Source organism: Actinomadura sp. NPDC048394 (assembly GCF_040651755.1).
Lineage (GTDB): Bacteria > Actinomycetota > Actinomycetes > Streptosporangiales > Streptosporangiaceae > Spirillospora > Spirillospora montaniterrae.
Genome location: NZ_JBEZJL010000012.1, coordinates 1 through 55244, shown reverse-complemented (window position 1 = coordinate 55244; position 55244 = coordinate 1). Strand labels below are relative to the sequence as shown.

The following is a 55244-nucleotide window of genomic DNA, read 5'->3' as shown; positions in this document are numbered from 1 at the left end:
GCCGGGCGCGCTCCCGGATCTTCGCCACGTCGATGCTGAAGCTGTTGTCGGCCATGCCTCTCCTCCTGGTCAGCCGGGGACGGTCCTTCTCCTACCCAGCACCCGATCTCCATGCCTGCGGGAGCCGGACGGGACACCGCGGTACGGCGGCGGTGACGGAAGAGGCGCCAGAGGCGGCATGAAACCCAGAGTGACCGTGCCACTACTTGGACACGAACAGTCACGCGTGCTATACGTAGAGCTATCTCGCCACGACCTGTGGTGGGAAAGGGACATCCGGGCTCCACCTTGAGATCCGGGCGTGACAAGGAAGAAAAGGAACCACATGAAGTCCTTCAGCTACACCGAGCTGGACCAGCTGGCCGGCGAGGTTCTGCCGGAGCGCGCCGTGCTGTCCACCCTTCTCGTCGGTGGCGGCAGCGACAACGACAACTCGAACCTCAACTTCAACCACGGCGGCGGCCACGACGGCGGCACGACCGCGGTCGTCCCGAACTGCCAGAGCAACATCAACCACTCGCAGGGCGGCCTCATCGGCGCGCTGGGCCTCAGCTCCGAGAACCCCAACTCGTCGTTCACCTGCGCCGGCAGCTCGGTGGTCTCGGGTCACTGATCCGAATCGACGTGTTACGCGGGCTCCGGCCCGCTGGGGAAGGGCTGGCGTTCTCCCGCCGGCCCTTCCCCCCTTTCCGGGATTTCTGTGACGACCTGTTAGGCGACCGATGAGCCAGACCAACCCTCACACGTTCAGCTATGCCGAACTCGACCTGCTGTCCGGCGAGGTGCTGCCGGAGCGGGCCGTGCTGTCGACCCTGCTCGCCGCAGGCGGCGGCGGTGACAACGACAACAAGAACATCAACATCAACGACGGCGGGTCCGGCGGCTCCGACACCGAGGTCGCCTACGCCTGCCAGTACACGCACTCGACCGGCACGCCCGGCCTGCTCGGCACCGGCCTGTTCGCCGAGCCCGGCTACACGACGACGACCTGCGTCCCGGTCGTCGTCCACCACCACGGCTCATGAGCGGAGCACACCGCAAGGCCGCCTCCCCGGCACGAGCGGCCACGAGCGCCCCCGCGCAGCCGGCGAGGACGCCGCGGCCGGCGAGCACCGCACGGCCGGCCGACGCGGGGCAGGCCGCGTCCGGCGCGCGGTCCGTGGCGACGGCGCAGCCCGCCGCGTCCCTCACCCTGCCGGTCCTCGCCGACGGCGTGGAGCTCGTCGGCGAGTTCAAGAACTCCGGCTACCGCGAACCGCCCCAGCTCGTCTGCCTGCCGAACCGGCAGCTCGTCCGGCTCCCGCCGCTGCTGTTCCTGGTCGCCAAGGCGCTGCACGAGCACCGCGACCTCGCCCGCACCACCGACATCGAGACGGCCCTGGACCGGGTCGCCGACGCGGTCTCCCAGGAGGCGGGCGCCCGGCTCACCGGCGAGCAGGTCGTCTACCTCGCCGACCGCAAGCTCGCCCCGCTCGGCGTCACCACCTACAGCGACGGCACGGCCCCGCCCGTGGTGAAAGCCGACCCGTTCCTCGGGCTCCGGTTCCGGATCGCGGTGTTCCCCGAGTCGGTCACCTGGTTCGTCGCGGGCCTGTTCGGCTGGCTGTTCCGGCCCGTCACGCTGGTGCTCGCGCTGGTCGCCGTCGTCTCCGCCGAGACCTGGGTGCTGACCACCCGGTCGATGAGCGCGGCGCTGCAGCACACCATCCTCGCCCCGGTCAGCATCCTGCTGATCATGGGCCTCGGGGTGGCGTCCTGCGCGTTCCACGAGATCGGGCACGCCGCCGCCTGCCGGTACGGAGGCGTCCGGCCCGGCGTGATGGGCTGCGGCATCTACCTGGTCTGGCCGGCGTTCTACACCGACATCACCGAGTCGTACCGGCTCGGACGGCTCGGCCGGCTGCGCGCCGATCTCGCCGGCGTCTACTTCAACGGCATCTTCGTGGTCGCGCTGACGCTGGCGTACATGAAGACGGGGTTCGAGCCGCTGCTCGTCGCGGTGCTGTACGTCAACCTCGAGATCCTGCAGCAGCTGCTGCCGACGCTGCGCTTCGACGGCTACTACATCATGTCCGACCTCGTCGGCGTCCCCGACCTGTTCAAGTACATCGGGCCCATCCTGCGGCGCGCGCTGCTGCTGCGCCGCGCCGACACCCGGCTGAACGACCTGAAGCGCTGGCCGCAGGTCTTCGTCACGATGTGGGTACTGATCATCGTCCCGGTGATGCTGTTCCAGCTCGCCCTGATCTCCACGCAGGTCCCCGGGCTGATCCGGATGGACTGGCGGAAGATCCAGGGGCTGGCCGCCGAGGCCGCGCACGGCGCCGGCGCGCTGCAGCTGATCGCCTCGGGGCTGCAGATCGTGCTGCTGGTGCTGCCGCTGCTGGGCCTGGCGCTGATCCTGTTCCGGCTGCTGCGCGGCGCGGTGCGGATGGCCGTCAAGTACGTGAACGGCCCGTCCGCCGAGCCGGTGCCGGAGGCCTGAGAGCACGCGCCGGGACCGGAGCACCTCGGGAACCCGGCACATCCCGGAGCACCGGGAACATCGAATACATCGCGCACATCCCGAACACCGCACGCGCCGGGCGCCCGAAAGGGCGTCCGGCGCGACGCATGTACGGAGAACAATCTTCTCCGCGATTCTCCGGCGATGCTTGGAACGTACCCGGAACGGGAATCTACTCGGAGTAAGTAGCAGAATCCCCCAATCCCGGACCGCACATCGGTACCGGGCCGGACAACGGCCCGAAGGCAGCCGGCGGGAGCGCGACCCGCCCTTCGCCGCGCTGCGCGCATTCGCCGCTACCACGGCGCTCCCCTTTTCCGGCCGGCCCACCCTGCCGGCATGCCCGGAAGGCCCGCATTGCTCCGACGCTCCACCCCCGTCGCAGGGCCGGGGTCCCTCGCCCTGCTGCTCCCCCTCGTCCTGGCCGCCGCGCTCGCCACCGCCGTCCCCGCCGTCTCCACCGCCCGTCCCGCAGCCGCCGCGACGACCGCGACCGGCGCCGTGACCGGCGCGAAGGTGATCGCGGAGACGGACGTCGCGCCGCGGACCATCGACCTCACCGTCCAGTCCCCGGCGATGGGCGCGCAGGAGAAGGTGCGCCTCCTCCTCCCGCCCGGATGGTCCAGGACCGCCGACCGGAGATGGCCGACCCTGTGGCTGCTGCACGGCGGCGTCGACGACTACACCGCCTGGACGCGCGACACCGACGTCGCCGAACTCACCGCGCATTCCCCCGTCATCGTCGTCATGCCGGAAGGCGGAAGGTGCGGCAATTACTCCGACTGGTGGAACTACGGGAACGGCGGCTCGCCCGAATGGGAGACCTTCCACATGAAGGAGCTCCGCACCATCCTGGAGAACGGCTACCGGGCGAACGGTCACCGCGTCGTCGCCGGCAATTCCATGGGCGGCCTCGGCGCGATGCTGTACGCGGCCCGGTTCCCCGGAATGTTCGCGGCGGCCGCCGCCTTCAGCGGCTACGTCGACACCCTTTACGGCTACAAGCCGGGCGACGACTCGATCGGCTGGGGGCCGTCCTTCTCCTGCCCCGGTACCGACTGGCGGCGCGTCTGGGGCGAGCCCGACGCGCAGGCCGCGATCTGGCACGCGCACAACCCGACCGACCTCGCCGGCCGCCTCGCGGGCGTCCGGCTGTACGTGGCCAGCGGCGACGGCAAGGCCGGATCGCTCGGCGGGCTCCCGTTCACCGACCCCGTCGAGGCCGCCGCGAACGACGTCTCGCACGCCTTCGCCGACCGGCTGGACGCCCTCGGCATCCCCGTCGCCACCCGCTTCTTCGACGGCCAGCACTCCTGGCCGTACTGGCAGCGGGACCTCCACGACGCCTACCCGATGCTGATGCGCGCCCTCGGCGTGTCCTGACCGGACGGTTCCCGACCGGACGCGCCGTCATCGAGCGCGACATGATCGGGCGCACGCCCCCGGGCGCGGGTCACCCCGCGTCGGAGGCGGCGCGCCCGATGCCCGCCGAGCCGCGCCACTCCAGCACCAGGACGGTGGCGTCGTCGTCGAGCCGGCCATCGTGGTGCACCAGGATGCTGTGGATGAGCCGGCGCAGGGTCTCGGGGACCGGCAGCCCGTCGGCGTTGCGGCGGATGATGAAGTCGACGAACCGGACGATCCCGAACTCCTCCTTGTTCGGGTCGCGCGCCTCCACGATGCCGTCGGTGTAGAGGAGCAGCCGGTCGCCGGGTTCGAGCTGCTCCCGGCAGACCGCCGGCTCGACGCCGAGGTCGGTGCCGAGCGGATTGCCGGGCTCGCAGTCCAGCGTCGTCACCCAGCGCCCGCCGCGGATCACCACCGGCGGCGGGTGGCCGTGCGAGATCCACGACAGCACGCCCGTCCGGGTGTCCAGCTCCGCGAGGACCGCCGTGACGAACCGGCCCGACTCGTCCTCCTCGATCAGCACCTCCTCGATGGCGCGGCCGCTCTCCACCAGGCCGGCGCCCTGCAGGCGGCTGTTGCGGTGCGCCGCGACCGCGAGGGTCGCGGTGATGCCGGCCGAGGTGTCGTGGCCCATCGCGTCGAAGACGGCGAGGTGGACGGTGTCGCCCGCGAGGCCGTAGTCGAAGGTGTCGCCGCCGAGCTTGTAGGCCGGCTCCAGCGCCGCGCCGATCACCATCGCGTCGTTGGCGAACGTCATCGGCGGCAGCAGCCGCCACTGCATCTCCGCCGACACGGTCATGTCGCGGGTGCGCACCAGCCGGGCGAGCGAGTCGCTGCACGGGCCCTTGCTGACGATCAGCAGCGCGACCAGGCCCGCGAGGTGCTCGGCGTCGGCCGCGGCCTCCTCGTCGCCGGGTTCGACGGTGGCGCGCAGGACGCCGATCCGTTCCGAGCCGTCCAGGACCGGGACCCAGAGGTGGCGGCCGCCGCCCTCCACGGGGTGCCCCGTGACCTTCTCGACGTTCTGGTAGGCGCGGCCGGCGAGGGTGCCCTCGACGCGGAGCTCCTCCGGCTCGTCGCCGGACCGCCGGCCGGCGTCGCCGCCGCGGCCGGTGAGCAGGCGCAGCACCTGCTGCTGGAGGTCCACCACGTAGATCCGCACGTCGGCGAGGCCGGCGCGCGCGGCGTGCTCGGCGACCAGGCCGGGCATCTGCTCCAGCGAGATCACGTGGCTGGCGGCCACCAGGTCGCGCAGCAGCCGCTCGCCGCGGGGCCGGCCGTCCGGCCGTCCATCGGCGTCCATCGCCCACCTCCGGGTCCAGGCCCTGCCCGGGCCCTCTCCAGGTCAGGCCCTACCCCGCATCCGCCCCGCTATGACCCCCGGGACGCCCGGGGCGGCCGCGGTCCGAGCGCGGCCAGACGTAGGGGAGATCGTCGGGAACGTCCGGGAAGAGCGGGCCGTAGTGGGCGGGGTCCTTGCGGACGAGCGCGGAGCGGTGGCTGAGGTGGAACGCGGGCTCGCCGAGCCACGGCGGCAGCTGACCGGCGCGGGCGAGCGCCGCCTGGTCGCGTGCCCGCGCGGGGCCGCCTCCGGCGGCGAGTTCGGCGGTCATCGCGGCGGCGCAGGTGTCGGCGCGCCCGAGCGCCCGCCAGCGCGCGCAGATCTCCAGGCCGTAGCGGACGACCGCCTCCTCGTAGCCCGTCCACATGAGCACCGCGGGATGGCGCTGCCAGCCGTACCCGGGGACGGTGAGGGCGCGGAACACCTGGAGCGCCTCCACCCGCTGCTTGCCGAGCCGCCGCGGGTCGAGGACGCGGGCGGTGGCGGCGAAGTCCGGGTACGGCAGGAACGTCTGCACCTCCCTCCCGTACCCGGTGCCCGGCGCGTCACTTCGGTCAGGCGCGTCACTTCGGCATGTGCGTCACTTCGGCAGGAGGGCGGCGAACTCGGGCTTCAGCAGGTCGCGGATCTTGGCGTAGGGGGCGCCGAAGTCGAGGTTGCCGCAGCCGTCGCTGCCGGAGCCGAACCAGGCGAGCTGGAAGTCGGACGGGGTGAGGTAGGCGCTCAGGTGCGGCGGGGTCTTCGAGGCGCCCTTGTACAGGCCCTCGGCCGGGGCGGGCTGGAAGTCGGCGGGCTTCCAGGGGTCGCTGGCCGGGCAGTCGGAGATCGGTGTGCGCCCGTCCCGCTGGACGAGCCGGGACTTGAGCGTTCCCAGCCCGGCGGCGGTGAGCGTGCCGGGACGGAACACGTCGGACGCGGTGACCCGGCGGCCGGTGCGCAGGTCGACGGTGACGACCTCGCCGCCGGGCGACCCGTCGGCCTGCCGGCACCAGTCGGACATCTGGAAGTACCGGACCGACACCAGCCGCGGCCCGTTGAGCCCCACGCGGGTCTGGACCGTCACGGTGGTCGGGGTGCTGCCGCACGCGACCTGCTTGCGGCTGTCCTTCGCGAGCGCGATCAGGTCGTCGAGCGGGGCGCGCAGCTCGGCGTTGATGCGGCGCTGGAGGGCCGCGTCGTGCAGGCCGCTGACCGTGGCGTACTTCGCGCCGTCGACCTTGACGGACGTGCCGGGGATCGTCTCGGTCTGGGCGGCCAGGACGAGGCGGGGGTGGTCCTGCGGGGTCTTCTTGGTGGAGTCCTTCGTCGCGTAGACGGCGCCGCCCGCCGCGGCGGCGACGACGGCGACGCCCGCCGCCGCGAGCGCGCCCTTGCCGGCGGCGGTGGCGAGGAAGCCCTTGCTGACGGCCGCGCCCGTGGATCCCGCACCGGCGGACACGCCACCGCCCGTCCCGGCGGCACCGGCGGCACCGGCCGTGCCGGCGGCGCCCGTGCCGGCGGCAGCACCCGGGGCGACCGCGAGCGCGCCGAGCGGGAACAGGGCCGCCAGCGCCACGGCCGCGGCCGCGAGCGCCCGGACGCCCCGCTGCTCCCAGTCCGGCCCGTAGGCGGCGACGGCGGCCGACTCGAGCTCGCCGACGAACGCGGCGGCGCCGGGCGGGCGGTCCCCCGCCTGCTTCGCCAGCCCCTTCGCCACGAGCGGGCGCAGCCGCTCGGGGACGTCCCCCATGTCTGCCTCGGCGGTCAAATGCTGGTTCATCAGCGCGACGCGCTCGCCCGCCGCGAACGGCCGCCGCCCCGTCACGCACTCCACGAACACGCAGGTCGCGGCGTACACGTCGGTGGCGGGGGTGGCGGCCTCGCCGCGCCACTGCTCCGGCGCCATGTAGGCGGGCGTCCCGGCGGCGGAGCCCTCGCCGGCCAGCACGGCCACGCCGAAGTCGACGAGCTTGCTCAGCCCGTCCGGCCGGACGACCACGTTCGCGGGCTTGTAGTCGCGGTGGACGACCCCGACGGCGTGCGCGGCGGCCAGCCCGAGCAGCGACCCCTTCAGCACCAGCAGCGCCGCCTCCGGCGCGAGCCGGCCGTGCTCGGCCAGCACCGCCTTCAGCGACGCGCCGTTGACCGCCTCCATCACGATCGCCGAGCCCTCGGCGCTCTCCACGAAGCGGAACAGCCGCGCGACGTACGGGCTGGTCAGCCGCCCGAGCATCTGCGCCTCGGCGCGCAGCCCGGCGACGGCCGCCGGGTCGCCGCCGGCCAGGTACTTGATCGCGACGGGCGCGCCGGTCTCGGCGTGCCGGGCCAGCACGACGCGGCCCTGCGCGCCGCGGCCGAGCTCGCGTTCCTCGACGAAGCCCGTCAGCCGCCAGTCCGCCATGCGCCCTCCCGGGGGTGAAGTAGTGGACCAGTGTCCCAACCGTCGGAGACGCCGTCACCCGGGCGAAGGTTCGGACCGGTCTCGATCAACAGGTGATATGGGACACACCGGACAGTGTGCCCGCGCGGGCAGTGGACCGTTCGAAGCCACAGGTCACCGACCGGCCTTATCGAATTCTGACAAAGCCGCCGGGAAAGCGCGGTCATGAATGTGCGCGGGGATTGTGCTAAAACCCGGATGGGGTTCGCCACGCGGAAGGATCTTGATGGGCGCAGTGGAGGCTCGGGCCGCCGGCCGGGCGGCAGGCACGGAACTGGTCGACACCGATCTCTATCCGCTGGACGAACCGGAGGGCGCCGGCTGGACGGCCGTCGTTTCCCGGGTCCGCGAGGAGCTGGCGAATTCCGGGTGCTGCGTGCTTCCGGACTTCATTCGTGGCGCATTGCAGCAGCGGCTGCGGACGGAATGCGCAGCCATCGCGCCGAACGCTCATTACGACGTCGAAACGGTGAACGCCTACAACATCGACATCGGCACGCCGCTGCCCGACCGCCATCCGGGCCGTATCACCGTCGAGCGCGGGAACGCGTTCGTGGCGCGCGACCTCATCCCGCGCGACCTGATCGTCCACCGGCTCTATTCGGACCCGCTTTTCCAGCGGTTCGTGGCCGCGTGCTTCGGCCTGCCGCGCGTCCACGAACTGGCCGACCCGCTGTCCGGGCTGTGCCTGAACGTCGTGAAGCCCGGCATGGAGCACCCGTGGCATTTCGACACCAACGAGTTCACGGTGAGCCTGCTGACGCAGCTCCCCCGGGACGGCGGCGTCTTCGAGTACTGCCCGAACATCCGGTCCGCGGCGGACGAGAACCTCGACGCCGTCCGCGACGTCCTCACCGGGCGCGGCGCGCACCTGGTGCGGCGGCTGGTGCTGCGCCCCGGTGACCTGCAGCTCTTCAAGGGGCGCTACTCCCTGCACCGGGTCAGCGAGGTGCGCGGGGACGTCGCGCGGCACACCGCGATCCTCGCCTACAGCGAGCGGCCCGGCGTGGTCGGCAGCGTCGAGCGCACCCGGCAGCTGTTCGGCCGGGTGCTGCCCGAGCACCTGGCGGCGGAGGGACGCGCCGTCCGGGTGGACGCGCTGCTCGACTGAAGCGAGGAATCCCGGCCCACCCGCCTTCGCCAGGAAGGACCCGACGTGCGCGTCGACACGACCGGAAAGATCTCGCTCGACCACATCTACACCGAGCCGGACCCGCGCGCCTACTTCGGCACTCTGCGCGGCCTCGACTACAACATCCCGGAACTGGCGAAGCCGCACTTCTCCGGGCTCATCGCGGAATACCGGGAGGCCCGCGGCGTGCCGGTTCCGACGGTCGTGGACATCGGCTGCTCGTACGGCATCAACGCGGCGCTGCTGAAATACGGCGTCACGATGGCGGAGCTGTACGATCGCTACGGCGGCCGCGACGCCGAACCGCTGACCCGCGCCGCGCTCCTGTCCCGCGACCGTGAGCTGGTCCGTTCCCGTGAACGTGCGAATCGCGTCCGTTTCGTCGGTCTCGACGCGTCCGAGAACGCCCTTTCCTATGCGCTCGACGCGGGATTCCTGGACGGCGCCGTGCACGCCGACCTGGAGAGCGGCGATCCGACCGATGAGCAGGCCGCGCGGCTGTCCCGCGCCGATCTGGTCATTTCCACCGGCTGCCTCGGCTACGTCACCGAGCGGACCATCGCGCGGGTCGTCGAGGCGGCGGGCGGCCGCCGGCCGTGGATGGCGCACTTCATCCTGCGCATGTTCCCCTTCGACCCGATCGCCGAGACGCTCGCGGCGGCGGGCTACGAGACCGTCCGCCGCGACGGCCTGTTCCGGCAGCGGCGGTTCGCGACGGACGAGGAGCAGGCGCTCGTGCTGGACAGGCTGGCGGACGCCGGCGTCGACCCGTCCGGCGTCGAGGACGGCGGCTGGCTCTACGCCGGCCTGTACGTCTCCCGCCCCCGCGGGGAATGAACACCGTTGGTCCCGGGCGTGCGGAACGCCCGGGCTTGGAGAACGAGGGACGAAGTGAACGCCACCCCTGAACCGTCGGACCGGACCTTCGGCAACGAGGACGCGCTGCCCCGGGTGCCGCTGCCCGCGCTCGACGAGACCTGCGACCGGTTCCTGGAGTGGTGCGCGCCGCTGCTGACGGAGGCGGAGCTGGCGGAGACGCGCGCGGCGGTGGAGGCGTTCGCCCGTCCGGACGGCCCGGGCCGCGCCCTGCACGCCGCGCTCGAGCGCTACGACGCGGAGCCCGGCGTGCGCAGCTGGCTCGACACGTTCTGGCCGTACCGCTACCTCGGGCGGCGCGACCGGATCGCGTTGAACGCGAACTTCTTCTTCCTGTTCCAGGACACCGGGGAGCGGCAGCTGGAGCGCGCGGCCGGGCTGATCGCCGGGGCTCTGGACTACAAGCTGCTGCTGGACGCCGAGCGGATCCCGCCCGTCCTGCAGCGCGGGGCGCCGCTGTCGATGGAGCAGAACAGGTTCCTGTTCTCCACGACGCGCATCCCGGGCGCCGAGCAGGACACCGTCCGCGCCCCCTACAGCGCCGAGTGGCCCGGCCCGTCGCAGGCGAAGCACATCGTGGTGTTCTACCGCGGCAACATCGTCCGGATGGACGTGATCGGCCCGGACGGCGTCCCGCACACGCTGGACGAGCTGGTCGCCGGCCTCGGCACGATCGTGAAGGCGGAGCCCGCGCCGGAGCCGTCCGCCGGGCACCTCACCACCAAGGCGCGCGCCGAGTGGGCGGCGAGCCGGGAGGCGCTGCTCGCCGCCGACCCCGCGAACGCGCGGGCGCTCGACGACGTCGAGACCGCGCTGTTCTGCGTCTGCCTGGAGGACGTCGCGCCGAAGAACGACCTGGAGGCGTGCGACAACCTGCTGCACGGCGACAGCGGCAACCGGTGGTTCGACAAGGCCGTCTCCCTGGTCGTCTTCGCCGACGGCACCGCCGGCATCAACGTGGAGCACTGCGGGCTGGACGGCACCACGATCCTCAGCTTCGTGGACGCGCTGCTCGGCGCGTCCCCCGAGGCGCACGCGCAGCGGGCCGGGGCCCGGTCGCAGGGCCTGCCGGTGGTCGAGGCGATCGAGTTCGTGCTGGACGACGCGCTGCGCGCCGACGTCCGGGACGCCGCCGCCGCGTTCGCCGCCTACGCCGCCGCGACCGCCACCACCTGCGTGTCGTTCGACGACTTCGGTTCCGAGCGCGCCAAGGCGCTGAAGACGTCGCCGGACGCGTTCGTCCAGATGGCGTACCAGCTCGCGCACAAGCGGGCGAAGGGCCTCACCGGCGCCACCTACGAGTCGATCGCGACCCGGCAGTACCGCAACGGGCGCACCGAGGCGATGCGGGTCGTCACCCCGGAGGTGCTGCGGTTCGTCGCGGCGATGGACGACCCGGAGGCGGGCCCCGACGCCCGCCGCGCCGCGTTCCGCGCCGCCGCCGAGGCGCACGTCCGGCGCGCCAAGGACTGCCAGGCGGGCCGGGCGCCCGAGCAGCACCTGTGGGAGCTGCAGCTGATCCAGAAGCGGCGCGGCGCGGAGCTCGGCGTCACCGAGCACCTGGCGCTGTTCGACTCGCCCGGCTGGACGACGATGCGCGACGACTACCTGAGCACCAGCTCGGCGCCGTCGGTGAACATCCGGTACTTCGGGTTCGGGTCGACGAGCGAGCAGTGCATCGGCGTCGCGTACGTGCTGCTGCCCGACCGGTTCAACCTGTACCTGAGCACGCCGGAGCCGGTCGCGGGCGCGATGTACGACTTCGCCGACCGGCTCCGCGAGGCCGTCCGCGAACTGCAGGACCTCCTCGCCGGATAGCCCGCGCCGGGCGGGCGCCCCCGCGCGGGCGCCCGCCCGGGGTCAGCGGGCGACGAGGTGGCGGTGCAGGAGCGGGCCGATGCCGGCGATGGCGGCGACCAGGCCGGCGGCGACGTAGAGGTCGCCGTGCGGCGTCGACCGCAGCAGGTACGAGGCGAGCAGCGCGGCGGCGAGCAGCACGCCCTTGGCGACGACCGCGCGGCCGAGCGACAGCCGCGGCCCCTCCTGCGGGCGCCCGGCCGTCCGGCGCTTCTGGACGAGGTGCAGCAGCGGCACGCCGACGAAGAGCAGCAGCCCGAACTTCAGGGCGTGCTCCCACACGGGCTGGCCCGCGTTCCAGGCCCAGACGGCGCCCATGATCAGGCCGGCCATGAGGTACCCGCGCCGGACGGACCGGGGGCCCGCGAGGGCGGTGGCGCGGCGGGGCAGGGGAAGGTCCTGGCGGGTCACGACGGCTCCTCGGGCAGCGGGTCGGAGGTGTGGGCGATGCCGACGAACAGCCAGCGCATGGCCTGGCGGAGCAGGTCGTCCGGCACGCTCGGCGGGTCGAGGCGGCGCTGCCGCAGCAGGCCCTGGAACATCGCGCTCGCGACCGTGGCGACGTCGGAGGCGGGGACGGCGCCGGACGCGCCGACGCGCGCCAGGACCGGTTCCATGAGCCCTTCGAGGGCCGCCCGCGGCTCCCGTTGCGCGGCGGCCAGCGCGTCCCTGAGCTGCGGGTTCCGCATGGCGTAGAGCCACAGCTCGGCCTGCAGGAGGGGCAGGTCGTCGTCCTTGTCGGCGGCCTCCATGAAGAACCGGCCGAGTGCCGACTCGGGGTCCTCGGCGCCGGCCTGCACGGCGTCGAGGGTCTGCCGGCCCCGCTCGACCCGCGCCCGGGCGCCGTCGGCGACCAGCTCGAGGAACAGCTCCTCCTTGCCGCCGAAGTTGGAGTACAGGGCGCCGATCGAATAGCCCGCCGTCTCGGCGATCTCCTCGACCGGCGCCCCCGCGTACCCCTTGCGGGCGAACACGCGCGCCGCCGCGTCCAGCAGCCGGCGCCGGGTGCGCGCCTTGGCCTCGGCGCGGGTCAGCCGCCTCGGTTTCTCATCGTCGTCGCTATCCATATAGCAGACGATATTCAGATAGTGGTGACTATGTCAATCGCGATCAGGGGGCCGCGAGCGCCTCCGTCGGCGACAGGCGGGACGCCCGGATCGCCGGGTACAGCCCCGCGACCGCGCCGATCACCAGCGTCGCGGCGACGCCGCCGAGCACCGCCCAGGCCGGGATCACGACCGGCCACCCCTGGTAGACGGCGTAGCCGCCGGTGACCAGCGCGCCGATCGCGGCGCCGCCGAGCCCGCCGAGCGCCGACAGCAGCAGCGACTCCGCGAGGAACTGGGTGCGGATCTGGCCGCGGGTCGCGCCGAGCGAGCGCCGCAGCCCGATCTCCGCCCGCCGCTCCAGAACCGAGATGACCATCGTGTTGGCCACCCCGACCCCGCCGACCAGCAGCGCCACCGCGCCGACGCCGAGCAGCAGCCCGGTGAACGCCTCCCCCGCCGCCTTCTTCGCGGCGAGCGCGTCCGACGGCCGCGACACCTGCACCTCGTTCGGCGCCTCCGGGTTCGCGGTCGCGCCGAGCACGTCCCGGACCTGCTCGACGCTCGCGTCCCGCGACCGCGTGTAGATCGTCGTCGCGTGGCCGTCGAAGCCGAGCCGCTGCTGCGCCGCCGGCCAGCCGACCAGCGCGGCCGTGTCCAGCTCCGGCGCGAGCGGCGCCGGGGCGAGGATGCCGACCACCGTGAACCACTTGCCGCCGACCAGCACCTGCACGTCCGTCCCGGCGTGCCCGATGCCGAGCCGGTCCGCGGCGGACGAGCCGAGCACCACCGCCGGGAAGTCCTGCGTCGCCGCGTTCAGCCACACCCCGCTGCGCAGCCGCGCCCCGGTCGCCGCCCGCAGGTCCGTGCGGGCCGCGTAGGCGGCCAGCCCGTTGGTCTGCGACTCCGGGATCTTCCCGTTCCGGTACACCTTCGCCCCGTCCAGCAGGCCGATCGCCGACACCTCCTCGACCGGCCCGATCCCCGCGACCATCTGCTCGGCCTCCAGCGGGAGCTGCGCCTGCCCGCCCGTCAGCGTGCTGCCGGGCGTGACCGTGAGCAGGTTCGTGCCGAGCGCCGCGAGCGCGCGGTCGAGGTCGGCGCGCGACGACGACGACACCCCGACGACCGCGACCATCGCCGCGATCCCGATCGCGATGCCGAGCGCGGACAGGAACGCCCGCATCGGCCGCGTCCGCAGCCCGACCGCGCCGACCTTCACCACGTCGCCCGGCCCGAGCCGGGCCGGGCGCAGCGCCGCCGCGGTCATCGCGCCGCCTCCGCCGGCTCGGCCCGCGCGGGCAACGCCGAGTCCTCGACCACCAGGCCGTCCCGCATCCGGACCCGGCGCGGCAGCCCCGCCGCGATCTCCCGGTCGTGCGTGATGATCACGACGGTGGTGCCGGACGCGTGCAGCTCGCGCAGCAGCGCCATCACCCCGTCCCCGGACGCCGAGTCCAGCGCGCCCGTCGGCTCGTCCGCCAGCAGCAGCGCGGGCTCCCCCGCGACGGCCCGGGCGATCGCGACGCGCTGCCGCTCGCCGCCCGACAGCTCGTGCGGCTCGTGGTGCATCCGGTGCGCGAGCCCGACCCGCTCCAGCGCGTCCGCCGCCCGGCGCCGCCGCGCCGCCGGCCGCAGCCCCGAGTACAGGAGCCCGTCGGCGACGTTGTCGAGCGCGCGGGTGCCCGCCGCGAGATGGAACTGCTGGAACACGAACCCGATCCGGCTCGCCCGCAGCGCCGACAGCGCCGCGTCCGACAGCCGGCCGACGTCGTGCCCGTCGATGCGGACGGTCCCGGACGTCGGCCGGTCCAGGGTGCCGAGGACGTTCAGCATCGTCGACTTCCCCGACCCCGACGGCCCGACGATCGCGGCCAGCTCCCCGGCGCCGACGTGCAGCGACACCCCGCCGAGCGCCCGGACGCCGCCCGGGTACTCCTTGGTCACCTCGCGCAGCTCGATCATTTCGGGACCCCCACGGCGGTGCCCTCGGCGATGCCCGCGCCGGACACCTCGACCCGCCCGTCCGCGAACAGCCCCGTCTTCACCGGGACGTACGACGACGTCGAGCCCTTCACCACCTCGACGCCGAACCCGCCCTCCGACAGCGCGACCAGCGCGGTGACCGGGACCGTCAGCACGTCCTTGCGGGTGCCCGCGGTGAACGTGACGTCGACGGCGGCGAGCGCGTACTTCGCCGCGGCCTTGCGCGCCTTCGACGACCGCAGCCAGATCGTCACCTCCACCTTCGTGGACGGGTCGTCGTCCTGCCCCTGGCCCGGCTGGATCACCGTGGAGACCTCGTCGATCCTCCCGGTCACCGTCGTGTCGTCGGGGAGCGTGACGTCGACCGCGGCGCCCTTGCGGGCCATCCGCTGGTCGGTCGTGTCCAGCTCGACGGTGACCGCCTTGTCGGTGCCGGTGTAGGTGAGCACCTTCCGGCCGGGGCCCGTCGGGTCCCCGGCGTTCGCCTGGAGGCTGTCGATCCGGATCGGCTCCGGCGCGAACACCACCCGGCCCAACTCGACCGTCCCGGTCTCGTCGAGCCCGAGGTCGTCCTGCCATTCCTTGACGGCCTCCGCGGTGTCGGACGTGTACTCCTCGTCGACGGTGAACCCGTCATAGCCGAGCGCTTTCAGATTCTTCTCGAACCGCTCGACGTCCGACCCTTCCGTGCCGATCCGCAGCGGACGGTACGCCGGTTTCGACCCGTACATCAGGACCACCGGATCGCCGTCCACCTCGTACAGCTCCTGGCCCCGCTTGATGACGTCGCCGCTCTCCGGAACCTTGGTCAGCGTGCCCTGCAGCCGGCTCGTCGCGGTGTAGGTCGGGCCGTAGCCGAGCGAGCCGTCCTCGGTCTGCTCGTCCTTCAGCGTCTGCCGCGTGACCTGCGTCGTGTTCGGCGGCAGGCCCGTCGCCCGGTCCTCGCCGGAGCCGCCGCCGGTGTTCAGCGCGACGGCGGCGGCACCGCCGGCGACGGCCACGGCGGCCGCCGCCGCGAGCGCCGCCCGCCGGCCGGGGCGGCGCCGCCGCGCGCGGCGCCCCCCGTCCTCGGCCGCCCGCTCCCCGAGGGCCGTCACTTCGGACCGCCCCCCATGACGTCCTTGCACTTCTGCTGCGCGGTGTTGAAATCGGGGTCCTCGGACAGCTTCTTGTCCATCATGATCCCCTGCTGGCCCGGCTTCGGGTCCGGGAAGTCCTCGACGCCGTTCTTGCGCATGCACTCGGAGAACTCCCGGACCTTCTCCTGCATTTTCGGATCGGCCTTCGCGGCGCCGTTCTCCATCGGGTTGTACTGCCGGCACGCCTCCTGCGCCTTGTCGACCTTCTCCTTCGGCGTGCTGCCGTCGATCTTCAGCGTCACGCGGCCGCCCTGCGGGTCGTCCATCGGGACGCCGTGCTCGCGCATGCACTGGGCGTACTTCACCCCCATCTCCTTCGGGTCGGCGCTCTTGGACGCGGCGGCCTGCTTGCCGCCGCCCGCCGACGCCACCCCGCCGTCCCCGCCGTCCTTCGACCCGCAGCCGGTCAGCGCGAGCGCCATCACCAGCGGCAGCGCCGCAAGGGCGCCCTGGGTGCGCAGTCGCATGTCTCGTCCCCTCGTTCGGCGGCCGGACGTGCTCCGGCCGGACGAGGAGCGATGCAACGCGGCCGCACGTTTCCCCACCGTTTCCGCCCGCCCCCGCCCCGGGGCCTTACGGCGAGGAAACACACCGCCCGGCACCATCGGCGATCAGGACCTGGCGGAAGGAACGGCATGCGGGTGCTGGTGGTGGAGGACGAACCGCTCCTCGCGGACGCGATCGCGGAATGGCTGCGGGACGAGGCGCACGCCGTCGACCTCGCGCACGACGGGGCGTCCGCCCTCGAACGCGCGGGCGTCAACGACTACGACGTCGTCGTGCTGGACCGCGACCTGCCCGTCGTGCACGGCGACGACGTCTGCCGCGAGCTCGTCACGGCGGGCGCGGCGGCCCGGGTGCTGATGCTGACCGCCGCCGCCGAGATCACCGACCGGGTCGCCGGGCTCGGCCTCGGCGCCGACGACTACCTCACCAAGCCGTTCGCGTTCGCCGAGCTGGCCGCCCGCGTCCTCGCCCTCGGCCGCCGGTCCCGGCCCGCCGCGCCGCCGACGCTGCGCCGCGCCGGGATCACCCTCGACCCGGCGCGCCGCGAGGTGTTCCGCGACGGCCGGTACGTCCCGCTGGCGCGCAAGGAGTTCGCCGTCCTGGCCGAGCTGCTGCGCGCGGACGGCGCCGTCGTGTCCGCCGAGCAGCTGCTGGAGAAGGCGTGGGACGAGCACGCCGACCCGTTCACCGGCGCCGTCCGGCTGACCGTCCTGAAGCTGCGCCGCAAGCTCGCCGAGCCGCCCGTCATCGAGACCGTCAAGGGAGCGGGGTACCGGATCCCGTGAAGATCTCCGCGATCGGCGGGCCGCGCCGCGTCTCGCTGCGCGCCCGCCTCACGCTGACCTACGGCGGCCTGTTCCTCGCCGCCGGCCTGCTGCTCCTCGGCGTCACGTACGGGCTGTTCACCCAGCAGCTCGACCGGTCCGGGACGCGGGTCCTCGCCCGCGTCACGACGCAGCAGCCGCCCAGCGGCGGGGACCGCACGCTGCTGAACGTGGACGGGACGCCCCGCGCCGTCCCCGACACCGCCAAGGCGACCGCCGAGATCGAACGCCTGATGCGCAAGCAGCACGACGAGTACGAGGCCGCCGCGACGAAATCCCTGGTCACCCAGGGGTCGATCGCGCTGCTCGTCGTCGCCGGCATCGCCGCCGGCTTCGGCTGGCTGATCGCCGGACGCGTCCTCGCCCCGCTGCACCGGGTGACCGAGACCGCGCGGCGGATCGCCCGCGCGCCCGCCGCCGACCGCGTCCTGCACGAGCGGATCGCCCTGCGCGGCCCGCACGACGAGGTCCGGGAGCTCGCCGACACCTTCGACACGATGGTCGAGCGGCTCGACCGGTCCTTCGACGGGCAGCGCCGCTTCGTCGCGAACGCCTCCCACGAGCTGCGCACCCCGCTGACGCTGGGCCGCGCGCTGGTCGAGGTCGCCATGCACCGCAAGACCGCGTCCCCCGACGTGCTGCGCCTCGGCGAGGACCTGCTGCAGATCACCTCCCGGCACGAGCGGCTCATCGGCGGGCTGCTGCTCCTCGCCCGCTCGGAGAACGAGATCACCGGCCGCGCCCCGGTCGACCTCGCCGACGTCGTCCCGCACGTCGCCGCCCGGACCGCGCCGGAGGCCGAGCAGGCCGGAATCACCGTCACGACCGTCCCCGGCGAGGCCATGACCAGCGGCGACGCGCTGCTCCTCGAACGCGTCGTGGAGAACCTCGTCGAGAACGGCATCCGCCACAACTCGGGCCCGGGCGGCTGGGTGCGCGTCACGTCCGGCACCCGGGACGGGCGCGCCGTCCTGGAGGTCGCCAACTCGGGGCCGCCCGTCCCGTCCTACGAGGTGCCGGGCCTGTTCGAACCGTTCCGCCGCCTCGACGGCGACCGCGTCGTCACCGCCAAGGGCGCGGGCCTCGGCCTGTCCATCGTCCAGTCGATCGTCCGCGCCCACGACGGCGACGTGACCGCCCGCCCCCGCCCTGAAGGTGGCCTGTCCGTGACGGTGACCCTCCCCGCCGCCCCGCCCTGACCGGGAAGGTTCGTCGGCCGGTACGGGGTCATAGCCGGGGGTTATGACCTGCTGGCATTTCCCGGTTTTCCGTGCGAATGAGACTGTAATCGCGTTCCTTCGGCCTCGCGCACGGCATTTCCGTCCGGAGAATCCACCCCGGCACCGGACGGAATTGCACGGCTCCCCGTGCGCGAGGCGCTCTTCGGCACGCCGGGAGAAAAGGCGGAAGCGAATGAGAACGCGTACCCGGCCCGCCCGGGCACGATGGCGGCTCGCGTGCGGGGCCGCCGCGGTCGCGGCGGGCGCCCTCGCCGCCGCGGCCGGCACCGGAGTCGCCGCGGCCGGCGAACTCCCCATCACCCAGCAGGTGCAGCAGCAGGACCAGTGGTGCTGGGCCGCCAGCGGGCTGACGATCGCCAAGTACTTCGGCGCCGGCAACGTCAGCCAGAACGATTTCTGCGATCTCGCGCGCGGCTACCCGCAGGGCAGTTACTGCCCCAACGAGGCGGGGCAGCTCGAATGGGACCAGCGCGCGTTCCAGGCGCTCGGGCTGACCCCCGGCTACGTCAGCGGGCCCCTCTCGTTCCAGGGCGTGGAAGGCGAGATCGACGGGCAGCGCCCCATCCAGACCGGCATCTACTGGTCCGCCGGAGGCGGGCACTCCCAGGTCATCTACGGCTACGACCCGAGCAGCCAGACCATCTCCTACGGCGACCCGTGGCCGTCCAGCCCCCGGTACTCCGAAATGGACTACAGCAGTTACGTCAGCAATTACCAGTTCCAGTGGGGCGAGGCCCTGTCGGGGATCGGTGGTTGACATGCGCGCATCAGCGAAGCTCGCCGCGGGAGCGGTGACCGCCGGCCTCGGCGTCACGATGTTCGCGGGAACCGGGACGGCGCTGGCCGCCGGTCCGGCCCCGTCCCCGGCCGCCCCGTCCCCCGCGGACACGGCCGCAGCGGCGAAGGTCGCCGCCGCGCCCGCCGCCAAGGACCGGCTCGCGACCTTCTTCGTCCACCTCGACCAGCACCAGCACGGGAAGCTGACGAGCCAGGCCGTCGGCAAGGCCGCCAAGGCGGCGAAGGCGCCCGAGTTGGACGGCGCGGTCCGGCCCGTCTACACCCTGAACCCGGCGTTCGTGAAGGGGCAGGACGCGCCCGTCGCCGCGTTCGCCTACCTCGCGGTCGGCGCGCACTCGGCGACCGGCCAGCACGCCACCATGTGGCTGACCAGGCAGGGCAAGGGCTGGACGGTCATGAACGTGATCTCCGGCACCGACGAGGCCGCCTACCCGGCGCGCGCCGGCGGCGGCACGGTGTTCACCGAGCCGCAGATCAACGCCTGGTACCGGCTCAAGGACGGCCGGGTCACCGGCCTGAACCCCACCGCCACGACGTCGGTCGGGAAACGCGGCGTGACGGTGGCGGCGTACCGGGCCCTGGTCCGCACCCGGTACGCCGACAAGATGCCCGGATCGTCCTACCAGCGGTCCGGGAGGCTCGGCGGCTACACGCCCCGCACGGGCGTCGGGAAGCGGGGCGACGGCGGGGGCGCGGCGCCGCTCCTGTCCGCCCTCGGCGCCGGCGGCGCGCTGGCCGCGGCGGCCGGCATCGTCGCGGCCCGCCGCAGGCGCGTTCCCGGGTAGCCGCCGCACGCGGGTTCTCGTCCCCCCTCCTTGAACCCGCGCTTCGGGGCGTGTCCCGCAGGCCCGCCCGCTCCGCGGCCTGCGGGACGCGCCCCGTGAACACGTCATCGGAGGGCCGGGTGGGCCTCGGGGTGCTCGTCCCACCATTCGCCGTAGACGCGCTGCGCCCGGACGAGCTCCAGGTAGACGTCGGTAAAGACGGTGCGCAGCCGCATGGCGGCGTCCTCCGCCTCCGGGCGCCACACCAGCACGACCCGCTGGGCGAGCGGGTCGCCGGTGATCCGCCGGAACGCGACGCCGTCGCGGGGGCCGGCGGTCGGCTGGTAGATGCCGATGGCCCGTCCCGACCGGATCAGCGACGAGGAGATCTGCCAGTCGGTCGCCCAGAACCGCACCCGCGGCTGGAACCCGGCGGCGGCGCAGGCGGCGCGGAAGTAGGCCGGCCAGGGGCCGTCGTCGAGCGGGTCGTCGATCCAGTCGTGCTCGGCCAGCTCGGCGAGGGCGACGGTGCGGCCGGCGGCCAGCGGGCTCGCCGCCGACATCCCGACCAGCGCCGGCTCGCGCTCCACCAGCACCAGCCGCCGCAGGCCCTCGCGCAGCGGGCGGCCGGGCCCGTCGGGCTCCTGGAACAGCCCGACGTCGAGCGCGCCGGACGCCAGCAGCGCGGGGATCCGGCCGCCGCCCGGGTCGACGCGCAGGTGCAGCCGCGCGGACGCCGACAGCTCGCCGAGGTGGTCGCTCAGCCGGGTCAGCGCCGGGCACGCCTGCACCCCGAGCCGCAGCGACGGCACCGACGCCGGGTCGCGGCGGTGCGCGAGCGCCGCGTTCAGGTCGTCGATACAGGCCAGTGCCGCGCGCGCCCGCGTCGCGACCTCCGCGCCGACCGGCGTCGGCAGCACCCCCTCCGGGGACCGGACGAACAGCTGCACGCCGAGGTGGCCCTCGACGCGGCGCAGCATCGTGCTGACGGCGGGCTGGGTGAGCCCGAGCCGGGCGGCGGCCTTGCTGATGCTGCCGGTCGCCGCGACGGCCTCGATCATCCGGAGGTGGTGGGGGCCGAGATCCACGAGCGCACGCTCCTACCCGCGTCTGCCCCGTCCGACGAAGTCAGCCGAATGGTAACCCCGGGGTCCGCGCGGGGTGAATGGAAAAGCGTGCCAATCCGGTCGCGCTCGGTGTCCGGCGGCGGCCGGTCGCCGGACGGTCCCCGGACGGCCCCCGGGCGGTCAGTGCGCGGCGTGCCGCAGCTCGCGCGGGCTCACCCCGAACCGGCGCCGGAACGCGGTGCTGAGCGCGCTGGCCGAGGAGAACCCGGTGGCGTGCGCGATGTCGGTGATGGTGACGTCGCGGTCCTGCGGGTTGCGCAGCCGGTCCCGGACGAGCCGGAGCCGCTCCTCGCGGATCAGCTCGCGCGGCGTCGTCCCGGCGTGCTGGAGCGCGAGCTGCACCTGGCGCAGCGACCAGCCGAGGTCCTGCGCCACGGCGGCGCCGGTGAGGCCGGGCTCGGTGGCGTGCTCGCGCACGTAGCGGCGCACGACCGCCTCGACCTCGGCGAGGTGGCCGGGCGCGGCGGGCCGCTGCCGGCCGGCGACGATCACGCAGAGCAGCTCGGTGATCCGGTCGCAGGCGGCGTCGAACTGGGCGGCGCTGAGCGCGCGGCGCTCCTCGCCGACGGCGCGGACCATGTCGGCGACGACGCGGCCGAGTCCGGTGGACAGGTCGAGGCGGGTGGCGACCGGGGACGGGCGGCGCAGCCGGCGGTCCATCTCCCGTCCCGGGATCGTCATGACGAACGCCCGGGCGGGGGCGCCGCGCCGGCCCGCGTCCCGCAAGCGGGGCGCGCCGGGACCGTTCCCCGCGGCGGGACCGTGCCCGGCGGCGATGCCGATCCGGAACGGCTCGGCCAGCGTGACGAGGCCGCCGGTGCCGGGACGGAGCCGCGCCTCCCGGCCGTCCTGGGCCAGGGTCAGCTCGCCGTCGAGCGGCAGCAGGAGGCGGTAGGCGTCGGTGCGCTCGCGGCGCGCCTGGCCGGCGGTGCGGACGCAGTCGATCTGCTCCGACCGGCGCAGGACGAGCTGGTAGGCGCCGTCGTCCACCCCTGCCCTTCCGCCGTGCCGCACCCGGGCGGGCGGCGCCGGAGCAGACGTCGGGGACGCGCTGATCACGGCGGCCCGCCGCAGGTGAGGGTAGTACGAGCACCGCCGCCAAATCAGCCGAACACGCCGGAAAGTAACGCGTATCGGACTACCGGTGATCATGGCATGCGCCCCGGGGCAAGTTCTCTGCGCGCGCGCACAAGCGCCCCCGCGCCGCCCCGGCCTACGGTCACGAAACCGCGGCGCGTCACCTCCCCGGCCGGCGCCGCCGGAACCCACCCCACCGGCCACGGGACGGGCCACGCCGGCCCGCCTCGCCCGACTCCCCTGTGCACGAGGACCTGATGGAGCAAATCCTGTTGGCGGCGCTCGTCGTCGTGGCCGCCGCCGGCGTCGCCGCCGCGGTCCAGCTGGCCCGCCAGCGGCGGCTGGCCGCCGAGCTCCGCGACCAGAACGCCGCCCTCGCGGCCGGCGTCGAGCTGCGCGACAAGGAGCTGCGGCACCTCGCCGACGTCCGGCTGCCCGAGCTGATGGACTCCCTCCACAACCCGGGCATGCGCGTCGCCGGGCCGCTGCACGACCTCACCCGCAAGGCGCCCGCCTTCGGCCAGTCCCTGCAGACGGTGATGGACCTGTTCGCCGGGTCCGCCGACCGGGTCAGGGCGCGGGCCGACCAGTCCGCCAAGTCGACCCTCCGCGCGATGATGCGCGCCGTGCAGAGCCTCGCCAACGAGCAGCAGCTCGCGATCTCCACCATGCAGGAGCGGCACGACGACCCCGACGTGCTCGACGGCCTGCTCCGCATCGACCACATGAACGCCCAGCTCGGACGGCGCGCGCAGGCCACCGCCGTGCTGTGCGGGTCGTGGCCGGGCCAGCAGCGCTCGGCGTCCTCGATGACCGACGTGGTGCGCGGCGCGACCTCCCGCATCCGCGACTACCTGCGGGTCAACCTCGAGGGCCCGGTGAACGTCGCGATCACCGCGCGGGCGGTCGAGCCGGTCGTGCTGACGCTCGCCGAGCTGCTCGACAACGCCGCCCGCCACTCCCGTCCCGACACCGCCGTCGAGGTCAACTTCCGCACCGCGCACAACGGCGTCGCGATCACCATCGACGACGCGGGCGTCGCGATGGACGCCGAGGAGCTGCAGCGGGCCGCCGAGCTGCTGTCCGGCGAGGCGTCGGTGGACGTGCACCGGCTCGGCGACCCGCCCCGCGTCGGGTTCGCCGTCGCGGGCGTGCTCGCCGCCCGGTACGGGTTCACGGTGTCGGTCGACTCGCGGTCCCCTTACGGCGGCGTGCGCGCCGTCGTGTTCGTGCCGAGCACGCTGCTCACCGACGTCCCCGACGACCCGAGGACGCGGCCCGCCGCGTCCGGTGCCGGCGGCGAGCGCGCGCGGGCCGCGGACGCGGCGGACGTTCCGTCCACCCAGCACGGTCTGCCGAAGCGCAGCCGCGTCGCGGTCGCCGACCGCGCCCCCGAACCGGACGAGCCGGACGCGGCCGAGCCGGCCTCCTGGGCCGAGCCGGTGCGCCCGCCGCGGGAGACCGCCGCCGGGCTCGGCGCCTGGCAGCGCGGCACCCGGTCCGGCCGCGCGGGCACGCCGGCCACCGGCACTCCGGTGCCGCCCCCGGGCGTTGAAGGAAAGGACCTGCGGCCATGAACGAGGGGTGGAACGGCGCGATGGACGACGGCACGAACCGGCTCGGATGGATGCTCGACGACGCCCTGCGGATGCCCGAGACGCGGTACGCGATCCTGCTGTCGGCCGACGGGCTGCTGATGGCCCACTCGGAGCGCATCGGCCGGGACGAGGCGGAGCGGCAGGCGGCGGGCATGTCCGGGCTGCAGTCGCTGGCCCGCAGCACCGCCGAGTTCTGCGGCGACGCGGGCACCACGTGGCGGCAGACCGTCAGCGAGTTCGACGACGGGTACGTGTTCCTCGTCGCGGCGGGGCCGGGCGCCTACCTGGCGGTGTCGGCGACGCAGCACGTGGACATGGAGACGGTGTCGTTCCGGCTCCAGGAGCTGGTGCAGCGGCTGGGCAAGGAGCTGACCAGCCCGCCGCGCCCGGGCGCGGACACCCGCGCATGAGCCGCCGCAACGAGCGCGCGCTGGTGCGCCCGCACGTGGTCACCGGCGGCCGGGCGCACCCGTCCCGCAACGTGTTCGACCTGGTCACGCTGGTGATCTCGGCCGGCGACCTGCCCCGTACCGGGCTGTCCCCGGAGAAGCTGCGGATCGTCGAGCTGTGCCGGGGCGGCGCGCTGTCGGTCGTGGAGATCGCCGGACATCTGGCCCTGCCCGTCGGGGTGACGAAGGTGCTGCTGTCCGACCTGGTCGACAGCGGCCACCTCACCACACGCGCGCCCGCGGCCGCCGCCCCGACGTCCCGGACCCGGCTCCTGCAGGAGGTGCTCGATGGACTCCGCGCCAGCCTCTGACACCGCTCTCGCGGGGAGCGGCCCGTACCTGCGCGAGACCGTCCGGACCGCGGTCAAGATCCTCATCGTGGGGCACTTCGCGGTCGGCAAGACGACCTACGTCGGGACGCTGTCGGAGATCAGGCCGCTGCGCACCGAGGAGCGGATGACGCAGGCGGGCGCGACCGTCGACGACCTGGCCGGCGTCCGCGACAAGACGACGACCACCGTCGCGATGGACTTCGGCCGGCTGACATTGAGCGACGACCTCGTCCTGTACCTGTTCGGCGCGCCCGGCCAGCAGCGCTTCACCCGGCTCTGGAACGACCTGGCGCGCGGCGCGCTCGGCGCGCTGATCCTGGTGGACACCGCGCGGCTGCAGGAGTCGTTCGCCGTCATGGACATCGTGGAGAAGCAGGGCCTGCCGTACGCGGTGGCGGTGAACCGGTTCGACGGGTCGCCGGAGTTCCCGGACGCGGAGGTGCGCGAGGCCCTCGACCTCGCGCCGTCGACGCCGCTGGTCACCTGCGACGCGCGGGACCGGGCGTCGTCCACGCACGCGCTGATCGCGCTCGTCGACCATCTGCTCACGCTCGGCGGGGAGGGCTGATGACCGTCGACCAGACCCGTCCCGTGGACGGCGCCGGAGAGGACGGGACCGAGCCGGGACGCCTCTACGGGCCGGAGTTCGCCGCCGACCCCGGCCGCGTGTACGCCGCGCTCCGCGAGCACGGCGACCTCGCCCCGGTCGAGCTGTCGCCCGGCGTCCCGGCGACGCTCGTCCTCGGCTACGACGCGGCGCTGGAGATCATGCGGGACGCGGAGACCTTCCCGCGCTGCAGCACGGTGTGGGAGGTGTCGGTGGGCCCGGAATGCCCGGTGCTGCCGATGATGATGAGCCGCCCCAACGCCCTGTTCACCAACGGCGCCACGCACGCGCGCCTCCGCGCGGTGATCAAGGAGAGCCTCGACCGGGTGGACCCCGCCGCGCTGCGCGAGCACACCGAGACGGCCGCGGCGACGCTGATCGACGCGTTCGCCGGCGCGGGCGAGGCCGACCTCATCGGCGAGTACGCGCGCGTGCTGCCGCTGCTGGTGTTCCGCGAGCTGTTCGGCTGCCCGCCCGAGATCGGCGACCGGCTGGTGCGCGGCATGAGCGGGATCTTCGACGGCGTCTCCCCGGAGGAGGCCAACGCCATGCTCGGCGAGGCCGCGCGGGACCTCGTCGCGCTCAAGCGGGAGAGCCCCGGCGCGGACGTGGCGTCCTGGATGATGAGCCATCCCGCCGAGCTCGACGACGACGAGATGGCCGAGCAGCTCACGCTGCTGCTCGGCGCCGGCACCGAGCCGGAGCAGAACCTCATAGCCAACGGGCTGCGGCTGCTGCTGGCCGACGACCGGTTCGGCGGCGACCTGTCCGGCGGCAGCCTCCCCGTCGAGGACGCCCTCGACGAGATCCTGTGGACCGACCCGCCGATGGCGAACTACAACACCGCCTTCCCCCGGCAGGACGTCGACTTCCACGGCCACCGGCTGCCCGCCCACCAGCCCGTCCTGATCTCGTACGCGGCGGCGAACACCGACCCGTCCCGCGCCTCGCACGCCCGGACGGGCAACCGCGCCCACCTGGCCTTCGGCGCGGGCCCGCACACCTGCCCGGCCAAGGGCCACGCGCGGGTCATCGCGTCCGCCGCGATCGAGATGCTGCTCGACCGGCTGCCCGACATGGAACTGGCCGTCCCGGCGGACGAGCTGGAATGGCGCCCCGGCCCCTTCCACCGCGCGCTGGTCGCGCTGCCCGTGAGGTTCCCCCCGCAATGACCGGAGCGCCTGTCGAGGCAGACCGCGTGGCCATGTACGGGCCGGAGTTCGCGGAGGCGCCCGAACGCGTCTACGCGCGGATGCGCGAGCACGGCGACCTCGCCCCGGTCGAGCTGGCGCCGGGCGTCCCGGCGACGCTCGTCCTCGGCTACGACGCAGCGCTGGAGGTGCTGCGCGACCCGGCGACGTTCCCGAAGGACGCGCGGCGCTGGCAGGAGGGCGTGCCCGCGGACTGCCCGGTGCTGCCGGTGATGATGTGGCGGGAGAACTGCCAGGCCGCGGACGGCCCCGCGCACGCGCGGCTGCGGTCCGCCGTCGTCGACGGGCTGGCCCGCGTCGACCCGGCCGCGCTGCGCGAGAACATCGAGCGCAACGCCGACCTCGTCATCGACGGCTTCGCCGCGGACGGCGAGGTCGAGCTGATCTCCGGGTACGCGCGGATGCTGCCGACGCGGGTGGTGCTGGAGCTGTTCGGCTGCCCGCCGGACATCGGCGAGCGGATGCTGACCGGGCTCGGCGGCATCCTCAACGGCGTCGACGCCGAGGCGAGCAACGCGCTGCTGGGCGGCGCGACGATGGAGCTCGTCGCGCTGAAGCGGGAGAGGCCGGGCGCGGACGTGACGTCGTGGCTGCTGGCCCACCCGTCCGAGCTGACCGACGGGGAGATGCTGCACCAGCTCGTCACGCTGCTCGGCGGCGGCGTCGAGCCGGAGCAGAACCTCATCGCCAACGGCATGCGGCTGCTGCTGTCGGACGACCGGTTCGGCGGCGACCTGTCCGGCGGCAGCCTCCCGGTCGAGGACGCCCTCGACGAGATCCTGTGGACCGACCCGCCCATGGCGAACTTCGGGATCACCTACCCGCGGCAGGACGTCGAGTTCCGCGGCCGCCTGCTGCCCGCCGACCAGCCCGTCGTCATCTCCTACGCGGCGGCCAACACCGACCCCTCGCGGGCCGCCGCCGGGCGCGCGGGCAACCGCGCCCACCTGGCGTTCAGCGCCGGCCCGCACACCTGCCCCGCGAAGGGCCAGGCGCGGCTCATCGCGTCGGTCGCCATCGAGAAGCTCCTCGACCGGCTGCCCGACATGGAACTGGCCGTCCCGGTGGACGAGCTGGAATGGCGTCCCGGCCCGTTCCACCGGGCGCTCACCGCGCTGCCCGTCCGCTTCCCTCCGGAGCCGCCCCGCCCGTGACGGCCGGGGCCTCCGCGGTCGCGGCGCGCAGCGCCCCGATCACCGCGGCGAGCTGGGTCAGCAGCCCGGCGACGCTGGTCTGGTCGGCGCCGTTGACGGTGACGGTGCGCAGCTCGTCCGGCTTCGGCAGCCGCTCCAGGATGTCGGGCAGCCGGGTGATCAGCCGCGCCTGGATCGCCGCGGGCGTCTGCTCGTTGTCCATCGCGGCGCGGGCCCGGTCGCGCTCCAGGCCCAGCAGCGCCGTCTCGTGGTGCGACCGCTCCCGCGTCTCCTTCAGCGCCAGCTCGCCCTCGACCCGCAGCCGGTTCAGCTCGTGGTCGCGCTCGATCCGCAGCCGTCCCGTCTCGGCCTCCTCCGCGTGCCGCTCCCGCTCCATCCGCAGCGCGTGCCGGGTCGTCTCCGTCTCCAGCTCGGCGACCTCGCGGGCGTCGTCGTGCTCGCGGCGGGTGCGGCGCAGCTTCTCCGCCGTCTCGGTGTCGAACCGCTCCGCCTCGTTGCGCGACCGCAGCTCCGCCAGCTCCCGCTCGTGCTCCAGCCGCTGCGTCTCCTTCACCCGCTGCGCCGCCATCTCCCGCTGCGCGACGGCCTCCTCCGCCTCCAGCTCCGCCAGCCGCGCGATGCGGCCCTGCTCGGCCCGGTACGGCTTCTGCAGGTTCTCCCACAGCCGCGACGAGCTGACCACCGCCTCCTTGATCTGGACGGTGACGATCCGCAGCCCGAGCCCGCGGTCGCTGTGGTCCTCGCCCTCGGCGACGGCGCGCAGCCGCGCGGTCAGCTCCTCGATGATCGGCTGCTTGTCGCTCAGCACGTCCCGCACGCCCATGCTGGAGACCTTGTCCTTGATCGCCGCCTCCGCCTGCTCGCGCAGCTGCAGGTTCACCACCCGCATCGGGTCCTGCGCGTCGCCGAAGTCGAGCTTGCGGTAGGCGGTCGCGAAGTCCTGGATGATCCACTGGACGTAGCCCTGGACGAGCACGCCCTGCAGCTCGCTGCAGATGCAGTACGCGTTGATCAGGATCGTCTGCGTCGCGCCCGGCACCACCAGGAACGAGTCCGTGGACGGGTTGAACCGGAACGACACGCCCAGCCCGATGTGCAGCGGCTCCGCGCGCCCCCGGCGGGTGTGCACGACGAAGGCGTTCGGCGGGACCAGCACGTTCTTCCACCGCCAGAAGCCCTTGATGCGCACCTCGACCGGGCCCGCCTCGGCGTGCTCGGGGGACGCGGCGGGCGCGCCGCCGAGCGCGCGGTCCCGCTTGGCCAGCGGCCCCGGCGGCGGCACCGCGCCGGGCGGCGGCGGCGCCGACCGGCGCGACCTCAGGTCGCCCTCCAGGACGGCCTGCTGCGCGACGACCTTCTCGAGGTAGGTGTTGCCACCGTCGTTGGCGCTCATCGTCCCCTCACCGGATGTCCGTACGCGTCGCCGGAATGGCGGACACTTTAGTGCGCGCTGAACCTTCCGCCCCGGTTCCTGCGTATCCTCCGCCGTGGCAACGCAACCGCGGCAGGCACCCGGGACCGACCGGCCCCTCCTCGTGACGGCGGCGCTCGCGGCGGCCCTGCTCGTCCTCGCGCTGGTCGTCCGGCTCGGCGGGTCGCTCGGCGCCGCCGCGGCGCCCGGGCTGTCGGAGGCCGGCGCGCTGACCGAGACCGGCCTCACCGTCGCCAAGCTCGGCGTGAACGCCGCGTCCACCGTGACGGTCGGCTGGCTGCTGGCCGCCGCCGTGTACGTCCCCGGGACGGGCGCCGCGCGCCGGTGCCTGCGGGCGGCGTCGCTGAGCGCGCTGGCGTGGGCGCTGTGCACGCTCGCGCTCGCGGCGTTCAGCGTGTCCGACCTGTTCGGGATCGGCCTCACCGGGATCAGCGGCGACATGCTGCGGGCATTCCTCATCGACCTGCCGCAGGGCCGGGCGCTGGTCCTCGTCTTCGCGGCCGCCGCCGCGCTCTGGTGGGCGGCCCGGCTGCCCGCCGCCCCCGGCGCCGCCGGATACCTGCTGCTCGCGGCGGTCGCCGGGCTGATGCCGCCGCTGTTCACCGGCCACGCCGCGACCGGGTCCCACCATGCGCTCGCCGTGTTCAGCCTCGCCGCCCACATCGCGGGCGCCGCGCTGTGGATCGGCGGGCTGGTGGCGCTCGTCCTCCTCGCACCGGAGATCCGGGACCAGTTGCCACGTGTAGTGGAGCGCTACAGCGGGCTCGCGCTGGTCGCGTTCACCGTCGTCGGGGCGAGCGGCGCGGTGAACGCGTGGATCCGGCTCGGCGGCCTGCACCTCGGGTCGCGCTACGGCGCGCTGATCGTGGCGAAGGCCGCCGCGCTCGTCGCCCTCGGCGCCATGGGCTGGTGGCACCGCCGCGCCACGATCCCCGCGCTGGCGTCGGCGCCCCGGCCGTTCGTCCGGCTCGGGTCCGCCGAGATCGTGGCGATGGCGGCGACGATGGCGCTCGCGACCGGCCTGTCGCGGACGCCGCCGCCCGAGGTCTCGCCCGGCACCATCGACGCGGTGGCGCTGCGGCTCGGCTTCCCGCTGCCCGGCCCGGCCGGCGTCGCCGCGTACGTGACGCACTGGTGGATCGACCCGTTGTTCCTTGTGCTCGTCCTCCTCGGCGCCGTCCTGTACGGAGCCGGGGTGGCGCGGGCAGGGAGCTGGCCCATGCGACGTAGCGTCGCGTGGGCCGCCGGGTTGAGCGTCCTACTGTTCGCCATGGGCAGCGGTATCGCTCGCTACAGCATGGTCCTGTTCAGCGCCCACGCCCTGCAGCACGTCCTGGTCGGAGTGGTGGCACCGATACTGCTTCTGTACGGACGTCCCTTGCAGCTCATACCTGCGGGCTCGCTGCTCGCCGCCGCCGCCGACAGCCGGGGTGTGCGGTTCCTCAGGGAACCGGCCGTGTCCTCAGCGCTGTTCCTTCTGAGCCTCTACGCCTATTACGTCTCGGCCCTGTTCGGTGCGTCGCTCGCCAACCACGCGCTCCACTCGCTGGCGATGGCCTGCTTCCTCGCCATCGGCCTGGCGTTCTTCAGCAGCATGCGCGTACCGGTCGTCCTGCCGCTGCTGCTCGTCGCCGCCGGGATCGTCCTCATGCTGGACGGGACCGTCCTCGGCGGCGGCTGGTACGAGGGCCTCGGACGGCGCTGGGGCGCGGCTCCGCTGCACGACCAGCACGCGGGCGCCGCGATCCTGTGGACCGCGGCCGCGCCCGCCGCGCTGTTCCACCTCGTCCGGCGGGTCCGCCTCACACGGCGAGGACGATCTTCCCCGTCACCCGTCCCGTCTCGCTGAGCGCGTGCGCCTTCGCCGCGTCCGCCAGCGGCAGCACCTCCTCGACCACGGCCCGCACCCCCGCTCCCGCGGCCTCCGCCAGGTCGGCGCCGGACGGCGTGAACCCGAACTCGACGAACCGCAGGCCCCGCTCGTCCGCCAGCCGCCGCACCTCCGTCCGGTCGGGACCGGTGCCGCGCACGTCGACCAGCAGCCCGCCGGGCTTCAGCGTCCGCAGCGAGCGGGGCCCGTAGTCGCCGGCGATCGGGTCCAGGACCACGTCGACGTCCCGGACCGTCTCCGCGAAGTCCTCCGCCGTGTAGTCGACCAGCTCATCCGCGCCGAGCCCGCGCAGGAACGCGTGCTTGGCGGCGCGCGCCGTGCCGATCACGTGCGCGCCGCGCGCCTTGGCGATCTGCACGGCCAGGTGCCCGATCCCGCCCGCCGCCGCGTGCACGAGCACCCGCTGGCCCGCGCCCACCCCCGCGACCCGGACGAGCGGCTGCCACGCCGTCAGCACTGCGGTCGGCAGCGCCGCCGCCTGCACCAGGTCCAGCCCGTCCGGAACGTGTGCGAGCCGCTCCTGCGGAACCGCGGCGAACTCGGCGTACGAACCGTCCGGCGGGAACGTGTTCCCGAACACCGCGTCCCCCGGCCGGAACCCGGACACGCCCTCGCCCACGGCCTCGACCACGCCCGCGACGTCCAGGCCGAGCGTGAACGGCGGCTCCGCGAGCCTCCGCACGGCCCCCGACCGGATCTTCCAGTCCGCCGGGTTCACCCCGGCCGCCGCGACCCGGACCAGCACCTCGCCCGGCCCCGCGTCCGGCCGCGGGACCTCGGCGACCTCCAGCACCTCCGGACCGCCCCACGTCCGCTGGACCACAGCACGCATCTCCGGCACCCCTTCCCCGCGGCCGCCCGGCCGCACGGCGTCCATGCTGGAGGACCCCGGTACCCGTTGTGAAGAAGGCACCTGTTTGATATCCAGGTACCTTGTGGATACCACCCCGAGTGATCACTGGCCCCCGGCCTACCGCCGCGACTGCCCGTCCCGCACGGTCATCGAGGTCCTCGCCAACAAGTGGACGCTCTACGTGCTCGCCGCCCTCCGCCGCAGCGACGGGCCGATGCGCTTCAACGAGATGCGCCGCGCCCTCGACGGCATCACCCAGAAGATGCTCACCCAGACCCTGCGCGCCCTCGAACGCGACGGCCTCGTCAGCCGCACCGTCTACCCGACCGTCCCGCCGCGCGTCGAGTACGGCCTCACCCCGCTCGGCGCCGAGGCCGGCCGCCTGACCAGCGCCATCGCGGACTGGGCCATCGCCAACGTGGGCGACATCCTCACCGCCCGGGAGTCCTTCGACACCCGTCCCGAGCCCGCGCCGCTCGACCTTGCCGCGCCGCTTGACCTTGACGCGCACGTCAAGGCGTACGGTCGCTGACGGCCACCGAAGGAGGATCTCCGATGCTGATCGGCGAGCTGGCCGAACGCGCCGGCGTCAGCACCCGCACGCTGCGCTTCTACGAGCAGCAGGGGCTGATCACCGCGCGCCGCGCGCCCAACGGGTACCGCCAGTACGACGAGTCCGACCTGCGGCTCGTCGCGCAGATCCGGTCGCTGCTCGCGGCCGGGTTCACGCTGGAGGACACCCGCCCGTTCGTGGACTGCCTGCGCTCCGGGCACGCCACCGGCGACGCGTGCCCCGAGCCGGTCGCGGTCTACCGCCGCAAGCTCGCCGAGATCGACGCCGAGATCGCCACCCTCGTCCGGCGCCGCGCCGACGTGGCCGCCCAACTCGCCCGGGCCTGCCCGGGCTGCACCGTCCCGCAGGAGGCGACCGATGATCACCGTGACCAGCGCGACCTTCGACGAGCAGGTCCTGAACGCCCCGGGCCCCGTCCTCGTCGACTTCTGGGCCGACTGGTGCCCGCCGTGCAAGATGATCGCGCCGATCCTTGAGCAGCTCGACGCCGAGCTCGGCGACCGCCTCACCATCGCGTCGCTGAACGGCGACGAGAACCCCGACATCGCGAGCCGGTACGGCGTCCTCGGCTTCCCGACGCTGACGCTCTACAAGGACGGCGAGGTCGTCCACCAGATGGTCGGCGCCAAGCCCAAGCGCCACCTCCTCGCCGCTCTGACCCCGCACCTGTGAACCCGCGGTGACGCGGGCCCGCCGCCGGGACGGCGCGTCCCGGCGGCGGGCCCCGTTCAGCGCAGGAACCCCTCGTAGTTGTGCTGCTGGAGCCGGCTCTCGATCTGCTTGACGGTGTCCAGCCCGACCCCGACGGCGATGAGGATCGTCGTCCCGCCGAACGGGAACTGGTCGCCGACGTCCAGGAGCGCCAGCGCCGCCATCGGGATGAGCGCGACGAGGCCCAGGTAGGCCGCGCCGGGCGCGGTGACGCGCGTCAGGACGTGGTCGAGGTACTCGGCGGTGGGACGTCCCGGCCGGATGCCGGGCACGAAACCGCCGTACTTCTGCATGTTGCCGGCGACCTCCACCGGGTTGAACGTGATCGCCACGTAGAAGTAGGTGAAGAACACGATCAGCGCGAAGAACGCGCCCATATGCCACGGGTTCGCCTGGTCCAGGTAGGGCTGGATCCGCTGCAGCCATGTCACGTCGGGCCACAGCCGCGTGGCGAGCAGCGGCAGGTACAGCAGCGACGAGGCGAAGATGACCGGGATGATCCCCGCCTGGTTGACCTTCAGCGGGAGGTAGGTCGAGGTGCCGCCGTAGACGCGGCGGCCGACCATCCGCTTGGCGTACTGCACCGGGATGCGCCGCTGCGCCTGCTCGACGAAGACGACGCCGGCCATGATGGCCAGCCCCACGACGATGACCAGGGCGAACACGAACCCGCCCTTGGCCTGGTAGATGCCCCACAGCTGGCCGGGGAAGACGGCGACCACCTGCGTGAAGATCAGCACCGACATCCCGTTGCCGACGCCCCGCTCGGTGACGAGCTCGCCCAGCCACATCGTGACGGCCGTCCCGGCGACCATGCAGACCACCATCGTCGCGATCGGGAAGATCCCCTTGTCGTGCAGGATCCCGTCCGAGCCCTGGAACAGCTGCCCGGCGGACGTCATCGCGACGACGCTCGCGCCCTGCAGGACCGCGAGCGCGACCGTGAGGTAGCGGGTGTACTGCGTGATCTTCGTGGTGCCGGACTGCCCCTCCTTCTTCAGCGCCTCCAGCTTCGGGACGACCACCGTCAGCAGCTGCAGGATGATGCTCGCGGTGATGTACGGGTAGACGCCGAGCGCGAAGACCGACAGCTTCAGCAGCGCGCCGCCGCTGAAGAGGTCGAGCAGCCCGTACAGCTGGTTGCTCTTCTTCGCGGCGTCGGCGGCGGACTTCAGCGCCGCCACGTCCACGTTCGGCAGCGGCACGTTCTGCCCCAGCCGGAACACGAGGACGACGAACAGGGTGAACAGCAGTTTCTTGCGCAGATCCGGGGTCCGGAACGCGCGGGCGAACGCGGTCAGCACGCCGCGTCCGTCCGGTGGGCGGGCAGGGTGAACCGGGCGAGCGCATGGCGCGCTCGCCGCATGGCGAAGCGAAAGATGACTGGCCTCCATACGGGGACGCCGCAGCGTCCGCAGGACTACTGCGGCCGATGACAGATGAGCGTCAGGAACCCGTACCGGTAGGAGGCCCTCGCACCGTCGCGGTGCCGATGTGGACGGACGCCGGGACGACCGTGCGCGACCAGGCGGCCGCGACGCGGACCCGCCGGAGTGCCAGGTCGGGAGCGGCGGACGGCAGGACCGAGTGGTCGCCGTGCCGCTCGGGCGAGACGAACCCGAGCCGTTTCCAGAGGTGGACGTCCGCCGCGGAGAACCGCGGCCAGGCGGGCGCGGAGCGGCGGTCCCGGGCGGGCGAGGACGCGATGCCCCGCGAGCCGGCGCCGCTCGCTGCCGCCGACGTCCCGACCCGGACGATCTCGACGGCCGCCGCGTTCGGGACGACCGACAGGGTGGCCGTCAGGGCGAAGCCGAAGAAGCCCGCCAGCAGCCTCACCAAACGGCGCTGCCGGGAGGTGCGGTCGTCCACACCGGCCTCCCCTCGCCGCCCGCCGCCCGTCCCGCAACCGTACAACGCCTTCGGCGGCCGGGCCGCCGAACCGGATCAGCGGGCCGCCGACGCCACGGCGGGCTCGGGCTTCGTGGCAGGCTTCGTGGCGGGCTGGAACCGGAAGGAGACGGCCTCCATCAGCGACTTGTGCAGGGTGTTCTGGAAGGCCGCGAGCCGCCACCGGCCGTCGGCGCAGCGGACCACGGTGTTCGTCTGCAGCTTCTTGAGCTTGCCGGGCGCCTTCTTGTACGTGTCGCCGCGCGTGACGACCACGGCGCTGCCGGGCGCCGTCATCCGGATGTCGACGATCTCGCAGGCCAGCTTCGTGCCCTTCAGGAAGCTGTCGAAGAGCGCCTGGTGCGCGGCGCCGATCTCCTCCGCGCCGCGGTAGAGGGTGCCGACGTAGGTGATGTAGGTGGCGTCGGCGGTGAAGCAGGCGCCGTAGGCGGCGCCGTCCCCGCGGGCCCAGGCGTCGGTGAGCTGCTCGAACAGGGCGCGGATCGCGGTCTCGTCGGTCATGGCGGGTCCCTCCCGTGATAGCTTCTTTGCAGAAGTTTCTGCTTTGAAGATTTCTCTTCGTTGAGGAAGAGATTAAGCGGCGGGAGGTCGCATGTCAACGCCCGAGCCCGAGTCGGAGACCTACCGGCGCTACCTCAGCGCCGTCATGCTGCACGGCGCCGCCGGCGCCCGCGCCTGCGGGCTCGGCGCCACCGACCTGTACGCGCTGAACATCCTCGACCTCGCCGGGGCCATGACGCCGGGCGAGCTGTCCGCGCGGACCGGGCTGACGACGGGGCCGACCACCCGGCTGATCGACCGGCTGGAGCAGGCCGGGTACGTCCGCCGCGTCCCGTCCCCGGACGACCGCCGCAAGGTGATCGTCGAACCCGCCGGGGAACCCGCGGACCTGGACCGCGTCCTCGCGCCCGCCCGCCGCCGGATCGGCGAGATCATCGGGGGGTACGCGCCCGAGCAGCGCGCGGTCCTCTTCGACTACTTCCGGCGCGCCGCCGACGCCTACCGCGAGGCCGCCGACGACCTCCGCTGACGCGCCGCGCGGGCGGCGTCGGCGACGACGGCCCTCGCCTTCGGGCTTCGGGTCAGTCGTGGAGGAGGGTCTCCACGCCGGCGGGGAGGCTGCCCGCCGCGCCCGCCTCCACGAGGAACGTCAACAGCAGGTCCTGGAAGGCGCGCGCCGCATGCGTCAGGTCGACGTCCTTGCGGTGCGCCAGCGCGATCGTGCGGAGGAGGCCGGGACCGTGGTGGCCGCGCCGCGCCTCCTCGTCGGCGAGGACGAGCGGCGTCCCGCGCAGGCCGGGCCGTCCCGCGAGGACCATGCTGGGCACGACCGCGATCCCGAGGCCCGCCTCGACGAACCGCAGCACGGCGTCCATCTCGCCGCCCTCGACGGCGAACCGCGGCTCGAACCCCGAGGCCCGGCACGCGCTGATCGTCGCCTCGCGCAGGTCGTACCCCGGCCGGAACATCACCAGCGGACGGTTCCGCAGGTCCTCGATGCGCAGGTAGGAGCGGCGCGGCATCTGCACCGCCGCGGAGTCGCCGTCCGGGGAGGCCACCACCAGGTACTCGCGCAGTATCGGCGTGGTGTCCAGCGGCGGGTCGCCGTGCAGCGGCAGGATCACCAGGGCCAGGTCCAGCGAGCCGCGGGTCAGCTCCTTGACGAGGTCCCGCGACCCGCCCTCCTCCACCAGCAGCTGGATGCCGGGATAGTCGTCATGGAAGCGGCGCAGCACGTCCGCGAGGAGCCCCGCGCACAGCGACGGCGTGGCGCCCAGCCGGACGCGCCCGCGCCGCAGCCCGGTCAGCTCCTGCACCTCCAGCCGCGCCGTGTCCACGTCCGCGAGGATGCGCTTGGCCAGCGGCAGCAGCGCCTCGCCCGCCGGCGTCAGGGTGATGTTGCCCCGCGCGCGGCTGAAGAGGGGCGCGTTCAGCTCGGTCTCCAGCGCGCGGATCTGCTTGGACAGCGACGGCTGCGCCACCCGCAGGAGCTCGGCGGCCTGCGTGAAGTGGCGCACCTCCGCGACCGCGACGAAGTAGGCGAGCTGCTGTAGCTGCATCCTGCACAGAGTACGGGCCCGCCCCGGCGCCGCCCGCGGCCGCCTCGGCCTGTTGGCGCCCGGAACCGGGTCGGCCGTCAGCGCGCGTGGCGGCGCAGGGCCTGGAGGTCGTGCACGATCAGCCGGCGGCGGCCCGTCTCGATCCAGCCGTGCCGGCGCAGCGTCCGCAGCGCCTTGCTGACCGCCTCCCGCGACGCGCCGACCCACCCGGCCAGCTCCTCCTGGGACAGGTTCAGCGTGATCCGGACGCTCTGCCCGCCGCCGCGGCCCGCCGCGCCCGCGCGGCCGTCGTAGGGCTGCCCGAACCGCTCCGCCAGCTCGACGAGGCGCTGCGCCACCCGGCCCGTCGCGTCGAACATGCCGAACTCGACGCGCTTGCGGTCCGCGTCGCGCCAGCGCTGGCACAGCATCCGCATGATGATGATGGACACGCGCCCGTGCGCCTGCAGGAACGCCATGAACTCCTCGGCCGTGACGGCGAGCGCCCGCGCCGGCTCCAGCGCGGCGACGGTCGCTGAGCGGGGCAGGCCGTCGATCGCGGCGACCTCGCCCAGCAGGGCGCCGGGGCCGCGCACCGCGAGCAGCGCCTCGCCGCCGTGCTCGCGGTAGGAGAACGCCTTGACCCGGCCGCTCAGCAGGACCGCCACCCAGCTGGAGCGGTCCCCCTCGACGAACAGCGTGTCCCCCCGGGCGAAGTCGCGGACACGGCCGCGGGATTCCAGGTCGTCGCGTTCCGCCGGAGTGAGCTCCGCAAGGAACGAACCCGGTTCGAGGGGGCTCATGCCCACCACGCTAAGGGGAACCCGGCGGCACGGGTCCCGGGGGATAATCACGAATTTGTCACGCGTTGTGTGCACTCTTCCCTATTCACCGGGACGCGCGGACGCCAGCGTTGATCGCGGCGTGTGCGGCCGGCAGGCCGCCGGCGCCCGGCTTGCGCGGAGGCACGGTGGACAGGGGCGCCGTGCCCCCGGCGGCGAGCACGGCGTTCATGGGGAACGGCGGAACGGCGGGCGGCGATCCGGGGGCATCGCCGCCCGCCGTCGCCGCCCGCCGTCACCGGGTCAGGCCGTCACCGATCAGGCCGTCAAGAGGTCAGGCGGACGGGGTGTCCTGCCCCTTCTTGACGATGCCGAGCTTGGTGCCGAGCCACACGACCGGGTCGTACTTGCGGCCGACGACCCGCTCCTTCATCGGGATCAGCGCGTTGTCGGTGATCTTGATGTGCTCGGGGCACACCTCGGTGCAGCACTTGGTGATGTTGCAGAACCCGAGGCCGTGGTCCTTCGCCGCGATCTCCCGCCGGTCCGCCTGGTCGGCCGGGTGCATCTCCAGCTCCGCGATCCGCATGAGGAACCGCGGCCCGGCGAACTCGGGCTTGTTCTCCTCATGGTCGCGGATCACGTGGCAGACGTTCTGGCATAGGTAGCACTCGATGCACTTGCGGAACTCCTGCGAGCGCTCGACGTCCTCCTGCTGCATCCGGAACTCGCCCGGCTCGACGTCGCCCGGGTCGAACGAGGGGATCTGCCGCGCCTTCTCGTAGTTGAACGACACGTCCGTCACGAGGTCGCGGATCACCGGGAACGTCCGGATCGGGGTGACCGTGATCGTCTCGTCCTCGGTGAAGGTGGACATCCGCGTCATGCACATCAGCCGCGGCATGCCGTTGATCTCCGCCGAGCACGACCCGCACTTGCCGGCCTTGCAGTTCCACCGGACGGCGAGGTCCGGCGCCTGCGTCGCCTGCAGCCGGTGGATGATGTCGAGGACGACCTCGCCCTCGTTCACCTCGACCGTGTAGTCCGTCAGCTCGCCCGCGCCGTCGTCGCCGCGCCAGACCTTGAACTTGGCCTCGTAGCTCACTGCTCGCCCTCCTCGTCGTCCGCAGCGGCGCCCGCGGCGGTCGCATCGGTCTCCTCGTCCGCCTTCGCGACCGCGTCCGCGGAGGGCGTCCCCTCGGACGCCGCCGCGCCCTCGGACGCCTCGGCCGACGCCTCCGGCGACACCGGCTCGGCGGCCACGTCGGCCGGCAACTCCTCGGCCGTGAGGTACTTCTTCAGCTCGTCGGTCTCGAACAGGCCCAGCAGGTCCTCGCGCATCGGCGTCATCGGCTGGCGCTTCAGCTCGACGTGCGGGGACGACGGGTCCCCGGCGAGGCTGCAGACCAGGTTGACCTTCCGCCACTCCGCCGACATCTGCGGGTAGTCGTCGCGGGTGTGCCCGCCGCGGCTCTCCTGCCGCTCCAGCGCCGCCTTCGCGACCGCCTCCGACACCAGCATCATGTTCCGCAGGTCCAGCGACAGGTGCCAGCCCGGGTGGTAGCCGCGGCCGTCGTCGCCCACCGCGACCGGCGTGACGCCGACGTTGGCGACCCGCTCGCGGAGCTTGCCGAGCGCCTCGATGGCCTGCTGCAGCTCCGCCTCCTTGCGGATGATGCCGACCAGGTCGTTCATCGTCTGCTGCAGCTCGGCGTGGACGGCGTAGGGGTTCTCGCCGTCCTCCCGCTCGAACGGCGCGAGCGCCTCGGCGACCGCCGCCTCGATCTCCGCCTCCGGGACGGCGGGACGCTCGGGCAGGCCGTCCACGTACTCCGACGCGCCGAGCCCGGCCCGCCGGCCGAAGACCAGCAGGTCCGACAGGGAGTTGCCGCCGAGCCGGTTCGAGCCGTGCATGCCGCCGGAGACCTCGCCGGCCGCGAACAGCCCCGGCACCTTCGCCGCGCCGGTGTCCGGGTCGACCTCGACGCCGCCCATCACGTAGTGGCAGGTCGGGCCGACCTCCATCGGCTCCTTGGTGATGTCGACGTCCGCCAGCTCCTTGAACTGGTGGTGCATCGACGGCAGCCGCCGGACGATCTCCGCGGCGCCGCCCGGCATCCGGTCGACGACGGTGAGGAACACGCCGCCGTGCGGCGATCCCCGGCCGGCCTTCACCTCGGAGTTGATCGCGCGGGCCACCTCGTCACGGGGCAGCAGCTCCGGCGGCCGCTTGTTGTTGTCGGGGTCGTCGTACCAGCGGTCGCCCTCCTCCTCGGTGGTGGCGTACTGGTTCTTGAAGACCTCGGGGACGTAGTCGAACATGAACCGCCGGCCCTCGGAGTTCTTGAGGACGCCGCGGTCGCCGCGCACCGACTCGGTGACGAGGATCCCCTTCACCGACGGCGGCCAGACCATGCCGGTCGGGTGGAACTGCACGAACTCCATGTTCAGCAGCGTCGCGCCGGCGAGCAGCGCGAGCGCGTGCCCGTCACCGGTGTACTCCCAGGAGTTCGACGTGACCTTGAACGCCTTGCCGATGCCGCCGGTCGCCAGCACCACCGAGGGCGCCTCGAACACGACGAACTTGCCGGTCTCGCGGACGTATGCGAACGCGCCGCAGATCCGGTCGCCGTCCTTGAGCAGCCGCGTCACGGTCGTCTCGGCCCAGACCTTGAGCCGGGCCTCGTAGTCGCCGTGCTCGGCGTGGTCCTCCTGCTGCAGCGCGACGATCTTCTGCTGCGCGGTGCGGATCAGCTCCAGGCCCGTCCGGTCGCCGACGTGCGCCAGCCGCGGGTACTCGTGCCCGCCGAAGTTGCGCTGGCTGATCTTGCCGTCCTTGGTGCGGTCGAACAGCGCGCCCCAGTGCTCCAGCTCCCAGATGCGCTCGGGCGCCTCCTTGGCGTGCAGCTCGGCCATCCGCCAGCTGTTCATGAACTTGCCGCCGCGCATGGTGTCGCGGAAGTGGACCTGCCAGTTGTCGTTGGGGTTGACGTTCCCCATCGCCGCGGCGGCGCCGCCCTCGGCCATCACCGTGTGCGCCTTGCCGAACAGCGACTTGGAGATGATCGCGGTCTTCTTGCCCTGGAGGCGGGCCTCGATCGCCGCCCGCAGCCCGGCGCCGCCGGCACCGATCACCACGACGTCGTAGGCGTGCCTCTCGATCTCAGTCATGATCCTTTGGCCTCAGTTGAAGATGCGGGGGTCGGAGAAGACGCCGCCGGCCACGAACGCGACGTAGGCGTCGGCCACCACCAGCGAGCCCAGCGTGATCAGGGCGTAGGTCCCGTGGTTCTGGTTGATCTTGGAGACCCAGCCCCACATGCGGTACCGGAGGGGATGCTTGGAGAAGTTCTTCAGCCGCCCGCCGACGATGTGCCGGCACGAGTGGCACGACAGCGTGTACAGCCAGAGCAGGACCACGTTGGCGACCAGGATGATCGTGCCGAGCCCGATGCCGAACCCGCCGTCCTTGCCGTGGAAGGCGCGGACCGCGTCCCAGGTGTTGATGACGGAGATGAGGAACGCGGCCATCCAGAAGTAGCGGTGCAGGTTCTGGCCGATGAGGGGGAAGCGGCGCTCGCCGGTGTACTTGCCGTGCGGCTCGCGCACCGCGCAGGCCTGCGGCGACGCCCAGAACGAGCGGTAGTAGGCCTTGCGGTAGTAGTAGCAGGTCAGCCGGAACAGCAGCAGGAACGGCAGCGTGATGATCGCGAAGGGGATCCAGCCGCGGGTGCCCGCCGGCAGGAAGGTGCCGAACTCGGCGGCGTCGCCGGTGTGGCCGTTGACGGTGACGTTGCTGCAGATGTCGTTCAGGCAGGGCGAGTAGAACGGCGTCAGGTAGTGGTATTGCGGGACGTAGAACGCCGCGCCCCAGAAGGCCCTGACGGTCGCGTACACCACCCACGCGGTGAAGATCACGAACGTCGTGATCGGATACAGACGCCAGTTGTCCTTGCGGAGCGTGCGTTCCTTGATCTGGGCGCGCGACTTGGCCGGCGCCTCCATAGTGCTCATCGATCGCTCTCCTGAGCTCGGGTCGTCGTGTCCCCGTACCACGGTCTGAGCGCACTCGCGCGGCCGTCGCGCCCGGCCTGGGGCGCCGTCCCGCATGCGCGCGGTGACGCCTCGTGTGCGCTTCCAGCGAAGCGACCTTACGCCACCCCGCGGGAGCTGTGACATACATAACAGCCAGACCCGCATGTGACCCTGACCACAGACTTTAGCCCTGGAAAGGCGCTACTGCACCGCCCGGTTCTCATAACCAGTCGTTATGGCCCAGCGGAATCGAGACGAGCACGCCGGGGCATGACCGAGCGGCCATCCGGCCGGCGCGAGCGCGCGTGCGGCGGGCGAACGCGCTCAGTGACCGCGGGCGTCCCGGATGATGCGCGCGTAATGGGCCTCGGCCTCGCTCGTGCGGCCGTTGCCGTACACGCGGAGCAGTTCCGCCAGGTCCGGGAAGCGGTCGCCGATGAGCGCCGCGGCGGCCTCGATCTCGGCGGCCGAGGCGACCTCGCGCAGCAGCGCCTGGACGAGCCGCGCCGGCTGCTCGGCGTGCACGGGCCCGCCTCCCGCGACGCCCTGCGCGGCGCCGCCGGCCTGCGCGGTACCGCCGGCCTGCGCGGTGCCGCCGACCGGGACGCGGCCGGACGTCGCGGCGCGCAGGCCCGAGGTCGTCGCGGCCGACTCGGCGCCGATCGCCTTCAGCCGCTCCCTGACCTCGGCCGCCGCCATCGCGTCGAAGCCGGGGTCGGCGGCGAGTTCCTCGGCGGCCAGCAGCCGGTGCAGCACGGCCGGGTTGCTGATCTTGGCGCGCTGCCCGGACATCAGCTGGGAGAGCATCGGCGCGGACAGCCCGAGGACGCCGGCGAGCGCCGACTGGGAGAGGCCGAGCCGGTCCAGGAGCCGGCGGACGCGGTCGCCCAGCGGCTCGCCGTACCACTCGGTCTGGAGCGCCCGGTTCCGGACGACCGTCTCCGCGGCAACGCCCACTTTCGCCGCCCCCTCTTGACTCTTCACAGTTGCAAACGGTAGGTTCTCGAACGCAATGATGCGCGGTGACCTCGCCACCATCGTGCCACGGCGAGCGATCTTTGCATATGCGACGAAACGGAAAGGGCCGTACATGCGCCTGTCACACCGCCCGGCCGCGACGGCGGCGGCCGCCCTCCTCCTCGCCGGCGGGCTGGCCGGCTGCTCCCTCTCCGACGGCGACTCCGGCCACGGCGCGACACAGGGATCGGTCGGCAAGGCGAGCGTCGACCGCTTCGACAAGCCCGTCGCCAAGGCGACCTTCACCACTCCGATGGCGCCCGGCGCCAAGGTCGACATCGCGGTCATGGGCCTGCGGGTCAAGGGCAAGCTCGCCACCCTCAGCCTCCAGTGGACGCCGCACGTGCCCGGCGACACCAACACCCCGACGCCCTACCGCCTCAACGGCGAGCGCGGCCTCGACGCCTCGCTGATCGACCCGGTGAACCTCAAGCGCTACGTCGTCGTGACCGACTCCGGCAGCCGCCGCCTCGAAAGCGACGACGTCCTGACCAACCTGCCGAACGAGCAGACCACCCTGACCAGCCACACGTTCGCCGCGCCGCCCGCGAACGTGAAGAGCATCGACCTCCAGCTCGGCTCATGGCCGACGTTCCGCGACGTTCCCATCGAGAGGTGAGCCGCGTGCGCCGGACGATCGCCCTCGCGGCCGCCGTGCTGCCGGCCGCCTCCCTCCTCCTCACGGCTTCCGGGCAGGCCGGAGCCGACACCGACCCCGTCGTCCCCGACTCGAACATCGCCGCGTCCGTCCGCACCCTCGACGCGGCCGGCGCGGTCCGCGCCATCGACCTCACCCGGGCCGTCGTCCCGCTGGAGACCGAGGACGTCAACGGCTCGCAGGTCACCGTGCACATCTCCGCGGACGTCCTGTTCGACTTCGGCAAGGCCGCGCTCACCGACGCCGCGCGCCGCCGCATCGCCGACCTCGTGCCGCGCCTCCGCGACGCGCGCGGCACCGTGCAGGTCTCCGGCCATTCCGACTCGGTCGGCTCCCCGTCCTACAACCTCGACCTCTCGCAGCGGCGCGCCGAGGCGGTCAAGGCCGAGCTGGCCCGCGCCCTCGGCGGCACCACCCTGCAGATCGAGGCCAAGGGCTACGGCGAGACCCGTCCGATCGCCCCCAACAGCGTCGGCGGCAAGGACAACCCGTCCGGGCGCGCCAAGAACCGCCGCGTCGACATCAGCTTCGAAAAGACCTGAGGCCCCCGGGTCAGGGGTGGGGCGGGGGCGGGCCCAGGTGGTCGAAGATCTGGAGGGGTTCCCCGTCCAGGGTCTGCACGGGGAACCGCAGGTCCAGGTCGCAGGACGACAGCGCACGGCGCGCGGCGCCGGCGTCCACGAACCGGCGCTCGGGATCCGGGTCGCACAGGTGCGACAGCACCGTCCACAGCATCGGCGGCACGCCGCCGGGCCGCGCGCCGATCCGCTGGCGCGGCTCCGGGTCGCCCGCGCCCGTGAGCATCCGCCAGCCCACCATCCCCGCCGCGTACAGGTCCTGCCGCGGCCCCGGACGGTTCCAGTCGAGCACCTCCGGCGCCAGGTAGCCCGGCGTGCCGACCGTGAAACCGGTCGTGGTGAGGCGCACGCCGTCGTCGCCGAGCGCAATCCCGAAATCGGCGAGCCGCACGTGCGGAGCCCCGACCGGGCTCGGCTCCAGCAGCAGGTTCGCCGGCTTCACGTCCCGGTGGACGATCCCGGCGCGGTGGATGTGGCCCAGCGCGGCCAGCACCTGGTCCAGCACCTCCGCCGCGTACGCCGGCGGCAGCCGCCCGTAGTCGCCGAGCAGCGTCTCCAGCGACCCGCCGCTCACCAGGTCCATCGCCAGCAGCACGTCCTCGCCCGCCGCGCACGACGCGTACGGGGTCACCACGTGCGGATGCGCCGGCCGCGGCGCCTGCTCCCGGACCGCCCGCAGCACCGACGTCGGGCCCCTCCGCCGGACGAGCTTCGCCGCGCAGTACCGCCGTTCCGCCCCGTCGTAGGCGCGCCACACCCGGCTCGTCCCGCCCGCCCCGATCCGGTCGAGCATGGTGAACCGGCCACCGATCACCCACGCCTCGTCCACGGACGAGATCGTACGGAAAACACCGCGGCAAGGGATCCGGGCCACAATCCACCCGAAGATGACAACAGATCGGACGTATCGCGCATCAAACAAGAAGATGTACGTGACTTCCGCCCCCGCCTACACTGACGGCCCCCCCAGACCACGCGCCCCGGACAGGGCCCGCCCGAAACTGGACGAATGAGCGACAAAGACCCCGGCCGCGAAGACCTCGCGGGGGACACCGCCGCCGACAGCACCACCGACGCTCCCGCTCCCGCCCCCGCCGACGACGGCGCCCCGCCATCGCGCGCCGCGGCGGCGCGGGCCCGCCGCCGCAGGATCCTGCGCTGGACCGCGATCGGCACGGCGTCCGTCGTCCTGCTCGGCGGCGCCGGAGCGGCCTGGCTCTACCACGACCTCGTCGGCGGCATCGACAAGAAGCACGTCGACGGGAAGCTCGGCGCGAACCGGCCGAAGAAGCTCAACAAGTCGCTCAACATCCTGCTGCTCGGGTCCGACACCCGCGCCGGCGACAACGCCAAGTACGCCGCCGACGGCGTGACCGGCGCCCGCTCCGACACCGCGATCCTGCTGCACCTGTCACCCAACCGCGACCAGGCCGTCGGCGTCAGCTTCCCCCGCGACTCGATGGTGAAGATCCCCGCGTGCGAGAAGGACGGCGGCGGCACCGTCCCCGCCCAGTTCGGCATGCTGAACTCCGCGTTCGCCCTGGCCGGGCCCACCTGCACCTGGAAGACGCTGGAAGGCCTCACCGGCATCCACATCGACCACTTCGTGCAGATCGACTTCTCCGGCTTCAAGCGGATGGTGGACGCGCTCGGCGGCGTCCAGATCTGCGTCGCCAAGCCCGTCGACGACCCCCGCGCCGACCTGCACCTCAAGGCCGGCAAGCAGACCGTCAAGGGCACCCAGGCCCTCGGCTACGTGCGGGCCCGCTACTCCCTCGGCAACGGCTCCGACCTCGAGCGCATCCAGCGGCAGCAGAAGTTCATGGCCGCCGTCGTCGACAAGGCCACCAGCGGCTCGGTGCTCACCGACCCGGCGAAGACCTACAAGTTCCTCAAGGCCGCGACCAAGTCGCTGACGACCGACGACGGCCTCGACCTCGCGACCATGAAGAAGCTCGCGGACGGCCTCAAGGGGATGGACGCCGGCAAGGTCCGGTTCGTCACGGTCCCGGTCGAGGGCTACGCCCCCGACCCCAACCGCGTCCAGTGGAACCAGGCGCAGGCCAAGCCGCTGTTCGACGCCATCCGGCACGACAACGACCTGCCCGCCGAACCGGCCAAGCCCGCCCCCGCCGAGCAGGCCCCGCCGGACCCCGGCAAGGTCACCGTCACCGTCGTCGCGGCGGGCGCGCCGAAGGCCGCGGTCCAGCGGGTCGTCGACCAGCTCGGCAAGCGCGGCTTCAAGGTCGCGAAGAAGACGGAGAAGGCGGCGCCCGTCGCCGAGAGCCGGCTCGTCTACAACCCGTCCGCGGAGGCGCAGGCGTCCGCGCTGGCCCGCGACGTGCCCGACGCGCTCCTCACCGCCGACGGCTCCGCCCCCGCCGCCGGCGGCGTCCGCCTCGTCCTCGGCAAGAACGGCGTGCACTTCGCCCCGCAGACGCTCAACAAGATCACCGGCGGCGTCAAGGCGGGCCAGAAGGACCCCTGCACGTGACCCCCGGGCCCTACCCGGTGACCCCGGCCCCTACCCGGTGGCCACGAGCACCCCGACGAGCGTCCCGACCAGCATCGACGGCCCGAACGGGAACTCCCCCTTGCGGGACCGCCGGACGATCAGCACGCCGACCGCGATGACGCCGCCGAGCAGGTAGGTCGCCAGCAGGCCCGTCACCCACGCCCGCGCCCCGAACCAGCCGAGGCACAGCCCGAGCACGCCCGACAGCTTCACGTCCCCCAGCCCGATCCCCGACGGCACCGCGAACGCCTGGACGGCGTAGAGCGCGAACATCGCCGCCATCCCGATGAGGGCGTGCTCGAAATGCCGCCACCCGCCGCCGGTGAACGGCACCGCCGCGGCCAGCAGCGCCGCCACGGCGCCGTAGGAGGGCAGCGTGAAGCGGTCGGGCAGCCGCTTGACCTCGACGTCGACGAACGCCAGCAGGGTGCCGGCCGCGACGAGGTAGAGCAGCGCGCCGAGAACGGGATGCGCCCCGACCCGCCACCCGATCACCCCGGAGACGGCCGCGGCGACGACCCCCATGGCCGTCCGCCGGGTCCACGGCATCACCCCGGTGAACGGGGCCGCCAGCGGGGCCAGAAGGAGTCCGACCACGAACCCGGCCGGAACCAGCACCAACGCGACCATCGCACCTCGCCCATTCCGGCCCTCAGAGGGAGCTTCCGGCACGATAACCCGCCCGCGGACCACCCGGCCGCGACACCGCGGACAACACCCGGAAAGGAAACGCAGCGGGAAGCGCGCACGGGGCCGGTGAGCCGCGCGTCCCGTTCCGGCCGCACGCCCGGCTCAGGCTCTAGAGTCTTCCTATAGGCGGCCCCAGACTGGAGACGACGGCGATGACGCACCCATCGGACCCCGGCCAATCACCGCGCCCACCGGGCCCCCCGCCCGGCCCGCCGGGTGGACCGTACGGCCCGCCGCCACAGCAGCAGCCCGGCCCGATCCCCGGCCCCCGCCCGTCCAGCCCGTTCGGCACCGGCCCCTACGAACAGCCCCAGAGCTGGCAGCCCCCACCCCGCGACCCGCAGTCGAAGGGCCTCGTCAGCGCGCTGTTCGACACGAACTTCAACAACCTGGTCACGCCGAAGCTCATCAAGCTCTTCTACATCCTGTCGCTGCTGCTGATCAGCCTGTCCGCCCTGCTGGTGGTGGTGATCGGTATCTGGGTCATGGGTCTGCGCAACGGCTGGCTGCTGGGCCTCATCATCATTTGCGCCTCGCCGGTCGTCTGGTTCTTCGAGGCGATACTCGCTCGGATCTTCATGGAGGCGATGGTCGTCCGCTTCAAGGAGGTCGAGTACCTCCGGATCATCAAGGACAAGGACTAGACGGGGCTGCGGTGGGCGAGTTCGACGCGACCGGGTCCGGCGAGGCCGGATCCGCCGGGAGCGGGCCGCGGGACACGCGGCGGGACGCCGGGGCGACGCGGCGGGACGAGCGGGTGCCCGCGCCGCGCACGCCGCCCGCGTCCGGGCCCGGGACGACGCGGCGGGACGGGGAGGCGGCCGGCGATCCGCTGATGCGCCTGCCGGCGGCGCTGGCCGAGCGGTACGAGGCGGTCGCGGAGCTGCCGGTGCAGGGCGCCGAGTCGGACCTGCTGCTGGTGCGGGACGAGAGCGGCGACCGGTTCGTGGCGAAGGTGTTCCGCCGCGGGTACCACGCCGACCGCGACGTGTGGGCGAAACTGCCCGCGCTGGATTCGCCGCACGTGCTGCGGATCCTGGAGACGGGCCACGCGGACGGCCGTGACTACGAGGTCACCGCGTACGCGCCGGACGGCAACCTGCGCAACCTCATCGACGGCCCCCTCCCGGACGGGACCGTGAAGGAGATCGCGGCGCAGCTGGCGGACGGTTTGGCGGCGCTGCACCGGGCGGGCATCGTGCACCGGGACCTGAAGCCGGAGAACGTGCTGGTCCTCGCGGCGGAGCCGCTGCGGCTGGCGATCGCCGACTTCGGGTTGAGCAAGGTGCTCGACGAGAGCGTGGTGTTCGCGTCGTCGTCGCGGACGCTGGCGTACGCGGCGCCGGAGTCGCTGTCGGGGCAGGTGTCGCCGGCCCGGGACTGGTGGTCGCTCGGGATGATCGTGCGGGAGTGCGCGACGGGCCGTGCGCCGTTCCAGGGCCTGAGCGAGACCGTGGTGGTCGACCATCTGGCGACGCGTCCGGTGAGCGCGGACGACGTGCCGGACGCGCGGCTGCGGCTGCTCTGCCAGGGCCTGCTGACGCGGGATCCGCGGCGCAGGTGGACCGGCGTTGAGGTCGCCGAGTGGCTGGACGGCGGGTCCCCGCAGGTCACGGAGGAGACCGCGCAGCCGGGCGTCGGACTGCCGTTCCACGGCGCGCGCTATGCGAGGCGTGACGAGCTGGCGCGCGCGCTGGTGGAGAACTGGGAGCATGCCGCGCAGTACTTCTTCGGGCGCGGCGAGTCCGGTGAGGCGTGGCGGAGCCTTCGGGACTGGCTCGCGGACGTGCCGGACGACAGCCGCATCGCGCTGGTCGACGGCCCGCTCACCGCGGCGCTGCCGCCGGACGTGAAGCTGCTGCACCTCGTGCTGTGGCTGGATCCGGAACTCCCGCCGCACTACCTCGGCCGCAGGACGTCCGCCGGGGACCTGCCGGCGCTCGCCGCCCTCGCGAACGATCCCCGCCACCCCGACCATCGCCTTGCGTGCCAGATCGGCCGGGACCTGTGGGAGCACGGCCTGCTGCGCGTCCTGGCGGGTTTCGCGGGCGCCGGGGACCTGGCCGGTATCGACGGCCAGTGGCGCGCCAACGTCGCGGCGTGGAACGACCTCGCGCGCTGGCTGCGCGGGCAGGACGCGACGCCGGCCGGGCTGGCGGCGCGGCTGCCGGACGCGGAGGCCGGGAACCCGCCGGCGGTCCTGCTTGCGCTGCTCGCGCTGGCGGCCCGTCCGGCGGAGACGCACCGGTCGCTGGCGGAGGGCGCGGCGCGGGCCCGGGAGGCCGTCCCGGAGCCGGTGCCGTGGTTCACGTGGATGGCGGACGGGGCGGGCGACGATCCGCTCCGGCTGCTCGCGGTCGCGCGCGCGCTGCCGGAGGCCGTAGTGGAGGCGGAGGCGCGGGCGCGCGACCGGCACGCTGCGGCGCGGCGCTCGGAGGCGCTTCAGGCGCAGTGGGCCGACCGTGAGCGGCAGCGTCTCGCCGGTCGCGGCGCGGCGGTGACGCGGGCGGTCGTGTGGTCGCTGCCGATCCTCGCGATCTGGCTGGCGGGCAGCTGGGTCGTCGGAAGCCTGTTCGGCGCCGGGAAGCACGACGACGGGACGACGTCGGTGGGCCTCCACGCGTCGTCGGGCGGCGGTGTGCCGTTCGCTGCGCTCGCCGTCCTCGCGGTCATCGCGTGGGGCGTGCAGTGCGGCGCCGAGGTGATGCTGGCGCGCGCGCAGGGCGGTGACTATCTCCCCTACGGGCCGTGGTCGCTGATATCGAAGGTGCTGGGCGCGGGCGGCCGCGGGCTGTCCAAGGCGTCGCGGACGATGTCGGGCGCCGCGCGCCGCAACGACCGGCGGGGGTGCGGGTTCCTGCTCCTCGCCGGTACGGTGCCGCTGCTGCTCCTGCTTCTGCTGGCGGCGGCGCTGACGTCCATCGCGAGCGTGCTGTGGGTGCTGGTGATGGTCGCCGGGGCCGTGGCGCACGGCGTGGCGGCCGGTGTCCGGATGCACCGCTGGCAGCAGGCCCGCACGAGCCACCCCGGAGGGACCCCCACATGAGCAGCGGCGTCGAGGCCGACATCGTGCTGGACGCGGCGGTCGTGCTGACCCTGGGCATGAACCGGGTGCTCGGCCGCGGCGGCGACGCGGCGGGACGCGGCGCGCAGGCACTGGCGGCGCTCGCCGCGGGGCGGGCCGAGGCGCGGGAGGCGGCGCTCGCCGAGGTCCGCACGCACGAGCGGGCGCTGCGCGAGGTGGTGGAGCGCAACGCGCGCATCGCGGCGCTCGCCGAGACCCGCGCCAAGCTCGGCGCGGACGTGGCGCTGCCGCCGCCGCTGCGGCCCGCCGACGAGTCCGCGCAGGAACTGACCGCGTGGTGCGCTGCGACCGACCCGCTCCTGGCCGAGGCGGAGCGCCGCCTGTCGGAGCACCTCGCCGCGCAGGTCACCGCGCAGGTCTTCACCGCGCCCGCCGAAGGGCTGCGCGCCGACACCGGACGCACGCCGCCTCCCCGCCGCGGCGACGACACCCAGCGGACCCTCGAAAGGATCATGGCGCGGCTGCTGCCCGACGCCGGCGAGGACGAGCGCCGCGCGGTCGCCGAGGCGGCCCGGCTGCTCGCCGCCGTCGGCACCGCCGAGGAGGCCGAGGGCGTCCTGCACGAGGTCCGGCTGCGGATCCGGGAGGCCAACCGGCGCACCGAGGACGCCCGGGAGCGGGCGCGGCGCCGCGCGGCCGAGCGGGAGGCCGCCGAGCAGGCCGAGGCGGAGCGCCGGTACGTCCTCGACTCGATCACCGCCGCGTTCGAGGACATGGGCTACGAGGTCCAGCCGGGTTTCGAGACGCTGACGGCCGGGGACGGCTCGGTGGTGCTGACCAAGGGCGCCTGGCCCGACCACAGCGTCCGGATGCGGGTCGACGGCGCCGCGCGCGTCGAGGCGGCGATGGTCCGGGAGCGGCCCGCCGAGAGCGAGGACGACCGGCGCGTCGACGTCGAGCGGGAGCGCGAGTGGTGCGCGGCGTTCGAGGCCGCGCGGGCGCGGCTGGCGGACGGCGGGATCCGCTCCGAGGTGTCCTGGCGGCTCGACCCGGGCGTGCGGGAGCTGCCGGTCAGCGCCGCGCCACGGCAGACTGGGGCGCGTTCGGGCCAACGCGAACGGCGCCGGGAGCGTCCCACTTGACGTGCCGTCTCCCGCCGGCGGCGCGTGATCGGAGAATGGGGGCCGCGGGGCGCGGGAGGCCGGCGCCCCCCGGGACATGCGGAGTGGAGCGAGCCAGATGAGCATTGATTCGCCGACCCTGGGCGGCCGGCTGCAAGGCTGGCCGCCGTTCATCCGCGAACTCGACGCGACGCTGTCGGTGCACTCCCAGTACGTCCTGTCGGGCAACCTGTACGACAGCTTCCTGGCGCCGCCGGCGGAGGGCGGCGGGCCCGCGCGGCTACTGCCGCTGCGGTCCCTGCTGTGGGAGACGCTGCGTGCGAGCGGCGCGTCGTTCATGGTGGTGTACGACCCGGTGGACGGGCTGGAGATCGTCCCGCCGCCGGGCGACGAGGCCGGCGACGAGGCGGAGCGCGCCGCCGAGCGGGTGCTCGGCAAGATCAAGGACGAGCGGCCGTCGCTGGAGGCGCTGACCCGGCACCTGGCGGCGGTGGCGCGTCCGCAGGAGAACGTGCGGGCCGCGTTCGTCATCGACTCGGCGTCGCGGATCGCCCGGACCCCGACCGAGATGGAGCCGGCCGAGCGGGACTTCTTCCGGTTCTGCGCGAAGCTGTCGCGGACGGCGCGGCCCGTCCGGGGGAACGGGGCGCGGCCGAAGCCGCTGTACAACCCGGTGGTGTGGCTGGTGGAGCGGCCGGGCGACCTGCCGTCCTGGCTGACCGCCGACAACGACACGATCCGCGAGATCACGATCCCGCGGCCGCACCTCGGCGACCGGCAGGAGACGGCGCGGCTGCTGGCCCGCGCGTTCGGGGTCAGCGACGTCGGCGCGGACGAGGCGGCCGCGGCGGCGTGCGACTCGTTCGCCGAGCAGGCCGACGGGCTCACGCTCCAGTCGATGATCGAGGTGACCCGGCTGGCGAAGGAGCGCAACGTCGACCTCGCCGACCTGCCGGACGCGGTCCGCACCTACAAGCTCGGCGTCCTCGACAACCCGTGGAGCCGCGGGCACCTGCGGCGCCGCGTCCTCGAAGGCGAGAAGCGCGTCCCGGAGCGGGTGATCGGGCAGCCGCAGGCGGTCACCAAGACGCTCGACATCCTCAAGCGGGCCGTGCTCGGGCTGTCGGGCGCGCAGGCGACCCGGTCCGGCAGCCGGCCGCGCGGCGTGCTGTTCTTCGCCGGGCCGACCGGCACCGGCAAGACCGAGCTGGCCAAGGCGATCACCGAGCTGGTGTTCGGCGACGAGGGCGCCTACCTGCGCTTCGACATGAGCGAGTTCTCCGCCGAGGGCTCCGGCGACCGGCTGATCGGCGCGCCGCCCGGGTACGTGGGGCACGAGGCGGGCGGCGAGCTGACCAACGCCGTCCGCGAGGACCCGTTCCGGGTGATCCTGTTCGACGAGATCGAGAAGGCGCACCCGCGGATCCTGGACAAGTTCCTGCAGATCCTCGAGGACGGCCGGCTCACCGACGGGCGCGGCAACACCGTGCACTTCTCCGAGTCGATCCTGATCTTCACCTCGAACCTCGGGATGTTCGTGCCGGGCCGCGAGCCGGGCATGCTGGAGGCCGTCCCGGCCCTCGCGGGCGACCGGGTGCGCAACATCACACCCGGGATGTCCTACTTCGAGGTCGAGCAGCGGATCAAGGACGCGGTCGCCGCGCACTTCACCGAGGTGCTGAACCGGCCGGAGCTGCTCAACCGGTTCGGCGACAACATCGTGGTGTTCGACTTCATCTCCGGCGACGCCGCGCACAAGATCTTCGACCTGCAGTTCGCGAACATCTGCAAGCGGGTCGCCGACGAGCACCGGCTCATGCTGACGGTCCAGGACGACGCGCTGCGGACGCTCCGCGAGTGGTGCACCGACGAGCTGGACAAGGGCGGGCGCGGCATCGGCATGGCGCTGGAGTCGCACTTCGTCAACCCGCTGGCGCGCGCGCTGTTCCACCGTGAACTCGGCGCCGACGAGCAGATCACCGTGTCCGGGATCCGGCGCGAGGGCGGCATCGTCCACCTGGACATCCAGTGACCGCCGAACCCCCCGGCGAGGCCCAGGACGAGGTTCAGGGCGAATCTCAGGGCGGGGCGCCCGCGCTGCTGCTCGCCAAGGCGCACTATCCGGTGACCACACTCGGCCCCGGCACGCGCGCGGGCATCTGGACGCAGGGGTGCACGCTGCACTGCCACGGCTGCCTGTCGCGCGACACCTGGGAGGCGGACCCGGCCAAGGCCGTGCCGGTCGAGGCCGTCCTCGGCTGGTTGGAGTCCCTCCCCGGCCCGCTGGACGGGATCACGATCTCGGGCGGCGAGCCGTTCCAGCAGCCCGCGGCGCTCGCCGCCCTGCTGCGCGGGATCCGCGCATGGCGTAACGCCCGGCGTGAGACGATGCCATTGGACATATTGGTGTACAGCGGATATGTCTACTCACGGCTTTCGCGGGTCCGGGGGTCGCGCGAGATCCTCGACCTGTGCGATGCCGTGATGGCGGGGCCGTACGTCGACCGGCTCAACCCGAGGGGGCGACACCCGGAAGGTGGCTCTCTACTCTGGAGGGGGTCGGCGAACCAGCGCGCCGTCCCGCTCACCCCGCTGGGGGAGGAGCGGTACGGGGCATCGGCCGGCATCGGTAAGACTAGGGAACACGCAGGGCCCCGAGTGCAGGTGTCCGTGGACGAAGGGCCGGAGGGAAGGCGGGTGTACTACATCGGGATCCCGCGAAGGGGTGACATGGAGCACCTCACGTCGAGGCTCGAACGCGCCGGCGTGCGCTCGGGGGATGTGTCATGGCGACCTTGAACTGTCCTGTCTGTGACGAGCCGTACCAGCAGGGCGATCTGCTCTGCCTGAGCTGCGGGGCCAACCTGGCGCGCCCGGGGGGCGGCCACCGGGCCGGTCCGGGCGGGTACGACCAGGGCCCGCCGCAGCACGGCGCCCCCCAGCACGGCGGTCCGCCCCAGCACGGTGCTCCGCAGCACGGCGCCCCCCAGCACGGCGCTCCCCAGCACGGGGGCTTCCCGCCGCAGCAAGGCCAGCCGTACCAGCAGCCGCCCCAGCACGACTACCAGCAGCCCCCGCAGCACGGCGCTCCCCAGCACGGTGCCCCCCAGCACGGCCAGCCGCAGCAGGACCAGTGGGGACCGCCCCCGCAGCAGCAGCAGCCCGACCAGTGGGGCCCGCCGCCGCAGCAGCCGCAGCAGCCGGACCAGTGGGGGCCGCCGCCGCAGCACCAGCCGCAGCACGGCGCTCCCCAGCAGAGCCAGCAGCCGGCCGACCCGTGGTCCATGCCGCCGCCGCAGCAGCAACAGCAGCCGCAGCAGCAGCCGGACCAGTGGGGACCGCCGCCGCAGCACCAGCCGCCGGCGCCCGACCAGTACCGCCAGCCCGAGCCGCAGTACCAGCAGCCCGAGCCGCAGTACCAGCAGCCGCCCGACCAGTACATGCCGCAGCCCGGACCGGCGGACCACCAGTACGGCCCGCCGCCGCAGCAGCCGCCCATGCCGCCCCCGCACGGGCGCGAGGCGACCCTGCTGCCGCCCGACCAGCAGCACGGTGCCCCCCAGCACGGGCACCAGCACCCGCAGCAGCCCGACAGCACGGCGTTCATGTGCCCGTACTGCGAAGCGGTGCTGACCAACCCGGGCGCCGCGCAGTGCAACTCGTGCGGGCGGCAGCTGCCGCAGAAGGGCACGCCCGTCCTGCGGGTCCAGTTCCCGACCGGCGAGCTGAAGGTGTCCGTCGGCCAGCACCTGGTGCTCGGCCGGGACGCCGGCCAGTCGCCGGTGGCCGCCACGTTCACCCAGTACGACAACGTGTCGCGGCGGCACTCGACGGTCTGGCTCGACCCGTCCGGGACGGCCTGGGTCCGCGACGAGGGCTCCACCAACGGGACGTTCGTCAACGGCGAGCGGCTCCCCCGCGCGCCGAGGCCGTTGAGGATCGTCCCGTCCGCGCCGAGGGCGACCGGCTGGGTGAGGCCGGGCTGCTCGACGGCGGGCTGCTGCTCGGGCGGCGCC

The 55244-nt window shown here is 73.6% G+C and carries 56 protein-coding genes (1 of these 56 running past the window's edge); 31 read left to right on the top strand and 25 right to left on the bottom strand.

The window, feature by feature from the left end:
* Positions 1–55 carry the 5' end (the start) of a DUF892 family protein gene (locus AB0C78_RS10455; RefSeq protein WP_360744808.1) on the bottom strand. 482 nt of this gene lie to the left of the window's left edge, so only the first 55 of its 537 coding nucleotides appear in the window; it begins with the start codon at positions 53–55; its stop codon lies beyond the left edge, outside the window.
* Between the two features lie 270 nt (positions 56–325).
* Between AB0C78_RS10455 and AB0C78_RS10450 the strand changes: the two genes are divergently transcribed.
* The 4 genes from AB0C78_RS10450 to AB0C78_RS10435 all read left to right on the top strand — a co-directional run bounded on the left by AB0C78_RS10450 (position 326) and on the right by AB0C78_RS10435 (position 3889).
* A complete protein-coding gene (locus AB0C78_RS10450; RefSeq protein ID WP_360744805.1) occupies positions 326–613 on the top strand; it encodes a hypothetical protein in 288 nt (95 codons plus the stop codon).
* Between the two features lie 109 nt (positions 614–722).
* The gene (locus tag AB0C78_RS10445) at positions 723–1025 is read left to right on the top strand and encodes a hypothetical protein (RefSeq protein WP_360744802.1); all 303 of its coding nucleotides are present in this window, start codon (positions 723–725) and stop codon (positions 1023–1025) included.
* The gene (locus tag AB0C78_RS10440; protein WP_360744799.1) at positions 1022–2485 is read left to right on the top strand and encodes a hypothetical protein; all 1464 of its coding nucleotides are present in this window, start codon (positions 1022–1024) and stop codon (positions 2483–2485) included. The genes AB0C78_RS10445 and AB0C78_RS10440 overlap by 4 nt, the downstream gene beginning before the upstream one ends.
* Before the next feature lie 360 nt (positions 2486–2845).
* Entirely contained in the window at positions 2846–3889 is a 1044-nt protein-coding gene (locus AB0C78_RS10435; RefSeq protein ID WP_360744796.1) for an alpha/beta hydrolase family protein, read from the top strand.
* 70 nt (positions 3890–3959) lie between these two features.
* Here AB0C78_RS10435 and AB0C78_RS10430 read toward each other — a convergent pair whose 3' ends face one another.
* The 3 genes from AB0C78_RS10430 to AB0C78_RS10420 form a co-directional block, all read right to left on the bottom strand.
* Positions 3960–5216, bottom strand: a complete 1257-nt coding sequence (locus tag AB0C78_RS10430) for a PP2C family protein-serine/threonine phosphatase (protein WP_360744793.1) — start codon at positions 5214–5216, stop codon at positions 3960–3962.
* 49 nt (positions 5217–5265) lie between these two features.
* Positions 5266–5772, bottom strand: coding sequence for an MSMEG_6728 family protein (locus AB0C78_RS10425; protein ID WP_360744791.1), 507 nt, complete (start codon positions 5770–5772; stop codon positions 5266–5268).
* A gap of 63 nt (positions 5773–5835) precedes the next feature.
* On the bottom strand, positions 5836–7635 hold the full coding sequence (locus AB0C78_RS10420; RefSeq protein ID WP_360744788.1) for a serine/threonine-protein kinase: 1800 nt from the start codon (positions 7633–7635) through the stop codon (positions 5836–5838).
* Positions 7636–7900: 265 nt separating this feature from the next.
* Here AB0C78_RS10420 and AB0C78_RS10415 point away from each other — a divergent pair, with 265 nt between their 5' ends.
* The 3 genes from AB0C78_RS10415 to AB0C78_RS10405 are packed head-to-tail and all read left to right on the top strand — an operon-like array spanning position 7901 to position 11500.
* Positions 7901–8785: an arpA protein gene (locus AB0C78_RS10415; protein ID WP_360744785.1), complete on the top strand. Its 885-nt coding sequence runs from the start codon at positions 7901–7903 to the stop codon at positions 8783–8785.
* A 45-nt stretch (positions 8786–8830) separates the two neighbouring features.
* The gene (locus AB0C78_RS10410) at positions 8831–9643 is read left to right on the top strand and encodes a class I SAM-dependent methyltransferase (RefSeq protein ID WP_360744782.1); all 813 of its coding nucleotides are present in this window, start codon (positions 8831–8833) and stop codon (positions 9641–9643) included.
* Between the two features lie 54 nt (positions 9644–9697).
* Positions 9698–11500 (top strand): choline/carnitine O-acyltransferase, encoded by a 1803-nt coding sequence (locus tag AB0C78_RS10405; RefSeq protein WP_360744779.1) that lies wholly within the window; start codon positions 9698–9700, stop codon positions 11498–11500.
* Between the two features lie 42 nt (positions 11501–11542).
* Here AB0C78_RS10405 and AB0C78_RS10400 read toward each other — a convergent pair whose 3' ends face one another.
* The 6 genes from AB0C78_RS10400 to AB0C78_RS10375 are packed head-to-tail and all read right to left on the bottom strand — an operon-like array spanning position 11543 to position 16177.
* Positions 11543–11950 carry a hypothetical protein gene (locus AB0C78_RS10400; protein WP_360744776.1) on the bottom strand — a complete coding sequence of 136 codons (408 nt, stop codon included), beginning with the start codon at positions 11948–11950 and terminating at the stop codon, positions 11543–11545.
* A complete protein-coding gene (locus AB0C78_RS10395; protein ID WP_360744773.1) occupies positions 11947–12606 on the bottom strand; it encodes a TetR/AcrR family transcriptional regulator in 660 nt (219 codons plus the stop codon). Before AB0C78_RS10395 ends, AB0C78_RS10400 begins: the two co-directional genes overlap by 4 nt.
* Before the next feature lie 43 nt (positions 12607–12649).
* Complete coding sequence (locus tag AB0C78_RS10390) at positions 12650–13855, bottom strand: ABC transporter permease (protein ID WP_360744770.1); 1206 nt, start codon at positions 13853–13855, stop codon at positions 12650–12652.
* A complete protein-coding gene (locus AB0C78_RS10385) occupies positions 13852–14550 on the bottom strand; it encodes an ABC transporter ATP-binding protein (RefSeq protein ID WP_151544874.1) in 699 nt (232 codons plus the stop codon). Before AB0C78_RS10385 ends, AB0C78_RS10390 begins: the two co-directional genes overlap by 4 nt.
* Positions 14547–15668 (bottom strand): peptidoglycan-binding protein, encoded by a 1122-nt coding sequence (locus tag AB0C78_RS10380; protein ID WP_360744767.1) that lies wholly within the window; start codon positions 15666–15668, stop codon positions 14547–14549. The genes AB0C78_RS10385 and AB0C78_RS10380 overlap by 4 nt, the downstream gene beginning before the upstream one ends.
* Positions 15665–16177 (bottom strand): hypothetical protein, encoded by a 513-nt coding sequence (locus AB0C78_RS10375; RefSeq protein WP_360744764.1) that lies wholly within the window; start codon positions 16175–16177, stop codon positions 15665–15667. The genes AB0C78_RS10380 and AB0C78_RS10375 overlap by 4 nt, the downstream gene beginning before the upstream one ends.
* A 168-nt stretch (positions 16178–16345) precedes the next feature.
* Between AB0C78_RS10375 and AB0C78_RS10370 the strand changes: the two genes are divergently transcribed.
* From AB0C78_RS10370 to AB0C78_RS10355, 4 genes are all read left to right on the top strand, one after another.
* Positions 16346–17002: a response regulator transcription factor gene (locus tag AB0C78_RS10370; RefSeq protein ID WP_360744761.1), complete on the top strand. Its 657-nt coding sequence runs from the start codon at positions 16346–16348 to the stop codon at positions 17000–17002.
* The gene (locus AB0C78_RS10365; protein WP_360744758.1) at positions 16999–18240 is read left to right on the top strand and encodes a HAMP domain-containing sensor histidine kinase; all 1242 of its coding nucleotides are present in this window, start codon (positions 16999–17001) and stop codon (positions 18238–18240) included. Before AB0C78_RS10370 ends, AB0C78_RS10365 begins: the two co-directional genes overlap by 4 nt.
* 214 nt (positions 18241–18454) lie before the next feature.
* Positions 18455–19039, top strand: a complete 585-nt coding sequence (locus AB0C78_RS10360; RefSeq protein WP_360744755.1) for a papain-like cysteine protease family protein — start codon at positions 18455–18457, stop codon at positions 19037–19039.
* Position 19040: 1 nt separating this feature from the next.
* Positions 19041–19865, top strand: coding sequence for a hypothetical protein (locus AB0C78_RS10355; protein WP_360744752.1), 825 nt, complete (start codon positions 19041–19043; stop codon positions 19863–19865).
* Positions 19866–19969: 104 nt separating this feature from the next.
* On the opposite strand, the gene AB0C78_RS10350 is transcribed toward AB0C78_RS10355, so the two are convergent.
* Both AB0C78_RS10350 and AB0C78_RS10345 read right to left on the bottom strand, forming a co-directional pair.
* Positions 19970–20932: a LysR family transcriptional regulator gene (locus tag AB0C78_RS10350; RefSeq protein WP_360744749.1), complete on the bottom strand. Its 963-nt coding sequence runs from the start codon at positions 20930–20932 to the stop codon at positions 19970–19972.
* Between the two features lie 159 nt (positions 20933–21091).
* A complete protein-coding gene (locus tag AB0C78_RS10345) occupies positions 21092–22123 on the bottom strand; it encodes an AraC family transcriptional regulator (RefSeq protein WP_360744746.1) in 1032 nt (343 codons plus the stop codon).
* A 182-nt stretch (positions 22124–22305) separates the two neighbouring features.
* Between AB0C78_RS10345 and AB0C78_RS10340 the strand changes: the two genes are divergently transcribed.
* Genes AB0C78_RS10340 through AB0C78_RS10315 form a run of 6 tightly spaced genes read left to right on the top strand, consistent with a single transcriptional unit; the run spans position 22306 to position 27399 of the window.
* Positions 22306–23625, top strand: coding sequence for an ATP-binding protein (locus AB0C78_RS10340; protein ID WP_360744743.1), 1320 nt, complete (start codon positions 22306–22308; stop codon positions 23623–23625).
* A complete protein-coding gene (locus tag AB0C78_RS10335; RefSeq protein ID WP_225991901.1) occupies positions 23622–24056 on the top strand; it encodes a roadblock/LC7 domain-containing protein in 435 nt (144 codons plus the stop codon). The genes AB0C78_RS10340 and AB0C78_RS10335 overlap by 4 nt, the downstream gene beginning before the upstream one ends.
* Positions 24053–24406: a DUF742 domain-containing protein gene (locus AB0C78_RS10330; protein ID WP_360744740.1), complete on the top strand. Its 354-nt coding sequence runs from the start codon at positions 24053–24055 to the stop codon at positions 24404–24406. The genes AB0C78_RS10335 and AB0C78_RS10330 overlap by 4 nt, the downstream gene beginning before the upstream one ends.
* Positions 24384–24995 carry an ATP/GTP-binding protein gene (locus AB0C78_RS10325; protein WP_360744737.1) on the top strand — a complete coding sequence of 204 codons (612 nt, stop codon included), beginning with the start codon at positions 24384–24386 and terminating at the stop codon, positions 24993–24995. The genes AB0C78_RS10330 and AB0C78_RS10325 overlap by 23 nt, the downstream gene beginning before the upstream one ends.
* On the top strand, positions 24995–26206 hold the full coding sequence (locus tag AB0C78_RS10320; RefSeq protein WP_360744734.1) for a cytochrome P450: 1212 nt from the start codon (positions 24995–24997) through the stop codon (positions 26204–26206). The genes AB0C78_RS10325 and AB0C78_RS10320 overlap by 1 nt, the downstream gene beginning before the upstream one ends.
* A complete protein-coding gene (locus AB0C78_RS10315) occupies positions 26203–27399 on the top strand; it encodes a cytochrome P450 (protein ID WP_360744731.1) in 1197 nt (398 codons plus the stop codon). The genes AB0C78_RS10320 and AB0C78_RS10315 overlap by 4 nt, the downstream gene beginning before the upstream one ends.
* Here AB0C78_RS10315 and AB0C78_RS10310 read toward each other — a convergent pair.
* Positions 27353–28792, bottom strand: a complete 1440-nt coding sequence (locus AB0C78_RS10310; RefSeq protein ID WP_360744728.1) for an SPFH domain-containing protein — start codon at positions 28790–28792, stop codon at positions 27353–27355. The genes AB0C78_RS10315 and AB0C78_RS10310 overlap by 47 nt on opposite strands.
* Positions 28793–28886: 94 nt before the next feature.
* On the opposite strand from AB0C78_RS10310, the gene AB0C78_RS10305 reads away from it, so the two are divergent.
* Positions 28887–30680: a cytochrome c oxidase assembly protein gene (locus tag AB0C78_RS10305; RefSeq protein ID WP_360744725.1), complete on the top strand. Its 1794-nt coding sequence runs from the start codon at positions 28887–28889 to the stop codon at positions 30678–30680.
* Here the strand turns inward: AB0C78_RS10305 and AB0C78_RS10300 are convergent.
* Entirely contained in the window at positions 30634–31554 is a 921-nt protein-coding gene (locus AB0C78_RS10300) for an NADP-dependent oxidoreductase (protein ID WP_360744722.1), read from the bottom strand. The genes AB0C78_RS10305 and AB0C78_RS10300 overlap by 47 nt on opposite strands.
* Before the next feature lie 103 nt (positions 31555–31657).
* On the opposite strand from AB0C78_RS10300, the gene AB0C78_RS10295 reads away from it, so the two are divergent.
* Genes AB0C78_RS10295 through trxA form a run of 3 tightly spaced genes read left to right on the top strand, consistent with a single transcriptional unit; the run spans position 31658 to position 32821 of the window.
* On the top strand, positions 31658–32107 hold the full coding sequence (locus tag AB0C78_RS10295; RefSeq protein WP_360744719.1) for a helix-turn-helix domain-containing protein: 450 nt from the start codon (positions 31658–31660) through the stop codon (positions 32105–32107).
* Positions 32108–32130: 23 nt separating this feature from the next.
* Positions 32131–32625 carry a MerR family transcriptional regulator gene (locus AB0C78_RS10290; protein ID WP_360744716.1) on the top strand — a complete coding sequence of 165 codons (495 nt, stop codon included), beginning with the start codon at positions 32131–32133 and terminating at the stop codon, positions 32623–32625.
* Positions 32507–32821: a thioredoxin gene (gene trxA / locus AB0C78_RS10285; RefSeq protein ID WP_360744713.1), complete on the top strand. Its 315-nt coding sequence runs from the start codon at positions 32507–32509 to the stop codon at positions 32819–32821. The genes AB0C78_RS10290 and trxA overlap by 119 nt, the downstream gene beginning before the upstream one ends.
* Positions 32822–32877: 56 nt before the next feature.
* On the opposite strand, the gene secY is transcribed toward trxA, so the two are convergent.
* From secY to AB0C78_RS10270, 3 genes are all read right to left on the bottom strand, one after another.
* Positions 32878–34164 (bottom strand): preprotein translocase subunit SecY, encoded by a 1287-nt coding sequence (gene secY, locus AB0C78_RS10280; RefSeq protein WP_360744710.1) that lies wholly within the window; start codon positions 34162–34164, stop codon positions 32878–32880.
* A gap of 142 nt (positions 34165–34306) precedes the next feature.
* Positions 34307–34729, bottom strand: a complete 423-nt coding sequence (locus tag AB0C78_RS10275) for a hypothetical protein (protein WP_360744707.1) — start codon at positions 34727–34729, stop codon at positions 34307–34309.
* Between the two features lie 75 nt (positions 34730–34804).
* Positions 34805–35269, bottom strand: coding sequence for an SgcJ/EcaC family oxidoreductase (locus AB0C78_RS10270; RefSeq protein WP_360744704.1), 465 nt, complete (start codon positions 35267–35269; stop codon positions 34805–34807).
* Between the two features lie 91 nt (positions 35270–35360).
* On the opposite strand from AB0C78_RS10270, the gene AB0C78_RS10265 reads away from it, so the two are divergent.
* The gene (locus tag AB0C78_RS10265) at positions 35361–35798 is read left to right on the top strand and encodes a MarR family transcriptional regulator (protein WP_151542398.1); all 438 of its coding nucleotides are present in this window, start codon (positions 35361–35363) and stop codon (positions 35796–35798) included.
* Between the two features lie 52 nt (positions 35799–35850).
* Here the strand turns inward: AB0C78_RS10265 and AB0C78_RS10260 are convergent, their stop codons facing one another.
* From AB0C78_RS10260 to AB0C78_RS10235, 6 genes are all read right to left on the bottom strand, one after another.
* Entirely contained in the window at positions 35851–36828 is a 978-nt protein-coding gene (locus AB0C78_RS10260) for a LysR family transcriptional regulator (protein ID WP_360744701.1), read from the bottom strand.
* 77 nt (positions 36829–36905) lie between these two features.
* Positions 36906–37610: a Crp/Fnr family transcriptional regulator gene (locus AB0C78_RS10255; RefSeq protein WP_360744698.1), complete on the bottom strand. Its 705-nt coding sequence runs from the start codon at positions 37608–37610 to the stop codon at positions 36906–36908.
* Between the two features lie 313 nt (positions 37611–37923).
* Positions 37924–38694, bottom strand: a complete 771-nt coding sequence (locus AB0C78_RS10250) for a succinate dehydrogenase/fumarate reductase iron-sulfur subunit (protein WP_360744695.1) — start codon at positions 38692–38694, stop codon at positions 37924–37926.
* Positions 38691–40760 (bottom strand): fumarate reductase/succinate dehydrogenase flavoprotein subunit, encoded by a 2070-nt coding sequence (locus AB0C78_RS10245; protein ID WP_360744692.1) that lies wholly within the window; start codon positions 40758–40760, stop codon positions 38691–38693. Before AB0C78_RS10245 ends, AB0C78_RS10250 begins: the two co-directional genes overlap by 4 nt.
* A 12-nt stretch (positions 40761–40772) precedes the next feature.
* A complete protein-coding gene (locus AB0C78_RS10240; protein WP_151542403.1) occupies positions 40773–41603 on the bottom strand; it encodes a hypothetical protein in 831 nt (276 codons plus the stop codon).
* A gap of 345 nt (positions 41604–41948) precedes the next feature.
* Positions 41949–42581 carry a helix-turn-helix transcriptional regulator gene (locus AB0C78_RS10235; RefSeq protein ID WP_360744689.1) on the bottom strand — a complete coding sequence of 211 codons (633 nt, stop codon included), beginning with the start codon at positions 42579–42581 and terminating at the stop codon, positions 41949–41951.
* A gap of 133 nt (positions 42582–42714) precedes the next feature.
* Here AB0C78_RS10235 and AB0C78_RS10230 point away from each other — a divergent pair, with 133 nt between their 5' ends.
* Together AB0C78_RS10230 and AB0C78_RS10225 are read left to right on the top strand one after the other, a co-directional pair.
* Entirely contained in the window at positions 42715–43260 is a 546-nt protein-coding gene (locus AB0C78_RS10230) for a hypothetical protein (RefSeq protein ID WP_360744686.1), read from the top strand.
* Positions 43257–43841: an OmpA family protein gene (locus AB0C78_RS10225; RefSeq protein ID WP_360744683.1), complete on the top strand. Its 585-nt coding sequence runs from the start codon at positions 43257–43259 to the stop codon at positions 43839–43841. Before AB0C78_RS10230 ends, AB0C78_RS10225 begins: the two co-directional genes overlap by 4 nt.
* A 10-nt stretch (positions 43842–43851) precedes the next feature.
* Here AB0C78_RS10225 and AB0C78_RS10220 read toward each other — a convergent pair whose 3' ends face one another.
* A complete protein-coding gene (locus AB0C78_RS10220; RefSeq protein WP_360744680.1) occupies positions 43852–44706 on the bottom strand; it encodes a serine/threonine-protein kinase in 855 nt (284 codons plus the stop codon).
* A gap of 180 nt (positions 44707–44886) precedes the next feature.
* On the opposite strand from AB0C78_RS10220, the gene AB0C78_RS10215 reads away from it, so the two are divergent.
* On the top strand, positions 44887–46371 hold the full coding sequence (locus AB0C78_RS10215) for an LCP family protein (RefSeq protein WP_360744677.1): 1485 nt from the start codon (positions 44887–44889) through the stop codon (positions 46369–46371).
* Positions 46372–46401: 30 nt separating this feature from the next.
* Here the strand turns inward: AB0C78_RS10215 and AB0C78_RS10210 are convergent, their stop codons facing one another.
* Complete coding sequence (locus tag AB0C78_RS10210; RefSeq protein ID WP_360744674.1) at positions 46402–47022, bottom strand: A24 family peptidase; 621 nt, start codon at positions 47020–47022, stop codon at positions 46402–46404.
* Positions 47023–47234: 212 nt separating this feature from the next.
* On the opposite strand from AB0C78_RS10210, the gene AB0C78_RS10205 reads away from it, so the two are divergent.
* The 6 genes from AB0C78_RS10205 to AB0C78_RS10180 form a co-directional block, all read left to right on the top strand.
* Positions 47235–47726, top strand: coding sequence for a DUF4282 domain-containing protein (locus tag AB0C78_RS10205; protein ID WP_360744671.1), 492 nt, complete (start codon positions 47235–47237; stop codon positions 47724–47726).
* Between the two features lie 11 nt (positions 47727–47737).
* Positions 47738–50128 carry a serine/threonine-protein kinase gene (locus AB0C78_RS10200; RefSeq protein ID WP_360744668.1) on the top strand — a complete coding sequence of 797 codons (2391 nt, stop codon included), beginning with the start codon at positions 47738–47740 and terminating at the stop codon, positions 50126–50128.
* Complete coding sequence (locus AB0C78_RS10195; protein WP_360744665.1) at positions 50125–51249, top strand: response regulator receiver protein; 1125 nt, start codon at positions 50125–50127, stop codon at positions 51247–51249. Before AB0C78_RS10200 ends, AB0C78_RS10195 begins: the two co-directional genes overlap by 4 nt.
* A 97-nt stretch (positions 51250–51346) precedes the next feature.
* The gene (locus AB0C78_RS10190) at positions 51347–53260 is read left to right on the top strand and encodes an AAA family ATPase (protein WP_151542413.1); all 1914 of its coding nucleotides are present in this window, start codon (positions 51347–51349) and stop codon (positions 53258–53260) included.
* A complete protein-coding gene (locus AB0C78_RS10185) occupies positions 53257–54027 on the top strand; it encodes a 4Fe-4S single cluster domain-containing protein (protein ID WP_360744661.1) in 771 nt (256 codons plus the stop codon). The genes AB0C78_RS10190 and AB0C78_RS10185 overlap by 4 nt, the downstream gene beginning before the upstream one ends.
* Positions 54015–55244 (top strand): FHA domain-containing protein (locus AB0C78_RS10180; protein WP_360744658.1); only part of this gene is annotated, 1230 nt, incomplete at its 3' end. The genes AB0C78_RS10185 and AB0C78_RS10180, both read left to right, overlap by 13 nt.

What these genes read in the sequence shown, in the direction of transcription:
- AB0C78_RS10450 (WP_360744805.1), top strand. Translation starts at nt 326, where the DNA reads ATGAAGTCCTTCAGCTACACCGAGCTGGACCAGCTGGCCGGCGAGGTT.
- AB0C78_RS10445 (WP_360744802.1), top strand. Translation starts at nt 723, where the DNA reads ATGAGCCAGACCAACCCTCACACGTTCAGCTATGCCGAACTCGACCTG.
- AB0C78_RS10440 (WP_360744799.1), top strand. Translation starts at nt 1,022, where the DNA reads ATGAGCGGAGCACACCGCAAGGCCGCCTCCCCGGCACGAGCGGCCACG.
- AB0C78_RS10435 (WP_360744796.1), top strand. Translation starts at nt 2,846, where the DNA reads ATGCCCGGAAGGCCCGCATTGCTCCGACGCTCCACCCCCGTCGCAGGG.
- AB0C78_RS10430 (WP_360744793.1), bottom strand. Translation starts at nt 5,216, where the DNA reads ATGGACGCCGATGGACGGCCGGACGGCCGGCCCCGCGGCGAGCGGCTG.
- AB0C78_RS10420 (WP_360744788.1), bottom strand. Translation starts at nt 7,635, where the DNA reads ATGGCGGACTGGCGGCTGACGGGCTTCGTCGAGGAACGCGAGCTCGGC.
- AB0C78_RS10415 (WP_360744785.1), top strand. Translation starts at nt 7,901, where the DNA reads ATGGGCGCAGTGGAGGCTCGGGCCGCCGGCCGGGCGGCAGGCACGGAA.
- AB0C78_RS10395 (WP_360744773.1), bottom strand. Translation starts at nt 12,606, where the DNA reads ATGGATAGCGACGACGATGAGAAACCGAGGCGGCTGACCCGCGCCGAG.
- AB0C78_RS10390 (WP_360744770.1), bottom strand. Translation starts at nt 13,855, where the DNA reads ATGACCGCGGCGGCGCTGCGCCCGGCCCGGCTCGGGCCGGGCGACGTG.
- AB0C78_RS10385 (WP_151544874.1), bottom strand. Translation starts at nt 14,550, where the DNA reads ATGATCGAGCTGCGCGAGGTGACCAAGGAGTACCCGGGCGGCGTCCGG.
- AB0C78_RS10375 (WP_360744764.1), bottom strand. Translation starts at nt 16,177, where the DNA reads ATGCGACTGCGCACCCAGGGCGCCCTTGCGGCGCTGCCGCTGGTGATG.
- AB0C78_RS10370 (WP_360744761.1), top strand. Translation starts at nt 16,346, where the DNA reads ATGCGGGTGCTGGTGGTGGAGGACGAACCGCTCCTCGCGGACGCGATC.
- AB0C78_RS10360 (WP_360744755.1), top strand. Translation starts at nt 18,455, where the DNA reads ATGAGAACGCGTACCCGGCCCGCCCGGGCACGATGGCGGCTCGCGTGC.
- AB0C78_RS10355 (WP_360744752.1), top strand. Translation starts at nt 19,041, where the DNA reads ATGCGCGCATCAGCGAAGCTCGCCGCGGGAGCGGTGACCGCCGGCCTC.
- AB0C78_RS10345 (WP_360744746.1), bottom strand. Translation starts at nt 22,123, where the DNA reads ATGATCACCGGTAGTCCGATACGCGTTACTTTCCGGCGTGTTCGGCTG.
- AB0C78_RS10340 (WP_360744743.1), top strand. Translation starts at nt 22,306, where the DNA reads ATGGAGCAAATCCTGTTGGCGGCGCTCGTCGTCGTGGCCGCCGCCGGC.
- AB0C78_RS10335 (WP_225991901.1), top strand. Translation starts at nt 23,622, where the DNA reads ATGAACGAGGGGTGGAACGGCGCGATGGACGACGGCACGAACCGGCTC.
- AB0C78_RS10330 (WP_360744740.1), top strand. Translation starts at nt 24,053, where the DNA reads ATGAGCCGCCGCAACGAGCGCGCGCTGGTGCGCCCGCACGTGGTCACC.
- AB0C78_RS10325 (WP_360744737.1), top strand. Translation starts at nt 24,384, where the DNA reads ATGGACTCCGCGCCAGCCTCTGACACCGCTCTCGCGGGGAGCGGCCCG.
- AB0C78_RS10320 (WP_360744734.1), top strand. Translation starts at nt 24,995, where the DNA reads ATGACCGTCGACCAGACCCGTCCCGTGGACGGCGCCGGAGAGGACGGG.
- AB0C78_RS10315 (WP_360744731.1), top strand. Translation starts at nt 26,203, where the DNA reads ATGACCGGAGCGCCTGTCGAGGCAGACCGCGTGGCCATGTACGGGCCG.
- AB0C78_RS10310 (WP_360744728.1), bottom strand. Translation starts at nt 28,792, where the DNA reads ATGAGCGCCAACGACGGTGGCAACACCTACCTCGAGAAGGTCGTCGCG.
- AB0C78_RS10300 (WP_360744722.1), bottom strand. Translation starts at nt 31,554, where the DNA reads ATGCGTGCTGTGGTCCAGCGGACGTGGGGCGGTCCGGAGGTGCTGGAG.
- AB0C78_RS10290 (WP_360744716.1), top strand. Translation starts at nt 32,131, where the DNA reads ATGCTGATCGGCGAGCTGGCCGAACGCGCCGGCGTCAGCACCCGCACG.
- trxA (WP_360744713.1), top strand. Translation starts at nt 32,507, where the DNA reads ATGATCACCGTGACCAGCGCGACCTTCGACGAGCAGGTCCTGAACGCC.
- AB0C78_RS10270 (WP_360744704.1), bottom strand. Translation starts at nt 35,269, where the DNA reads ATGACCGACGAGACCGCGATCCGCGCCCTGTTCGAGCAGCTCACCGAC.
- AB0C78_RS10265 (WP_151542398.1), top strand. Translation starts at nt 35,361, where the DNA reads ATGTCAACGCCCGAGCCCGAGTCGGAGACCTACCGGCGCTACCTCAGC.
- AB0C78_RS10260 (WP_360744701.1), bottom strand. Translation starts at nt 36,828, where the DNA reads ATGCAGCTACAGCAGCTCGCCTACTTCGTCGCGGTCGCGGAGGTGCGC.
- AB0C78_RS10255 (WP_360744698.1), bottom strand. Translation starts at nt 37,610, where the DNA reads ATGAGCCCCCTCGAACCGGGTTCGTTCCTTGCGGAGCTCACTCCGGCG.
- AB0C78_RS10245 (WP_360744692.1), bottom strand. Translation starts at nt 40,760, where the DNA reads ATGACTGAGATCGAGAGGCACGCCTACGACGTCGTGGTGATCGGTGCC.
- AB0C78_RS10240 (WP_151542403.1), bottom strand. Translation starts at nt 41,603, where the DNA reads ATGAGCACTATGGAGGCGCCGGCCAAGTCGCGCGCCCAGATCAAGGAA.
- AB0C78_RS10230 (WP_360744686.1), top strand. Translation starts at nt 42,715, where the DNA reads ATGCGCCTGTCACACCGCCCGGCCGCGACGGCGGCGGCCGCCCTCCTC.
- AB0C78_RS10215 (WP_360744677.1), top strand. Translation starts at nt 44,887, where the DNA reads ATGAGCGACAAAGACCCCGGCCGCGAAGACCTCGCGGGGGACACCGCC.
- AB0C78_RS10210 (WP_360744674.1), bottom strand. Translation starts at nt 47,022, where the DNA reads ATGGTCGCGTTGGTGCTGGTTCCGGCCGGGTTCGTGGTCGGACTCCTT.
- AB0C78_RS10205 (WP_360744671.1), top strand. Translation starts at nt 47,235, where the DNA reads ATGACGCACCCATCGGACCCCGGCCAATCACCGCGCCCACCGGGCCCC.
- AB0C78_RS10195 (WP_360744665.1), top strand. Translation starts at nt 50,125, where the DNA reads ATGAGCAGCGGCGTCGAGGCCGACATCGTGCTGGACGCGGCGGTCGTG.
- AB0C78_RS10190 (WP_151542413.1), top strand. Translation starts at nt 51,347, where the DNA reads ATGAGCATTGATTCGCCGACCCTGGGCGGCCGGCTGCAAGGCTGGCCG.